The 57,671-nt window shown below is 66.7% G+C and carries 53 protein-coding genes (1 of these 53 running past the window's edge); 10 read left to right on the top strand and 43 right to left on the bottom strand.

Annotation, left to right across the window (positions count from 1 at the left end; genetic code table 11):
- On the top strand, positions 1–199 hold the 3' portion of the coding sequence (locus HNO81_RS12955; RefSeq protein ID WP_175318519.1) for a GerMN domain-containing protein. It extends 719 nt beyond the left edge of the window; the window shows 199 of its 918 coding nt (coding positions 720–918); its start codon lies beyond the left edge, outside the window; it ends in the stop codon at positions 197–199.
- Here the strand turns inward: HNO81_RS12955 and HNO81_RS12950 are convergent.
- From HNO81_RS12950 to hrcA, 3 genes are all read right to left on the bottom strand, one after another.
- Positions 192–965 carry a 16S rRNA (uracil(1498)-N(3))-methyltransferase gene (locus HNO81_RS12950; protein ID WP_175318518.1) on the bottom strand — a complete coding sequence of 258 codons (774 nt, stop codon included), beginning with the start codon at positions 963–965 and terminating at the stop codon, positions 192–194. The genes HNO81_RS12955 and HNO81_RS12950 overlap by 8 nt on opposite strands.
- A gap of 2 nt (positions 966–967) precedes the next feature.
- Entirely contained in the window at positions 968–2,095 is a 1,128-nt protein-coding gene (dnaJ, locus tag HNO81_RS12945) for a molecular chaperone DnaJ (RefSeq protein WP_175318517.1), read from the bottom strand.
- Positions 2,096–2,182: 87 nt separating this feature from the next.
- Entirely contained in the window at positions 2,183–3,196 is a 1,014-nt protein-coding gene (gene hrcA, locus HNO81_RS12940; protein WP_175318516.1) for a heat-inducible transcriptional repressor HrcA, read from the bottom strand.
- Positions 3,197–3,367: 171 nt separating this feature from the next.
- On the opposite strand from hrcA, the gene HNO81_RS12935 reads away from it, so the two are divergent.
- Complete coding sequence (locus tag HNO81_RS12935) at positions 3,368–4,219, top strand: DUF3097 domain-containing protein (protein WP_175318515.1); 852 nt, start codon at positions 3,368–3,370, stop codon at positions 4,217–4,219.
- Positions 4,220–4,338: 119 nt separating this feature from the next.
- On the top strand, positions 4,339–4,749 hold the full coding sequence (locus HNO81_RS12930) for a DUF4870 domain-containing protein (protein ID WP_175318514.1): 411 nt from the start codon (positions 4,339–4,341) through the stop codon (positions 4,747–4,749).
- A gap of 34 nt (positions 4,750–4,783) precedes the next feature.
- Here HNO81_RS12930 and hemW read toward each other — a convergent pair whose 3' ends face one another.
- Together hemW and lepA are read right to left on the bottom strand one after the other, a co-directional pair.
- Entirely contained in the window at positions 4,784–6,013 is a 1,230-nt protein-coding gene (gene hemW, locus HNO81_RS12925; RefSeq protein ID WP_175318513.1) for a radical SAM family heme chaperone HemW, read from the bottom strand.
- Between the two features lie 25 nt (positions 6,014–6,038).
- Positions 6,039–7,895 carry a translation elongation factor 4 gene (gene lepA, locus HNO81_RS12920; protein WP_175318512.1) on the bottom strand — a complete coding sequence of 619 codons (1,857 nt, stop codon included), beginning with the start codon at positions 7,893–7,895 and terminating at the stop codon, positions 6,039–6,041.
- A 173-nt stretch (positions 7,896–8,068) separates the two neighbouring features.
- Between lepA and HNO81_RS12915 the strand changes: the two genes are divergently transcribed.
- Positions 8,069–8,584, top strand: coding sequence for a type II toxin-antitoxin system PemK/MazF family toxin (locus tag HNO81_RS12915; RefSeq protein WP_175318511.1), 516 nt, complete (start codon positions 8,069–8,071; stop codon positions 8,582–8,584).
- A gap of 168 nt (positions 8,585–8,752) precedes the next feature.
- A complete protein-coding gene (rpsT, locus tag HNO81_RS12910; RefSeq protein WP_018769282.1) occupies positions 8,753–9,013 on the top strand; it encodes a 30S ribosomal protein S20 in 261 nt (86 codons plus the stop codon).
- A gap of 158 nt (positions 9,014–9,171) precedes the next feature.
- On the opposite strand, the gene holA is transcribed toward rpsT, so the two are convergent.
- The 11 genes from holA to HNO81_RS12860 all read right to left on the bottom strand — a co-directional run bounded on the left by holA (position 9,172) and on the right by HNO81_RS12860 (position 23,564).
- Complete coding sequence (holA, locus tag HNO81_RS12905) at positions 9,172–10,188, bottom strand: DNA polymerase III subunit delta (protein ID WP_175318510.1); 1,017 nt, start codon at positions 10,186–10,188, stop codon at positions 9,172–9,174.
- Positions 10,122–11,990 (bottom strand): ComEC/Rec2 family competence protein, encoded by a 1,869-nt coding sequence (locus HNO81_RS12900; RefSeq protein ID WP_254703454.1) that lies wholly within the window; start codon positions 11,988–11,990, stop codon positions 10,122–10,124. The genes holA and HNO81_RS12900 overlap by 67 nt, the downstream gene beginning before the upstream one ends.
- Before the next feature lie 279 nt (positions 11,991–12,269).
- The gene (locus HNO81_RS12895) at positions 12,270–13,196 is read right to left on the bottom strand and encodes a helix-hairpin-helix domain-containing protein (RefSeq protein ID WP_175318508.1); all 927 of its coding nucleotides are present in this window, start codon (positions 13,194–13,196) and stop codon (positions 12,270–12,272) included.
- A 91-nt stretch (positions 13,197–13,287) separates the two neighbouring features.
- A complete protein-coding gene (locus HNO81_RS12890) occupies positions 13,288–13,887 on the bottom strand; it encodes a hypothetical protein (RefSeq protein ID WP_175318507.1) in 600 nt (199 codons plus the stop codon).
- A gap of 288 nt (positions 13,888–14,175) precedes the next feature.
- On the bottom strand, positions 14,176–14,475 hold the full coding sequence (locus HNO81_RS20145; protein WP_254703453.1) for a hypothetical protein: 300 nt from the start codon (positions 14,473–14,475) through the stop codon (positions 14,176–14,178).
- A gap of 116 nt (positions 14,476–14,591) precedes the next feature.
- Positions 14,592–15,242, bottom strand: a complete 651-nt coding sequence (locus HNO81_RS20140; protein ID WP_254703452.1) for a hypothetical protein — start codon at positions 15,240–15,242, stop codon at positions 14,592–14,594.
- Between the two features lie 136 nt (positions 15,243–15,378).
- Positions 15,379–16,377: a DegV family protein gene (locus tag HNO81_RS12880; protein WP_175318506.1), complete on the bottom strand. Its 999-nt coding sequence runs from the start codon at positions 16,375–16,377 to the stop codon at positions 15,379–15,381.
- An 87-nt stretch (positions 16,378–16,464) separates the two neighbouring features.
- On the bottom strand, positions 16,465–18,993 hold the full coding sequence (gene leuS, locus HNO81_RS12875; protein ID WP_175318505.1) for a leucine--tRNA ligase: 2,529 nt from the start codon (positions 18,991–18,993) through the stop codon (positions 16,465–16,467).
- 348 nt (positions 18,994–19,341) lie between these two features.
- The gene (gene glpK / locus HNO81_RS12870; RefSeq protein WP_175318504.1) at positions 19,342–20,856 is read right to left on the bottom strand and encodes a glycerol kinase GlpK; all 1,515 of its coding nucleotides are present in this window, start codon (positions 20,854–20,856) and stop codon (positions 19,342–19,344) included.
- A 42-nt stretch (positions 20,857–20,898) separates the two neighbouring features.
- A complete protein-coding gene (locus HNO81_RS12865) occupies positions 20,899–21,648 on the bottom strand; it encodes an MIP/aquaporin family protein (protein WP_175318503.1) in 750 nt (249 codons plus the stop codon).
- A gap of 92 nt (positions 21,649–21,740) precedes the next feature.
- A complete protein-coding gene (locus HNO81_RS12860) occupies positions 21,741–23,564 on the bottom strand; it encodes a glycerol-3-phosphate dehydrogenase/oxidase (protein WP_175318502.1) in 1,824 nt (607 codons plus the stop codon).
- A 125-nt stretch (positions 23,565–23,689) separates the two neighbouring features.
- On the opposite strand from HNO81_RS12860, the gene HNO81_RS12855 reads away from it, so the two are divergent.
- From HNO81_RS12855 to HNO81_RS12840, 4 genes are read left to right on the top strand one after another with little or no spacing between them, the layout of a single operon-like run.
- Complete coding sequence (locus HNO81_RS12855; RefSeq protein ID WP_175318501.1) at positions 23,690–24,655, top strand: sugar-binding transcriptional regulator; 966 nt, start codon at positions 23,690–23,692, stop codon at positions 24,653–24,655.
- Between the two features lie 19 nt (positions 24,656–24,674).
- Entirely contained in the window at positions 24,675–25,544 is an 870-nt protein-coding gene (locus tag HNO81_RS12850) for an aldo/keto reductase (RefSeq protein ID WP_175318500.1), read from the top strand.
- Between the two features lie 8 nt (positions 25,545–25,552).
- Positions 25,553–26,482 (top strand): alpha/beta fold hydrolase, encoded by a 930-nt coding sequence (locus HNO81_RS12845; RefSeq protein WP_175318499.1) that lies wholly within the window; start codon positions 25,553–25,555, stop codon positions 26,480–26,482.
- On the top strand, positions 26,479–27,558 hold the full coding sequence (locus tag HNO81_RS12840) for a glycosyltransferase family 1 protein (protein WP_175318498.1): 1,080 nt from the start codon (positions 26,479–26,481) through the stop codon (positions 27,556–27,558). Before HNO81_RS12845 ends, HNO81_RS12840 begins: the two co-directional genes overlap by 4 nt.
- On the opposite strand, the gene HNO81_RS12835 is transcribed toward HNO81_RS12840, so the two are convergent.
- The 13 genes from HNO81_RS12835 to pyrR all read right to left on the bottom strand — a co-directional run bounded on the left by HNO81_RS12835 (position 27,555) and on the right by pyrR (position 42,654).
- Positions 27,555–29,678 carry a primosomal protein N' gene (locus HNO81_RS12835; RefSeq protein ID WP_175318497.1) on the bottom strand — a complete coding sequence of 708 codons (2,124 nt, stop codon included), beginning with the start codon at positions 29,676–29,678 and terminating at the stop codon, positions 27,555–27,557. The two genes, HNO81_RS12840 and HNO81_RS12835, sit on opposite strands and share 4 nt — an antisense overlap.
- Before the next feature lie 122 nt (positions 29,679–29,800).
- Positions 29,801–31,036: a methionine adenosyltransferase gene (gene metK, locus HNO81_RS12830; RefSeq protein WP_175318496.1), complete on the bottom strand. Its 1,236-nt coding sequence runs from the start codon at positions 31,034–31,036 to the stop codon at positions 29,801–29,803.
- Between the two features lie 88 nt (positions 31,037–31,124).
- Positions 31,125–32,357, bottom strand: a complete 1,233-nt coding sequence (gene coaBC / locus HNO81_RS12825; RefSeq protein WP_175318495.1) for a bifunctional phosphopantothenoylcysteine decarboxylase/phosphopantothenate--cysteine ligase CoaBC — start codon at positions 32,355–32,357, stop codon at positions 31,125–31,127.
- A 38-nt stretch (positions 32,358–32,395) separates the two neighbouring features.
- Entirely contained in the window at positions 32,396–32,656 is a 261-nt protein-coding gene (gene rpoZ / locus HNO81_RS12820) for a DNA-directed RNA polymerase subunit omega (RefSeq protein WP_003800778.1), read from the bottom strand.
- A 15-nt stretch (positions 32,657–32,671) separates the two neighbouring features.
- Complete coding sequence (gene gmk, locus HNO81_RS12815; protein WP_175318494.1) at positions 32,672–33,265, bottom strand: guanylate kinase; 594 nt, start codon at positions 33,263–33,265, stop codon at positions 32,672–32,674.
- Between the two features lie 44 nt (positions 33,266–33,309).
- A complete protein-coding gene (mihF, locus tag HNO81_RS12810; protein WP_175318549.1) occupies positions 33,310–33,627 on the bottom strand; it encodes an integration host factor, actinobacterial type in 318 nt (105 codons plus the stop codon).
- 110 nt (positions 33,628–33,737) lie between these two features.
- Complete coding sequence (pyrF, locus tag HNO81_RS12805) at positions 33,738–34,598, bottom strand: orotidine-5'-phosphate decarboxylase (RefSeq protein ID WP_175318493.1); 861 nt, start codon at positions 34,596–34,598, stop codon at positions 33,738–33,740.
- On the bottom strand, positions 34,591–37,905 hold the full coding sequence (carB, locus tag HNO81_RS12800; RefSeq protein WP_175318492.1) for a carbamoyl-phosphate synthase large subunit: 3,315 nt from the start codon (positions 37,903–37,905) through the stop codon (positions 34,591–34,593). Before carB ends, pyrF begins: the two co-directional genes overlap by 8 nt.
- Positions 37,905–39,182 carry a glutamine-hydrolyzing carbamoyl-phosphate synthase small subunit gene (gene carA / locus HNO81_RS12795; RefSeq protein WP_175318491.1) on the bottom strand — a complete coding sequence of 426 codons (1,278 nt, stop codon included), beginning with the start codon at positions 39,180–39,182 and terminating at the stop codon, positions 37,905–37,907. Before carA ends, carB begins: the two co-directional genes overlap by 1 nt.
- A 4-nt stretch (positions 39,183–39,186) precedes the next feature.
- Positions 39,187–39,705: a hypothetical protein gene (locus HNO81_RS12790; RefSeq protein ID WP_175318490.1), complete on the bottom strand. Its 519-nt coding sequence runs from the start codon at positions 39,703–39,705 to the stop codon at positions 39,187–39,189.
- The gene (locus HNO81_RS12785; RefSeq protein WP_175318489.1) at positions 39,705–41,045 is read right to left on the bottom strand and encodes a dihydroorotase; all 1,341 of its coding nucleotides are present in this window, start codon (positions 41,043–41,045) and stop codon (positions 39,705–39,707) included. Before HNO81_RS12785 ends, HNO81_RS12790 begins: the two co-directional genes overlap by 1 nt.
- Positions 41,045–42,070, bottom strand: a complete 1,026-nt coding sequence (locus tag HNO81_RS12780; RefSeq protein WP_175318488.1) for an aspartate carbamoyltransferase catalytic subunit — start codon at positions 42,068–42,070, stop codon at positions 41,045–41,047. Before HNO81_RS12780 ends, HNO81_RS12785 begins: the two co-directional genes overlap by 1 nt.
- Positions 42,067–42,654 (bottom strand): bifunctional pyr operon transcriptional regulator/uracil phosphoribosyltransferase PyrR, encoded by a 588-nt coding sequence (pyrR, locus tag HNO81_RS12775; protein ID WP_175318487.1) that lies wholly within the window; start codon positions 42,652–42,654, stop codon positions 42,067–42,069. The genes HNO81_RS12780 and pyrR overlap by 4 nt, the downstream gene beginning before the upstream one ends.
- Positions 42,655–42,831: 177 nt before the next feature.
- On the opposite strand from pyrR, the gene HNO81_RS12770 reads away from it, so the two are divergent.
- Positions 42,832–44,109 (top strand): PrsW family intramembrane metalloprotease, encoded by a 1,278-nt coding sequence (locus tag HNO81_RS12770; RefSeq protein ID WP_175318486.1) that lies wholly within the window; start codon positions 42,832–42,834, stop codon positions 44,107–44,109.
- A gap of 70 nt (positions 44,110–44,179) precedes the next feature.
- On the opposite strand, the gene nusB is transcribed toward HNO81_RS12770, so the two are convergent.
- From nusB to HNO81_RS12700, 14 genes are all read right to left on the bottom strand, one after another.
- On the bottom strand, positions 44,180–44,590 hold the full coding sequence (nusB, locus tag HNO81_RS12765) for a transcription antitermination factor NusB (protein WP_141160348.1): 411 nt from the start codon (positions 44,588–44,590) through the stop codon (positions 44,180–44,182).
- A complete protein-coding gene (efp, locus tag HNO81_RS12760) occupies positions 44,590–45,153 on the bottom strand; it encodes an elongation factor P (protein WP_141160347.1) in 564 nt (187 codons plus the stop codon). The genes nusB and efp overlap by 1 nt, the downstream gene beginning before the upstream one ends.
- A 171-nt stretch (positions 45,154–45,324) precedes the next feature.
- The gene (locus HNO81_RS12755) at positions 45,325–45,843 is read right to left on the bottom strand and encodes a tetratricopeptide repeat protein (RefSeq protein WP_175318485.1); all 519 of its coding nucleotides are present in this window, start codon (positions 45,841–45,843) and stop codon (positions 45,325–45,327) included.
- Positions 45,843–46,934, bottom strand: coding sequence for a 3-dehydroquinate synthase (gene aroB / locus HNO81_RS12750; RefSeq protein WP_175318484.1), 1,092 nt, complete (start codon positions 46,932–46,934; stop codon positions 45,843–45,845). Before aroB ends, HNO81_RS12755 begins: the two co-directional genes overlap by 1 nt.
- Positions 46,931–47,500, bottom strand: a complete 570-nt coding sequence (locus HNO81_RS12745) for a shikimate kinase (protein ID WP_175318483.1) — start codon at positions 47,498–47,500, stop codon at positions 46,931–46,933. Before HNO81_RS12745 ends, aroB begins: the two co-directional genes overlap by 4 nt.
- Positions 47,500–48,699 (bottom strand): chorismate synthase, encoded by a 1,200-nt coding sequence (gene aroC / locus HNO81_RS12740; protein WP_175318547.1) that lies wholly within the window; start codon positions 48,697–48,699, stop codon positions 47,500–47,502. The genes HNO81_RS12745 and aroC overlap by 1 nt, the downstream gene beginning before the upstream one ends.
- 23 nt (positions 48,700–48,722) lie before the next feature.
- A complete protein-coding gene (locus HNO81_RS12735) occupies positions 48,723–49,583 on the bottom strand; it encodes a shikimate dehydrogenase (RefSeq protein WP_175318548.1) in 861 nt (286 codons plus the stop codon).
- Positions 49,580–51,190, bottom strand: coding sequence for an endolytic transglycosylase MltG (gene mltG / locus HNO81_RS12730; RefSeq protein WP_175318482.1), 1,611 nt, complete (start codon positions 51,188–51,190; stop codon positions 49,580–49,582). Before mltG ends, HNO81_RS12735 begins: the two co-directional genes overlap by 4 nt.
- Complete coding sequence (gene ruvX, locus HNO81_RS12725) at positions 51,187–51,786, bottom strand: Holliday junction resolvase RuvX (RefSeq protein ID WP_175318481.1); 600 nt, start codon at positions 51,784–51,786, stop codon at positions 51,187–51,189. The genes mltG and ruvX overlap by 4 nt, the downstream gene beginning before the upstream one ends.
- Positions 51,787–51,793: 7 nt before the next feature.
- The gene (gene alaS, locus HNO81_RS12720) at positions 51,794–54,472 is read right to left on the bottom strand and encodes an alanine--tRNA ligase (protein WP_175318480.1); all 2,679 of its coding nucleotides are present in this window, start codon (positions 54,470–54,472) and stop codon (positions 51,794–51,796) included.
- Between the two features lie 123 nt (positions 54,473–54,595).
- The gene (locus HNO81_RS12715) at positions 54,596–54,826 is read right to left on the bottom strand and encodes a DUF6167 family protein (RefSeq protein WP_254703451.1); all 231 of its coding nucleotides are present in this window, start codon (positions 54,824–54,826) and stop codon (positions 54,596–54,598) included.
- 14 nt (positions 54,827–54,840) lie between these two features.
- Positions 54,841–55,215: a DUF948 domain-containing protein gene (locus HNO81_RS12710; protein WP_175318479.1), complete on the bottom strand. Its 375-nt coding sequence runs from the start codon at positions 55,213–55,215 to the stop codon at positions 54,841–54,843.
- A gap of 144 nt (positions 55,216–55,359) precedes the next feature.
- The gene (gene rpsD, locus HNO81_RS12705; RefSeq protein ID WP_009357431.1) at positions 55,360–55,986 is read right to left on the bottom strand and encodes a 30S ribosomal protein S4; all 627 of its coding nucleotides are present in this window, start codon (positions 55,984–55,986) and stop codon (positions 55,360–55,362) included.
- Positions 55,987–56,155: 169 nt separating this feature from the next.
- Complete coding sequence (locus HNO81_RS12700) at positions 56,156–57,625, bottom strand: replication-associated recombination protein A (protein ID WP_175318478.1); 1,470 nt, start codon at positions 57,623–57,625, stop codon at positions 56,156–56,158.
- Positions 57,626–57,671: the final 46 nt, after the last annotated feature.

The following is a 57,671-nucleotide window of genomic DNA, read 5'->3' as shown; positions in this document are numbered from 1 at the left end:
CCTGCAGTCCGGGGACGGCGGCAGCAAGACGCCGTTCCTGACCGGCGAAACCACGGCAGGTGCGGGGCAGGGCCAGGCAGGGACTTTCACGCTGGCGCTTACCCTGCCGGCAGGCGACTTCGAACTCCGGGTGGCCCAGGAAGGTACCGGCGCAGAGCCTGACCGCAACGAGGATACGAGGTCCTTCAAGGTCAGGTAGCGCTCCACCTGCCGAGGATGTCGCTGGCAAGCACGACGGCGGCGGGCCCGGCCGTGGAAGACCTCAGGACGTGGTGCCCCAGCAGGGCGGTCACCGCACCCTTGTCGCAAAGCCTTGTCACTTCCCGCGGGCTGATCCCGCCTTCCGGACCAACGATCAGCAGGATTTCCCGGATACCGCCGTCGATGTCCGCCTGCCACCCCTCAAGGACGGTCCGCAACGGACGCACGGCATCTTCGTGCAGGATGACAGCCAGGCCGGCGGCCTCCACGGCAGCCGAAAGTCCCGCGGTGTCCACGGCGGCCCGTACCTCCGGGATCCACGCCCGGCGAGCCTGCTTGGCCGCAGCGGCAACAGTTGACTGCCATTTGGCGTGGGCACGTGCGGCCCGGTCCCCTTTCCACCGGACGATGGACCGTTCCGACTGCCAGGGTATGACGGCGTCGATGCCCAGTTCGGTGGCTGTTTCAATGGCCAGTTCGTCCCGGTCGCCCTTTGCCAGGGCCTGCACCAGGACCAACCGCAGATCCGGCCGGTCCTCCAGCGAGACTGCACCGCACTGAACTTCAAGTCCCGAAGGGGCTGCGGAGACCACCTTCCCGGTCATGCGGGCACCGGCGCCGTCAACGATGTCCACCGCCTCGCCCGGTGACAGGCGCTTGACGGTCACCGCGTGCCGGGCTTCCGGTCCTTCGAGGACGAAGCTCTGGCCGGGGGCCAGGCCTGCCAGCGAACCGGCGGACGTGAAGAAGACGGGATTGCTCACCGCTACAGGTTACCGAGCCGGTCCCGGAGCTTGGCGAACATGCCGCCGCTGGCGGCGAGTTTGCCTTCGGTGATCTGCTCGCCACGGAGTTTGGCCAGCTGCCGGAGGAGGTCCTCCTGGGCCGGGTCGAGCTTGGCCGGAGTGTCCACCTGGAGGTGGACCTTGAGGTCTCCACGGCCGTAACCCCTCAGGTGGGTCACGCCAAGGCCCCGCAGGGTGATGATCTCGCCGGACTGTGTCCCGGGCTTGACGTCGATGTCCTGGGTGCCGTCGAACGTCTCCAGGCTGACATCCGTGCCCAGCGCTGCCGCCGTCATGGGAATGTGCAGGGTGGCATGCAGGTCATCGCCTTCCCGCACATAGGTGGCGTCATTGTTGACGCGGATTTCCACGTAAAGGTCCCCCGCCGGTCCGCCGGCCGGTCCCGCTTCGCCCTGGCCGGAAAGCTGGATCCGGGTTCCGGTGGCTACACCGGCTGGAACCTTGATGGTGAATGAGCGCCGGCTGCGGATGCGGCCCTGGCCGCTGCATTCGTTGCAGGGGTCCTTGATGACCGTGCCGAAGCCTTCGCAGGTGCCGCAGGGGGCCGCCGTCATGACCTGGCCCAGGATGGACCGGACAGCCCGCTGGACCTGGCCGCTGCCGCCGCAGATATCGCAGCGTTCCGGGTGGGAGCCGGGCTGGCAGCAGGATCCTTCACACGTGGGACAGACGACGGCGGTATCCACTTCGAGCTTCTTGTTGACGCCGAAGACAGCATCCCGCAGGTCGATCCGGACACTGATGAGGGCATCCTGGCCGCGGCGGACGCGGGAGGCGGGCCCGGAGGTGCCGCCGGCGCCGAAGAAGGTGTCGAAGATGTCCTGGAACGCGAAGCCCTGGCCCGCGTAGCCGGCGCCGCCGAAACCGTTGTCCGTGCCGTTCTCGTTGCCGGTGGTGTCGTAGATCCGCCGCTTTTGGGGATCGGACAGGACTTCGTAGGCGTGAGTTACTGCCTTGAAGCGTTCTGAAGCGTCCGCACCGGGGTTTACGTCCGGGTGAAGGGTGCGGGCCAGTTTGCGGTAGGCCTTTTTGATCTCTTCGCCCGTAGCTTCGGGTGAGACTCCAAGGACGTCATAGTGGCTGCTCAAAGTTCGTATCTCTTCCTTGTTGTACTGCGTTCAGTCGGGCGGCCCCGGCTCTCCGTTCCGCTCCGGAAAAGCTCCGGCGGTGAAGAGTCAGGGTCCCAGAATCCTGGAAAGGTAGCGGGCCACGGCCCTGACGGCGGCCATGGTGGTGGGGTAGTCCATCCTTGTGGGGCCAAGGATGCCTACCTTCGCGACGCTGTCGGGGCCATAGCCGGTGGCTACGACAGATGCCTCGGCAAGGCCGTCATAAGGGTTTTCCCTTCCGATGCTGACAGCCACGCCCCGGTGGTCCTGCGCCATCTCGCTCAGGAGCCGCAGCATGACCACCTGCTCCTCAAGGGCTTCCAGCACGGGACCGATGCTGAGCGGGAAGTCCACGTTGGACCTGGCCAGGTTTGCCGTGCCGGCCATCACCATGCGGTCTTCCCGGGTGCTCTGTGCCAGGGCTTCCAGTCCGTGTGCCAGCGCGTCGGCGGCCTGGCGCTGCCCGTTCGCGGTTCCGGCGACGACGGCGGGAAGCGCCGTGGCCAACCGGCTGAGCGGAGTGCCGGCAAGCGCAGTGAGGAAACGCGTGCGAAGTGCGGACAACGCGTCGTCGCCAAGGTCCTGCCCGACGTCGATGACCCGCTGCTCCACCTTGCCGCTGTTGGCGATGAGCACCACCAGCACCTTGCGGGGTGCCAGTAGGACGAATTCGATGTGCCGGACCTGCGCCTTGCTGAGGTTCGGGTACTGCACCACAGCCACCTGGTTGGTGAGCTGGGACAGCAACCGCACGGTACGGTCAAGGACGTCGTCAAGATCGTCCGCGCCCTCCAGCAGTGACTGGATGGCTCGCCGTTCAGCTGCCGAAAGGGGCTTGACTGCCGAGATCTGGTCAACGAACAGCCGGTAGCCCTTGTCCGTGGGGATCCGCCCTGCACTGGTGTGCGGGGCAGTGATCAATCCCTCGTCCTCAAGGGCGGCCATGTCGTTCCGGATGGTTGCGCTGGAAACCCCCAAATGGTGCCGTTCGACCAAAGCCTTGGACCCCACAGGTTCGCGGGAGTGGACGTAATCCTCCACGATGGCCCGCAGTACTTCCAGTTTGCGTGGCTCGCTCACTCTCCACCTCCATCCATGGTTCGGGGCTCCTGCCCCGCCAGATGCCTACCGTGTTAGCACTCGACATGCCTAAGTGCTAACAGTCTATTATGCCTCGGCCCGTTGTTAGCATTGGTACCGCTCCGGGCGGAATTCCGGAGCGGAGGACCTAGCGCTAGGCGGATCACATCCATGGATTACCAAAACTGGGGGCCCCGCGGCATCTCCGCCCCGGCCAAGGCGGAACTGCCGGAGGTGCCGGTTGAACGTGGAATGGTCCTGGAGGACGTCCAGTCAGGCTGGGTCGGCGCCGTTACCCGGGTGGAAAAGTCCGGCGGCATGCACGTTGTGGCACTGGAGGACCGCCGCGGGAAATCCCGCTCCTTCAAGTTGGGCTTCGGTTTCCTCCTCGATGGCCGGGCCATCCGGCTGATGCCTCCGGCCCCCCGGGCGGCCGCTGCCGGTCCTGCCGCCGGCAGGACCGCTTCAGGTTCCGTCCGTGTCGCCGGGCAGCGGGCCCAGGTGGCCAAGGCAAGCCGCATCTGGGTGGAAGGCAAGCACGACGCCGAACTGGTGGAAAAGGTCTGGGGAGACGACCTGCGGGTGGAAGGCATCGTCGTCGAACCCCTGCATGGCATCGATGACCTCGCCGCTGCCGTTGCCGCCTTCAAGCCCGGCCCGGGCCGGCGGCTGGGCGTTCTGGTGGACCACCTTGTTCCCGATTCCAAGGAGTCCCGCATAGCGGACGCCGTGATGGCCTCCCCCGGCGCGGCGGGAAATGTCCTGATCGTGGGCCACCCGTACGTGGATGTCTGGCAAGCGATCCGTCCCGCCGTCCTGGGCATCGACACATGGCCTGCCGTGCCCCGCGGACAGGACTGGAAAACCGGAATCCTCAAGGCATTCGGCTGGCCACACGCCACCAAGGAGGACATCGGCCTGGGATGGCAGAAGCTCCTCGGCGCGGTACGGACCTACGCCGACCTGGAAGCGTCACTGCTGGGGCGGGTCGAGGAAGTCATCGACTTCCTCACCGTGCCCTGAAGGCCCGGGACCGGCCCGCGAGCCAGTATTCTTGGTAGTGCGGCGCCTTTTACCAGAGCCGCTGCGCACCGCGCCCGTACAAGAAGTCAGCACCACTTGCACCTCCGAAGGAACACACCGTGGCAGAAAACGCACGTGATCACAGGAACGGCCAGGGCCGCTCCGAGTACCATGGCGTCCCCGCCAACGCCCTGCCGCTCACGGCCAGCGAAGACCGCCAGTGGGCCACGCTCGCACACTTCGGCGGGATTTTGGGGTGCATCCCCTCGCTGCTCATCTACCTGATCTTCCGTGACCGCGGTCCATTCACCGCCCAGGAATCCAAAGAGGCCCTGAACTTCAGCCTGCCGCCCACCATTGCCGCCGTGGTGGCCAACATCCTGGTGTTCATTCCCTACGTGGGGAACATCTTTGCGGTGATCGCCACGCTGATCTGGGTGGCGCTGACCTGCTTCTCGGTGGCAGCAGGAATCCACGTCAACAAAGGCCAGCCGCACCGCTACCAGTTCAACCTGCGCTGGATTAAGTAGCGGCGCAGGCCGCGCCCCTGCTCGCCGACGGACGTCAGTCGGGCAGGATGCGGCGGACTACTGCGTCTGCCAGGAGCCGGCCCTTGAGCGTCAGGACCAGGCGGCCGTGGAATGCTGCGGCGGGTTCCACCAGGCCGTCAGCGATGAGCCCGGCAATCTGGTGCCGGCCGGCGGGGCTGAGGGTGGACACGTCCAGCCCTGACTGAAGGCGCGCCTCCAGCATGACCCGCTCCAGATTCCTGGTTTCGGCGTCCAGGGTTTCCCGCCCGGCGGCAGGGGACAGCCCCTGCGAGAGCCGGTTGGCGTAGGCGGTGGGATGCTTCACGTTCCACCAGCGCACCCCGCCCACGTGCGAATGTGCGCCCGGGCCGATGCCCCACCAGTCGTCGCCGCGCCAGTATGCCAGGTTGTGGCGGCACGCATGCCCGGGGCTGCGCGCCCAGTTGCTCACTTCATACCAGCCGAGCCCGGCTTCGGTGATGAGTTGGTCGGCGAGTTCATACTTGTCGGCGTGGTCGTCGTCGTCGATGCCGGGCACCTCGCCGCGGCGGATCTGCGCGGCCAGTTTGGTGCCGTCCTCAATGATCAGAGCGTAGGCGCTGATGTGGTCCGGCCGGTAGGACAGGGCTGTCTCCAGGGAGTGGCGCCAGTCCGCCAGCGATTCCCCCGGCGTGCCGTAAATCAAATCGAGGCTGACATCCAGTCCGGCCTCACGCGCCCACTGCACCACCTCGGGCACCCTGCTGGGCGTGTGGGTGCGGTCCAGGACTTTGAGCACGTGCGGTACGGCGGACTGCATCCCGAAGGAGACCCTGGTGAAGCCCGCCTCCTTGAGGACGGCGAGGGAAGCGGGGGTGACCGAATCAGGGTTGGCTTCGGTGGTGACCTCCGCGCCATCCTCGATGCCCCACTGGTCGATGGCGGCGCGAAGGATCAGGGCGAGGTCCTCCGCGGGCAGCAGCGTGGGCGTGCCGCCGCCAAAAAAGACCGTTCCGAGCTTCCGCTCCGGCAGTCCGGAACGCGTCATCACCTTCGCGGCCAAGGACACTTCCGACACAGCGGTCCGGGCGTAGGCATCCTGGGACGCGCCGCCGCCCAGTTCGGTGGCGGTGTAGGTATTGAAGTCGCAGTACCCGCAGCGCACGGCGCAGAACGGGATATGGACGTACAGGCCAAAGGCGCGGGCCGCCGCACCGTCCGCAGCCTGGGCAGGCAGCAGACCGTCCGACGGCGCCGGGTCACCGAGGGGAAGGACGCTGGGCATCAGCGGATCCCCCACTGTGCGGTGGTCACTTCTTCTTGGCCTTGTCCTTCGATTCGTCCGTGGTGAGGGCAGCGATGAACGCTTCCTGCGGAACCTCCACCGTTCCCACCATCTTCATGCGCTTCTTGCCTTCTTTTTGCTTTTCCAGCAGCTTGCGCTTACGCGAGATGTCACCGCCGTAGCACTTGGCCAGCACGTCCTTGCGGATGGCGCGGATGCTTTCGCGGGCGATGATCCTGGAACCGATCGCTGCCTGGATGGGCACCTCGAACTGCTGCCGCGGGATGAGCTCGCGCAGCTTGCCGGTCATCATCACACCGTAGGCGTAGGCCTTGTCGCGGTGCGTGATGGCGCTGAAGGCGTCCACCTGTTCGCCCTGGAGCATGATGTCCACCTTGACCAGGTCGGCCACCTGTTCGCCGTCGGCTTTCCAGTCAAGGGAGCCGTAGCCCCGCGTCTTTGATTTCAGGATGTCGAAGAAGTCGAAGACGATTTCCGCCAGCGGCAGGCGGTAGCGGATTTCCACCCGGTCCTCGGAAAGGTAGTCCATCCCATTCATGACCCCGCGGCGTGACTGGCACAGTTCCATGATGGCACCCACGAATTCGTTGGGGGCCAGGATGGTGGCGGAGACCATGGGCTCGCGCACCTCGGCGATTTTGCCGGTGGGGTACTCGCTGGGGTTGGTCACGCGGACCACCTTCTTGTCCTCCAGCGTCACCTCGTACTCGACGTTGGGTGCCGTTGAGATCAGGTCCAGGTTGTATTCGCGCTCCAGCCGTTCACGGGTGATCTCGAGGTGCAGCAGGCCCAGGAAGCCCACCCGGAACCCGAAGCCCAGGGCAGCGGAAGTTTCCGGCTCATACACCAGGGCCGCGTCATTGAGCATCAGTTTTTCGAGGGCGTCGCGGAGTACCGGGTAGTCGGCGCCGTCCAGCGGGTACAGGCCGGAGAAGACCATGGGCTTGGCATCGGCGTAGCCGGGAAGCGACTTCGCCGCCGGCTTGGCCAGGTTGGTGACGGTGTCGCCGACCTTGGACTGCCGGACGTCCTTCACGCCGGTGATCAGGTAGCCCACTTCGCCTACGCCCAGGCCCTTGGAGGGTGTGGGCTCCGGGGAGCTGACGCCGATTTCCAGAAGCTCGTGGGAGGCCCGGGTGGACATCATCTGGATGCGTTCCCGCGGATGCAGCATTCCGTCAACCACACGCACATACGTCACAACGCCCCGGTAGGTGTCATAGACGGAGTCGAAAATCATGGCACGTGCGGGTGCGTCGGGATCGCCCTCCGGGGCGGGCAGATCGCGGACGATCTTGTCCAGGAGGGCTTCCACGCCCACGCCGGTCTTGCCGGACACGCGCAGGACGTCCTCGGGGTCGCCGCCAATCAGGTTGGCAAGCTCGGCTGCGTACTTCTCCGGCTGCGCCGCCGGCAGGTCGATCTTGTTCAGCACCGGGATGATGGTGAGGTTGTTCTCCATGGCCAGGTAGAGGTTCGCCAGCGTCTGGGCCTCGATGCCCTGCGCCGCATCCACCAGGAGGATTGCGCCCTCGCACGCGGCCAGGGACCTGGACACCTCATAGGTGAAGTCAACGTGGCCCGGGGTGTCGATCATGTTCAGCGCGTAGCTGACTCCGTCCACCTCCCACGGCATGCGCACTGCCTGGGACTTGATGGTGATGCCGCGTTCACGCTCGATGTCCATCCGGTCCAGGTATTGCGCCTTCATGTCGCGCGCCTGGACAACCCCGGTGGACTGCAGCATGCGGTCAGCCAGGGTGGACTTGCCGTGGTCGATATGCGCGATGATGCAAAAGTTCCGAATGATTGCCGGATCTGTCGCGGCGGGCACCGGTGCGGTGCGGGCCATGGGAGACACGCAGGGTCCTTACTGTTGGCTTTTCTGCAGCCCATCCGTCAGGCACACAAAGGCCGCCTGCGGTCCAGCCGCACATCTTTAGCCTCCAGTGTCCCACGTCCGGGACGCCGCCACCGCATCCCTGCCCGTGGATCCGGGTTCCGGCTGCACGGCACCGCCGATAGGCTGCGGGGATGGCCTTCGATCTGCACTCCCTGGGAAACGCCGTCCGCCGCGCCCTGCGCATGCTGCAGAAAGGGGACGTGGCCCAACGCCCATCCCCCACCCCGGGCGTCCGGGCCGGGAAAGGCCCCTATCCTGGCGATTACACCGGACGCGTCTCCCTCCGTTACGCCCCGCAGCGCGACGGCGAACCGGACCCGGGCGAGGTGGTCTGGGCCTGGGTTCCCTATGAGGAGGATCACGGCAAGGGTAAGGACCGGCCAGTGTTGGTGGTGGGACACAACGGCCCGCTCCTCTTGGGCCTGATGCTCACCAGCCGGGACCGGGTTCCTGCCGGGATGTCGTCAGGGGACTACATGGATCTCGGCCCCGGCGGCTGGGACAGGCAGGGCAGGCCCAGTGAGGTGCGGCTTGACCGCATCCTGCAGATCCACCCCAGTACTGTCCGGCGGGAAGGGGCGGTCCTGGACGAAGTGCGCTTTGAGAAGGTGGCCGCCGGGCTTCGGCGCCGACACGGCTGGAGTTGATCCCCTAAATGGCCAGAGTTGCCGCTGACCTGCTAGTCTTTATTGCTGTGTGTCCGTGCAGGTCGACGGTCACTGATGGCTGGCCGCCATAGGTATCCCCACGCCGCTCAGTCAAGGCCAGCCTGAAAGCCCTCTAGACCATTTCCGCATTACAAAGAGAGTTCACACGTGGCGAATATCAAGTCCCAGAAGAAGCGCATCCTGACCAACGAGAAGGCCCGCCTGCGTAACAACGCAGTCAAGTCTGAGCTGAAGACGGCCATCCGCGCCGTCAACACCGCTGTTGAGTCCTCTGACAAGGAAGCTGCTACTACTGCGCTCGTTACTGCCAGCCGTAAGCTGGACAAGGCTGTCAGCAAGGGTGTTCTGCACAAGAACAACGCAGCGAACCGCAAGTCGGCGATCTCCAAGAAGGTCAACGCACTCTAAGGTTTCCAGTTCCCACGAACTGATGGTGTGGCCGGTACCCTCGGGTGCCGGCCACACGCCTTTAAGGACGGCGGGCCGCGGCAGGACGCCGTCGAATACTACCGGGAGATGCGGCGGGCTACGCGGTGTGCGTCCTGGCCTTGTTGGCGCTCCGGGCCCTATCGGCCCTGCACGGACATGGCAATCACGGTGACGGCGTGCTCCACGGCGTATACAGGATCCCGGGACAGGCCCTTGACCTGGGCATCGGCCTCCGCCGTGGCCTGGATGGACCGCACCAGGCCGTCAGGGGTCCAACGCCTTACGTCGCGCTGGGCCTGCTCCACCAGCCAGGGCTGCATGCCCAGTTCCGCGGCGATTTGCGCTGATGGTCCGGAGGCGCCTGCCACCCGTGCCACCGTCCGCAGCTTCGAGGCAAGTGCGGCTACCAGCGGTACCGGGTCAGCCCCGGTGGCCAGGGCGTGGCGCAGGGTGGACAGCGCGAGGGGTGCGTTTCCTGCCATGGCGGCATCGGCCACTTTGAAGGCGGTGGCCTCGACCCGGCCGCCATAGTACTTGTCCACGGTGTCAGTGGTGACGGTGCTCCCGGCGTCGGCGATCAGCTGGGCGCAGGCGGCAGCGAGCTCTGAGAGGTCTGCCCCCACGGCATTGACCAGCGCCTGCACGGCGTCCTGGTTGATCCGGCGTCCGGCTGCCTTGAATTCCGCGACGACGAACTGGACCTTGTCCGATTCCTTCTTCAGCGGCTGGCACTCGACGACCGGCCAGCCGCCTTTCCTGACAGCGTCGAGGAGCTTCTTTCCGCGGGCCCCGCCTGCATGGCGAAGCACGACGACGGCGTCCTCTTCCGGGTGCTGCAGGTACCCGAGGGCGTCTGCCAGGAAAGCGTCGTTCATGCCCTCCACAGCTTCCACTTCAATCAGTTTGCTCTCGCCAAACAGGGAAGGGCTCACCTGCATGGTCAAGGTGCCGGCTTCGTACCCGGCGGCGTTGATTCGGCTCACTTCGACGTCCGGTGCTGCCGCCCTGACCTGGGACCGGATGCTGTCCATCGCCCTGATTCCCAGGTACTCCTCGGGACCGCTTACCAGGACGATCCGTGCCGGGGTTACGTCCCGCCAGGATGCTGTGTTGGACGCTTGGGAGCGGGGTGCCCGCTTTTGCGCAGCGGCCATCGGCAGTTCCTTCCGGAGGTTTTATTGCAGTATCCCAGCCTGCCACGTCTGGGGCCGGGGTCCAAGCCGCGGACAGCGCGTAAGCCCTGAATCCGCGACTCCAGCAGAGCCAGCTGGGCGACCGTACCGGCATGTGCGGTGCGGACCCTGCGGATAATCCGGCGGGGCCGCGCCAGCGCTTCCAGGCCCGCCAGCGAAAGCACCGACAGCAGCACCATGGACAGCATCCCCGGCACCCCTTCCGGCCAGGGCAGCGATGATCCCGGAAGCTGCGCTGCCAGCCGTGCCGTGGCGGCCACACCTCCGCTGAAGAACCCTGCGACGGCGATCAACGCCGCGGCAGCCCCCGGCCACAGCACCACCAGGGGCACGGCCGCTGTGCCCAGCAGCGTTACGGGAGCTACCAGGGGCGAGACCACAACGTTGGCAACCAACGAATACGTTGAAAACTGGGCTTGGAGGAGAACGATCACAGGCCCGCACAACAGCTGGGCAGACAGCGGAACCGCTACTGCTGCCGCAAGCCATCGTGGGACCGCTCCGGGAATCCAGCTGATGATCCGGCGTCCCAGAAGAATGATTCCCAGCGTGGCCAGGACTGAAAGCAGGAAGCCAAAACTGGTGCCGAGGGCGGGATCCCCCAGCAGGAGCCCCAGGACGGCCAGGCAAAGGAAACTCAAGCCGCGCCCCGGCCGTCCTCCGGCCAGCGAAGCTATCCCGATGGCTCCCATCAGCGCCGCCCGGAGGACACTGGCATCAGGTCCCACCAGAACCACGAACAGGGCCAGGCCGCCAAGTGCCACAGCAGCGGCAGGCGCCCGCGGCAGCCTGAACCGCCTGCACAACAGCAGCAGCGCCCCCAGCACCAGGCTGCAGTTCGCACCGCTGACCGCTGTCAGGTGTGTCATGCCAACAGCCTTCATGGCATTGCCCAGCCCTTGGTCCAGGGCGCTGGTGTCGCCGGTGACCATTCCCGGGAGAAGGCCCCCGGCGTCCGGCCCAAGGAAGGCGGCGGCGGATACGAAACGGCTGCGGAGCTCCCGGGCGGCGCCCTCCAGCACCGACCCTCCCCCGGGCTTGCCGGGACCGGTTGAAGCGGCGAGTGTTGCTGCCTCCTGGGCTCCGGGATCCGGCGGCCGCAGCTTGCCCGCGGCGCGCAGGGTTTGTCCCGGCACCACGTCACCCCACCCCGTGCCGCCCATCACGACGACCCGGGCACGGGTACGAACCAGGAGACCGCCGGCCGTGACTTCCTGCGTCCATACCGCGACTGCCCATCGTCCCGCCGCAGACCCTCCGGGCCCGGCCAGGGGTCGTGGGTTTCCGGCGACTTCTACTATGGCCACGGCGGACTTGCCGGATGCTGCTGCTTCGGCAAGCGGCCCTTCGAACCGTTGGCTAGACGCCGTGGCGGAGTGGGCTGCCGACGCGGCGGCGAGCATCAGGGCGACCCCCAATGCCGCTCGGAAGCTGCGGCGGCCGCGATGGTTCGCCGGCTGACCTGATGAGCGGCTCAGCGTGGCCGCCACCCGATGCTTCTGTCCCCTCTTCACCGCCCTGATCAGGAACAGGCCCCCGAGGACCGCAAGCGCCCAGCACAGGGCGGCCAGCGACGCAGGCGGCAGCCAGATCCCGGCCACCGCGGCGGCCCACACCAGTACGGCAGGCAGTGCCAGGCGGAGGTCCGTGCGGCGCCTTGGCTCCACGGCCCCGGAGCCACTGTCTTCCTGTCGCGCGCGGATATCGGTCCGGCGCTTGCGGACGTGCGCCACGCCATGGGCCCAATAGCCTCCCAGGCCCATGCCTTTCAGTTCTGCCGGGCGGCCTGGACGCAGTCCTGGCAGTTGACGGCGTGGGGGCGGCTCGGGCAGCGCTGTCGAAGGCGTACCGGTTCGGGGAGGCTGCGTCGCCGAACCCAACATGGTGCCGGCTGCGGCGTCCTGCCCAGGCGCCGCGCCCTGGACCGCGGAGTCCACGAACCTGCTCCAAGGGCTGGTGGCCCCCTGGCCCCGGTCCGGAGCCCTTTTTCCTCTGCGGCCCGCCCTGCCGGACCGGCTCCCGCCCGCTGCCATCAGGGCGCCTTACACCGTCACCAAGGGAAGCAGGGTTTCGAGCATCTTGGGCCCCACCCCGTCCACTGCATCCAGTTCCTCGACGCTTTTGAAGGGCCCATGGTCCTTCCGCCAGTCCACGATCCGCTGCGCCAGCACCGGCCCCACCTTGGGCAGGCTGTCCAGTTCCGCGGCGTCGGCGGTGTTGAGATTGATCTTCCCGCCGGCGGCACCTGCCGGTTGGCCGGCGTCGTCTGATCCAGCACCTCCCGGGCCTGTGCCTCCTGTGCCTGTTCCACTGGTGGCAGCGGAATGTGAACCGGATGACGCTGGTTCCCCACGCAGCGGGACGTAGATCTTTTGCCCGTCCTCCACCACCAGGGCAAGGTTCAGGCGGTTCACGTCGGCGTCCGGGACTGCCCCGCCGGCGGCCGAAATGGCGTCATCTACGCGGCTGCCGTGCTGGAGCCGGATGACACCAGGGGCAGCTACGGCTCCAGCCACGTGGACCACCACGAGGGAGCCGTCCGGAGGCTGTCCCGGGCCGGGACCGCGGCTTCCTGAATCCGCGCCGCCAGGGTCGCCCGGAGGTGTGCTGTCCACCGCGGCGCTGCCGGCCGTAGCGGTGTCTTTGCCTGCGCTGGCGCCGTTTAGGGGCACAACTTCCGGGGTTGCCGCACCGGCCTGCCACCAGAACCAGGATCCTGCCGCCAGTGCCAGCCCGGCCAGGAGCAGGGCAACCCGCAACCCCACGCGCCACCGGAGGGACGGCACACTACCGATACCGTCATCGGCGCCGGTTCCGGATGCTTCCGGCTCCCCTTGGCCGCTGTACTCAAATGCCTCGGAGGCGCCCCCGCCGTCCAGAAGCCCGGGCGCTTCCCCCAAAGTGGCCTGAAGCCGTTCCCTTGCATGCCGCGCCTGCTGACGTGCTGATCCAGCATCCCGGCGTGACATGGTTCCACCCTAGGAACCTGCGCCGCCACGGTGCACGTGCCGGGCCCGCTATGTGGAAAGGTGCACGCGCCGTACCGGTTCCGCACGGTGGCTACTGGTTCCGTGCCGCGTCGATAAACTCCTGCGCAATCTGCGACATCAGGCTGCGGGCCTCTTCCTCGCTTATCGCCATCCCGGTGTTGGATCCCATGTCGAGTGACACTGTTCCAGCAAGGACTCGGAGCCCAACGCCAGTGACGTTCCCGTTGAAGAATTGCTTGGTCACGTAGGCTTTCTCCCCGATGTCCGGACCCGGACGAAGTTGAATCGTGAACTTCTGGGGCCCGCCAGCTGCGGAGGGCATCTGGCCCAACGTGGCGCAGCGAACCATCAGTTCCTGGCTGTAATCAAAGTCGGCCTTGACGAGGGTGTCCCTGGGAGCGCTTCGCACATCAATAAGGATCGTGCCGTTTCCTTGATCACGGGCGTTGAACACCTCGCCCAGGGCAAAGCCCATGGAAAGATCCAATTGTGCCTCGTGCTGCCACGACCTGTGGAACACGCTGCATTCTGCTGGTTCGGTGGGACCCAGCAGGGATGACGCCGGCGCAGACGCCGGCGGCTGGGTCATCAACGCGTATGACGTGCGTGCCATGGCCGTGTCCTCAGCTCTTCCGCCGTGTGGCTCAAGAACTTTACTGCTGATGGCCATGAGTTCCTGGTCGGTAAAGACCTTGGGCGACGCCGTGCTGGGCTCCGCCGGGGGGCTCGTGCTTGAGGCGTCTGAATGGGTGGTACTGCTGCCCGTCTGTGAAGCCGTGTCAACTGGCTGGCCCGACCCGCATGCGGTGAGGATCAACAGTGCAGCGCCCAGCATTCCGGCTCTTCCGAACCGACCGACGCACGTAACCTTTTGCACTGAACTGGCTTCCCTGGCCATCCGGATTTCCTCCTCTGTGTACGGCCCTGGAGTTTGTTGGCGCAGCGTGCGCTGGCTGACTTAGAAATCGACGCCCTTGACCAGGGTGACGAACTGCCCCTTGACCTGCTCCTCGGTTGGCCCGCTGGGAGAAATCAGAATCTCTGCGGTGAAGATGGCCATGTTGTTGCCGCGCGCCACCATCAAGGTCAAGGAGGTGACCGGAACGCTGCTTTCCGGCCTGAGGGACTTCGGTCCACCCGGATTTGAGCTGATATTGAGCGTTGCTTTGTCGCCAACGCCCTGGATGTTTTGTCCATGCGGCGGCAAAATGCCGGACAGCAGGGACGCGCCGCCTTCGTGGAGTTCGATGGCGAACACCAGCGAATCCGGACCAGGTGTGCCCAACGAACCAAACCGGTACCGGCAACTGCCGTCCCCGGGGACGACCTGCGCCTGGGTGGTGGCACCGAAGGCCTGCTGGAGGGCCTCGGCACTTACCAGGGCGCATACAGGGTTTTGGTGGACGCCTGCGGACCGACAGCCGGCGCCGGCGGAACGCGCAGGTCAGTACCATTGCCCCATCCGGCATCGACAGCTGCCTGTGCCAGGGCGCGTGCCGAAATGTTGCCGTCCGGTACCGGGGTTCCCGCTGCGATGGGCGGCATCGCCACGATGCGGAGGTCAAGGGATTCCTTGCCCCTGATGGCTTTGAGTACGGTGTTTGCCGACGCCCCGCCTGGCTCGCCGCGGAACCATCCCGTCCACTGCATGCAGGCGAAGTCACCAATGCCATCCACCGCAGAGCAGTCGGGGGCCTTTTTCGCGTCGGTGATGTCGGCGGCCGATGCGGGCGAGATGAGCGAGACGGAGAGCGCAAGGACCTTCTCGTACTTGCTCATGTAGCTGCACAGATAGGCCGGACTTCCAGCCGGTTTATCGTATTGCCCCACTTGGACAAGGCCGGGATCGACCTTGGCAGCGATGGCAGGAGTGATCAGGTCGCAGGCCGGGTTCCCTGATCCGGCTGGTTTGGCTTGGGTAGGCGACGAGGGGCTGCCACCCTGCGCGCATCCGGCCAGACTCATCACCAGCGCGGCCACGGCCATGGCGCACGTCCCCAAAGCGCGGATTCCAGGAGCACGCATGGTTTCCTCCGGCCTCTGACTGCCGTCCCGAACGGGAACGTCCCTGATGTGCCGACGCTACGGGCCCCCATGCAGTGCTGCCAGAGGCCAAGGACCCGGCGGTTGGAACCGCAGCAGCCTCCCCGTGCCCTCCGTCTTAGGCGGGACCGCCACCGCCACCGTGTCCGCCGGGCATCGTGCCGACAATGACCGCCAGGACGCCAAGACCTGCATGTGCTGCCAAGACGGCGGGAAGCGAACTGATCTGGGCCGGAGGGCACTGTGGAAGGGCCGCCTCCAGCCGCACCGCCAGGCTCTCCGCTTCCTCGGGATTGCCGAAGTGGTGGACGGCCAGAACCACGGAGTCGCCGGGATGCGCCTCCGCTTCCGCCACGACGATTTCTTCAAGCCGGGCCACGGCCCTGGCACCTGAGCGCACCTTTTCGAGCGGAACGATCCTGCCGCCGTCGACCGCCAGGATTGGTTTGATGGCGAGCATCGTCCCCAGGAGCGACGCCGCCGCCCCGATCCGCCCGCCGCGGCGCAACTGCTCAAGGGTGGGCACGTAGAAGAAGACCTTGGTGCGTGCCGCCTGGGCCGCTGCCGCGGCGGCCACCGCGGACCGGTCGCCGCCGGCTGACGCTGCTTCCACCGCTGCCTGGACGGCCAGGCCCTGCGCCATGCCGACCGTTCCCGTGTCCACCACGTCCACCGGGATTCCTACCTTGGCCGCAGCCAGGCGGGCGGCGTCCGCGGTGCCGGAGAGTCCGCCCGAGATGTGGACCGAAACGATCCCTTCGTATCCCCGGAGTTCGGCGGCCCGGTAGGCCTGCTCGAACTGCCCCGGCGATGGTCTGGAGGTCTTGACCGGGGTACCTGCGGCCAAGGCAACGGCGATGGTCTCCAGGATGTCGTCTTCGCCCTCACCGTAGATTTCGGCGCCGACCATAACGGGCATCGGAGTCACTGTCAGGATCCCGTCCCGGGGAAGTCCGGACACGTAGTCCGCCGGCAGGGCAGCGGCCGAGTCGGTGACGACGGCGGTGCGCCCGGCAGGGCTGCCGCCCGGGCGTCTGGCGCCGGGGCGGGCTGCAGGCCGCAGACCCGACAGCCGGGCACGGACCCATGGCCAGGCGGCGGCGCTACTGTCTGGCAAGGGGCCTCCTGGAAACGGTGTCCTGCTTAGCCGGCAACGGCCGCCGGAATAATTCCCGCGGCCGTTCTGTCACTGCGGGTACAACAACTAGGCCGGAACGATGTTGACCAGCTTAGGCGCACGAACAATGACTGTCCGGATGCCACGGCCGTCCAGGGCACGCTGGACGTTTTCCGATGCGAGGGCCAGCTCGCGCAGCTGGTCCTCGGAGACGTCCGGGGACACCTCCAGCCGGTCGCGGACCTTGCCCTGTACCTGGACGACGGCGGTGACCGTGTCCTGGACCAGCAGGGCAAGGTCGTGGGCCGGCCAGCCGGCGTTGGCAACCGACGCAGGGTGGCCCAGCAGGTTCCACATGTCCTCGGCGGTGTACGGGGCGAAGAGGCTGAGGATGACGGCCACTGCCTCGGCGGCTTCGCGGACTGCGGGATCGGCTGCGCCGGCGCCGGCGTCAATCGTTTTGCGGGTGGCGTTCACCAGCTCCATGAGCTTGGCCACCACGACGTTGAACTTGTTCGCGTCCAGCAGTGCCTGGGCGTCGGCGATGGTGCGGTGCGTGACGGCACGCAGCGCCCGGTCACCGGCGGCGAAGTCAACGCCGGGCTCACTGGTGACGTCCTGGCCGAGCCGCCAGGCGCGGGCCAGGAACTTCGCGGACCCCGACGGCGAGACGTCCGCCCAGTCGACGTCGTCCTCCGGCGGGGAGGCGAAGATCATGGTCAGGCGGACGGCGTCGACGCCGTACTTGTCCAGCTGTTCGCCCAGGTCCACGCCGTTGCCGAGCGACTTGCTCATGGCTTTGCCGCCGTTGAGGACCTGGCCCTGGTTCAGCAGGGCGCGGAAGGGCTCGTCGGCCTCGATCAGGCCCATGTCGTGGATGACCTTGGTGAAGAAGCGGGCATAGAGCAGGTGCAGGATGGCGTGCTCGACGCCGCCCACGTACTGGCCGACGGGCATCCACTCGTTGATCTTCGCGGGATCGAACGGCCCCTCGGTGTACTGCGGGGAAACGAACCGCAGGAAGTACCAGGAGGAGTCCACGAAGGTGTCCATGGTGTCCGTGTCGCGCTTTGCCGGGCCGTGGCAGGAGGGGCATTCCACGTTGACCCAGGCCTCGGCGGCGGCCAGCGGGGAGGTGCCCTTCGGAGACAGGTCCTCGCCGCGGAGGTCATCCGGCAGGGTGACCGGCAGCTGGTCGTCCGGGACCGGGACCTCGCCGCAGTCCGGGCAGTGAATGATCGGGATGGGGGCGCCCCAGAACCGCTGACGGCTCAGCAGCCAGTCACGCAGCCGGAAGTTCACGAACTTCTCGCCGGTTCCCAGCTTCTCCAGGATGGTGATGGCGGCGGGAATGGCCTCAGCCTTGGGCAGCCCGTTCAGCTCCCCGGAGTTGATCAGGGTGCCCTCGCCGGCGGTCGCGGTGCCGGAGACGGCGGGATCTTCCTCGCCGGTGTCCAGGACGGCCCGGACCGGCAGGTCGAAGGTCTTCGCGAAGTCCAGGTCGCGCTGGTCGTGTGCGGGCACGGCCATAATGGCGCCGGTGCCGTAGTCGGCCAGCACGTAGTCGGCAGCCCATACCGGCAGCTTCTCGCCGTTCAGCGGGTTGATGGCGTAGCGGCCGGTGAAGACGCCGGTCTTTTCGCGTTCGGTGGACTGGCGTTCGATCTCGGAGAGGGCCTTGACCTGCTCGCGGTAGGCGTCCAGGGCCGCGGCGTGTTCCTCGGTGACCAGTTCGACGGCGATCGGCGCGTCTGCGGCGACCACGAAGAACGTCGCACCGTACAGGGTGTCCGGGCGCGTGGTGAAGACGGTGACGTCCTTGGCGGGCTTGCCGCCGTCGGCCTCTACGACGAAGGTGACGTGCGCACCCTCGGAGCGGCCGATCCAGTTCTTCTGCATGGCCAGGACCCGCTCGGGCCAGTGGCCGCGCAGTTCCTCCATGTCGTCCAGCAGCCGGTCCGCGTAGTCGGTGATCTTGAAGTACCACTGGTTCAGGGACTTCTTGGTCACGGCGGTGCCGCAGCGCTCGCAGGCGCCGTTCACCACCTGCTCGTTGGCCAGGACCGTTTGGTCCTTGGGGCACCAGTTGACCGGGGAGTTCTTGCGGTACGCCAGGCCGCGCTCGTAGAAGCGCTTGAACAGCCACTGCGTCCAGCGGTAGTACCCCGGGTCGGAGGTGTGCAGCCGGCGGGACCAGTCGGCGGAGATCGCGTACCGCTTGAAGGACGCGGCCTGGGTGTCGATGTTGGCGTAGGTCCACTCGCTGGGGTGGGCGTTGCGTTTGATGGCGGCGTTCTCGGCGGGCAGGCCGAAGGAGTCCCAGCCGATCGGGTGCAGCACGTCGAAGCCCTGCTGGCGCAGGTAGCGGGCGACGACGTCACCCATCGCGAATGCTTCGGCGTGGCCCATGTGCAGGTCGCCGGAGGGGTAGGGGAACATGTCCAGCACGTAGCGGCGTTCCTTGGAGCCGTCGTCGAGCGGGGTGAAGACCTTGAGGTCCTCCCAGACCTGCGGCCACTTCGCCTCCATGGCGGCGAAATTGTAGGTGCCCTCCTCGGGGGCGGCACCTGCGACGGCTGCTGCTGTTCCGGTCTCTGTCTCCGGCTGAACGCTCACTGCTGGCCTCTTCTATTCTTTTCGATCTTGTCCGATCAGGACGGGACGCGCCTGATCCTTCGGTCCCCTGCTCCGGGCCCGCACTTCGTCCCGGACACACAAAAGCCCCTCTCCATGGAGGGGCTGCCGCTCGACAATCCGGAAGTCTGGACGGGATGCCGGGCGGCTAGCTAAGCAGGAGGATCGCACGCATACCATCACCTTACCGCGTGTCCACCACGACATGGAAACAGGCGGCGCACGTGGGACAGGCCGCACAAGGGTTGAGGAAGGCGGCCCCTCGCCCGGGTGTGGTGGGCACCGCGAAGCGGGCGGGGCAGGGGCCGCCTTCCTCAACCTAAGCTGCAGCTAGCGAACGTCCTCGTCGACCCACTCCATGGACTTGGTGACCGCCTTCTTCCAGAGCCGCATCTGCCGTTCCTGCTCAGACTTCTCCATCTGCGGTTCCCATCGCTTGTCCTCGGACCAGTTGGCCGAGCACTCGCCCAGGTCCTTCCAGAAGCCGACTGCCAGGCCAGCCGCGTAGGCAGCACCCAGTGCCGTGGTTTCGATGACCTTGGGACGGATCACCGGAACACCCAGGATGTCCGCCTGGAACTGCATGAGGGCGTCGTTGGCCACCATGCCGCCGTCGACCTTCAATTCGCTCAGCGGCACGCCGGAGTCTGCGTTGACGGCATCCAGCACCTCGCGGGTCTGGAACGCGGTGGCTTCCAGCGCTGCCCGGGCGATGTGGTTCTTGTTGACGAACCGGGTCAGGCCCACGATCGCACCACGGGCGTCCGAGCGCCAGTACGGGGCGAAAAGGCCGGAGAACGCGGGCACGATGTACACGCCGCCGTTATCCTTCACCGACGCGGCAAGGGTTTCCACCTCCGGGGCGCTGCTGATCATTCCAAGGTTGTCGCGGAGCCACTGCACCAGCGAGCCGGTGACGGCAATGGATCCTTCCAGGGCGTAGTGCGGTTTGGCGTCGCCCAGCTTGTAGCCCACCGTGGTCAGCAGCCCGTTCTTCGAGTGGACGATTTCTTCGCCCGTGTTGAAGATGAGGAAGCAGCCGGTGCCGTAGGTGTTCTTCGCTTCGCCGGCGTCAAAGGCGGCCTGGCCGAAGGTTGCGGCCTGCTGGTCGCCCAGGATGCCCGCCACTGGCGTCTCGCGGAGCAGCTGGGAGCTGTGGACGTTGCCGTATACCTCGGAGGAGGACTTGATCTCCGGCATCATGCTGCGCGGCACGCCGAAGATGCCCAGGATCTCGTCGTCCCACTGCAGGGTTTCAAGATCCATGAACAGGGTGCGGGAGGCGTTGGTGACGTCGGTGACATGGACTCCGCCGTCGACACCGCCGGTCAGGTTCCACAGGACCCAGGCGTCGGTGTTGCCGAAGACCAGGTCCCCGGATTCGGCTTTTTCCCTGGCGCCATCCACGTTGTCCAGGATCCACTTGATCTTGGTGCCGGAGAAGTAGGTGGCCAGCGGGAGGCCCACCTTCTGTTTGAAGCGGTCCGCTCCGCCGTCCTTGGCCAGCTGGTCCACGATGTCCTGGGTGCGCGTGTCCTGCCACACAATGGCGTTGTAGACCGGCTTGCCGGTGGTCTTGTCCCATACGACGGCGGTCTCGCGCTGGTTGGTGATGCCGACGGCGGCGATATCGTGCCGCGTCAGGTTCGCCTTTGACAGGGCAGAGCCAATGACCTCACGGGTGTTGTTCCAGATTTCCGCGGCGTCGTGCTCAACCCAACCTGCCTGCGGGAAGATCTGCTCGTGTTCCATCTGGCCGGTGGAGACGATGGCGCCGCTGTGGTCGAAGATGATGGCGCGGGTGCTGGTGGTGCCCTGGTCGATGGCGATTACGTACTGGTTCATAGTGACGTCCTTGTCTTGTTGTTCGATCTGGGTGACGGGTGGTCAAGCGGCGGCGGTGATGATGATTGGAACGATCCTTGCAACAATGCCGGCGAGGGCGCCGCCGACCAGCGGGCCGACCACCGGAATCCAGGCATAGCTCCAGTCACTGGAGCCTTTGCCCTTGATGGGAAGCACTGCGTGGGCGATGCGGGGTCCGAGGTCGCGGGCCGGGTTGATGGCGTATCCGGTGGGGCCGCCGAGCGAAACGCCGATGCCGACCACGAGCAGCGCCACGGCGAGCGGGCCAAGGCCCGAGGGGGTGCCGCCGAGGGTCAGGATCACGAAGACCAGGACGAATGTGCCGACGATCTCGGTGATCAGGTTCCAGGGGGTGGAACGGATGGCCGGGCCGGTGGAAAACGTGCCCAGCTTGCCTGCAGGTTCGGGCTCGTCATCGAAATGCTGCTTGTAGGCCAGCCAACAGACCACGGCACCGAGGAAAGCGCCCACCATCTCGCCGCCGAGGTAGGTCAGCGTCGTCCCGAAATCAACAGCGACTCCCGGGGCGTACTCGGCCTTGCCGTTGAGCAGCAGGCCCAAGGTCACGGCCGGATTCAGGTGTGCACCGGACTTGGCGGCGACGAAGACGCCACAGAAGACAGCGATACCCCACCCCCATGTGACCATCAGGAATCCGCCGTTGTTGCCTTTCGTCCCCCGCAAAGCCACGTTGGCAACGACGCCGCAACCCAACAGGGTCAGCATGCCCGTGCCAAAGACTTCGGAGAGGAAGACTATTCCTAGAGACATCTTTGACTCCTTCTTTGTTTAATTGTCGGTCCCCCGCGGGCGAAGGACCGTGGGGCCGGGACGCTGGCGCGCCCCGGCCGGCCGCCCGGCCCTTAGGAGACCAGGCTGTGCGTTTCCACGCGGTGGAAACGCTGCAGCACGTCTTGGGCGTGCTTGATCTCGGCGGCGCGCGCCGAGGCGTCCCATTTGAGCGGGACCGCCAGCACCTCCGCCATCTCGTTGAGGAGCTCTCCGGTCACCAGCCCGCGGAAGGCCAGGGAGGTGCGCCGGATGAGGACATCCACCAAATGCCCCACCTGCTCGTTCTCGGCCATGAACACCAGTTCACGGACGCTCAGTTCCCGGGTGGAGCGCAGCACCTGGTCAGGTTCGGCGTCGAGGTACTCGATCACGGCTTCAGCCCGGGTCCCGTAGCGGGTCAACAGCCCGGCGGTGCGGTCTGCGTCGCGGCCGGCACCCATGTGGGCCTTGATCCACTTCTGCACGCCTGCCTCGTCGGCCGGGAAGGCTGCACCCCCACCGATGGGGAGCTGCGCCGTCGACACCTTCCGCTGTACCCCAAGTTCGGTGAGGACGTCGTTGGTCATGTGTTCAGCGAGGGCGCGGAAGGTGGTCCACTTTCCGCCCACCAGGCTCAGTACGGCGGCGCCGGATCCGTTGGCACCCGACGTCCGGCGTTCGATGCGGTAGTCGCGGGAGACAAAGCCCGGCTGCGTGGCGTCATGGCTCGGCAGGGGGCGGACTCCGGAGAACGTGTAGACGATGTCATCCGGCGTCACGTCGATGGACGGGAAGACATGGCCGATCAGGTCGAAGAAGTACTGGATCTCTTCATCGGTGCAGATGGCATCTTCCGACATGTCCGCGTCAACGTCCGTGGTGCCTACCAGCACCCGGTCACCCATCGGGTAGATCAGGACGATGCGGCCGTCAGTGTGCTCGAAGAAGATTTCCCGGCCGCGGCAGGCGTCGAGCAGGCCCTGGTGGTCCAGCACGATGTGGGAGCCCTTGGTGCCGCCCATGAAGGCCGACGCTGCACCCATGGCTTCGTTGGTGTGGTCCACCCACGCCCCGGTGGTGTTGACGATGATGTCCGCGGTGAAGTCGAACTCCTCACCGGTGAGTTCATCGCGGAGCCGGACTGTGCTTCCAAGGCCGGTTCCCGGGTTAGGCTCCGGGGACATGGACTGCAGCGACAGGTAGTTGCTCGCCCGGGCCGTGTCACCCTGGGCACTTGCGCCCTGGCTGTTGCCTGCCCGTCCTGCCTTCTCGCCGTCCTGGAGGACGTCAAGGGTCAGCCGTTCGGGGTTGTGCACGGAGGCGTCGAAGTACGTGGCGGTGTACTTGACGTCGGACCTCAGGGCGGGCAGCTCCTGGAGGGCTGCCTTGTGGGTGCGGAACTGGTGCCGCGGCACCGTGCCGCCGTCGCGGGAAAACGAATCGTAGAGGCTGAGGCCCACCTTGATGAGGAACGCGCCGCGCTCCTTGGGCTTGCCCTGCTGCTTGTGGGTGAGGAAGCGGAGCGGCGCGGAGAGGATGCCGGAAAAGGTGCTGAAGATGGGGATGGTTGTCTGCAGGGGCTTGACGTAGTGCGGGGCGATCTTCAGGAGGCGGTTGCGCTCGACGACGGATTCCCGGACCAGCCGGAACTCGCCGTTTTCGAGGTAGCGGATACCGCCGTGGATCATGTGCGAGGACGCGCCGCTGGCGCCCTGGCAGTAGTCGCCGCGCTCCACGAGGGCGACGTCGACGCCCTGCAGTGCCAGGTCACGGAAGGTACCTACACCGTTGATGCCGCCGCCAACGACCAGGACTTTTGCGTGCGGACGCCGGCGCAGGCTGTGGACGGACGCGCGTTCGGCCGCTGGCCGGGGCGCAGATGCAGCTGGTTGGACGGATGAATCCTTGGGTCCCAAAACGACTCCCTTGGGGCTTTGTGTGATGCGGTCACCGCTGGGTGGCGCCGCCGTTCTGCTCTATTGTTTGGAGAAATGGAAAATGGAGTCAAGCACTATGCACAAACGTGCAGAACGGAAGTGAGATGGCACTTTCCCGTGACCAGGAGGCCCTTCGGGCTGCACAAATGTATTACCTGCAGGACCTCACCATGGATGCGATCGCACGCGAGCTGCGGACGTCCCGGTCCACCGTTTCCCGGCTGCTCTCCTCTGCACGGGAGTCCGGCCTGGTGCAGATCCAGATCCGCAATCCCTTGGACACCGGCCCCGAACTGGAGGGCATGATCCGGCGCCGATACAACCTGGATGTCCACGTGGTTCCCATCCTGGGGACCCTGAACGAGGCCGAAACCCTGGACCGGGTGGCCATGCAGGCGGCCCGGACCATCGGGCCCCTGGTGGACTCCAATGCCATCATCGGCGTGGCCTGGGGGTCCACGCTCAGCGCGGTGAGCCGCCACCTCACCCGGAAGATCACCCACGACAGCGTGATCGTCCAGCTCAACGGCGCCGGGAACATGCACACCACGGGAATCACCTACGCGAGTGACATCATGCGCAGGTTCGGCAGCGCCTACGGGGCACGGGTGGAGCAGTTCCCGGTGCCGGCCTTCTTCGACCACGCCGCAACGAAGACGGCCATGTGGAATGAGCGCAGTGTTCAGCGCGTCCTGGAACTCCAGGCCAAGATGAGCATTGCCATTTTCGGCGTCGGATCCGTGCATGCCGACTACCCCAGCCATGTCTACGCCGGCGGGTACCTCGACGAGGAGGACCTCAACGCCCTGGCCAACTCCGACGTGGTGGGCGATGTTGCCACCGTGTTCTTCCGCGGCGACGGGTCTTCCGACGGGATCGTCCTGAACGAGCGGTCCACGGGCCCTTCCCTCGCCCAGCTCCGGCAGGTGCGCCGCAGGATCTGTGTGGTGTCGGGGGTCTCCAAAATCAACGGGCTGCGCGGAGCGCTCGCCGCCCGGCTTGCCACCGATCTGATCCTCGACGAAGCCACTGCACGGCGACTAGTCGATTACGAGGGCCTCACCAGCTGAAGTGGGTAAAGTCGTTGCCATGAGAACCTCACCCCGGCTCAGCCTGAACAACGGCGTGCTGATAGACCAGCTTGGCTTTGGGCTGTACAAGGTACCGGCAGCGGACGCGGAAGGGCTGGTGGCCACCGCCCTGGCCGCCGGCTACCGGCATTTCGACACCGCCGCCATGTACGGGAACGAAACCGGCGTTGCTCGCGGCATCAGTTCGCAGCTGGATGCCGGGACCGGCAGCGGCGGCTCGGGCGAGCTTTTTCCGTCCCTGACCCGTGAAGACGTCTTCATCACCACGAAGGTATGGAACGACCACCACGGCTATGACGCAACACTTCGCGCTTTCGATGATTCGATGGTCAACCTGGGCCTGGACTATGTGGACATGTACCTCGTCCACTGGCCGTGCCCGCGCCGCGGCCTGTACCCGGAAACCTATCGCGCCCTGGAGACGCTCTACCGCGAAGGCAGGGTCCGCGCCATCGGCGTCAGCAATTTCCAGCCGGCCCACCTTGACCGCCTGCTGCAGAGCGCGGAAGTGGTCCCCGCCGTCAACCAGGTGGAGCTCCACCCCTGGCTGCAACAGGAGGAACTGCGTGCCAAGCACACTGAGCTCGGCATCCGGACCGAGGCCTGGAGCCCGCTGGGCCGCGGCCAGGTGCTGGCCGACCCCGTCATCCAGGCCTGCGCCGCCGAACACCGCCGGACCCCAGCGCAGGTGATCCTCCGCTGGCACATGCAACTGGGACACATCGCCATCCCGAAGGCCAGCTCCGAAGCCCGGATCCGCGAGAACCTGGACATCTTCGGCTTTGAGCTCTCCGAGCGCGACCTGGTTGCCATTAAAGCGCTGGACCGCGGGCAACGGACCGGGTCGCATCCGGACAACGTCAACTAGGCCCGGGCATGAATACAGTGAACCCGGGGCCCTCCCCTGCGCCCGCGTACCTGAGCGCCGGACTCGCCGCCCGCACGTCCGCGTCCACGGTGGAGCTGAACGGCAGCACGGTGGCTTTCTGGACCTATGAGCCCGTTGCGGAGAGCCAGGACACCCGGACCATCCTGGTGATCCACGGGTTCCGCGGGGACCACCACGGACTCCTGCGCGTAGCGGACCAGCTACCGGACATGCGCCTCATCATGCCGGACCTCCCGGGCTTCGGCAGTTCGGATGCTTTTGCCCCAGGCCCCCACTCCGTGGAGCGCTACGGGCAGTTCATTACCGACTTCATGGCTGCTTTGAACCTGGGGCCGGACACCGTGCTGCTGGGCCATTCGTTCGGTTCCATCGTGGCCTCGCACTTCGTGGCCGGCAACCCGGACGCCGTGCATCCGCTCATCCTGATCAATCCGATTGCCGCGCCGGCCCTGGAGGGGCCCAAAGGCGTGATGACACGGCTGGCCGTCCTGTACTACCAACTCGCGGCGCGGCTTCCGAGCGGGCCCGGCCTTGCCCTGCTGCGCAACCCGCTGATCGTGCGGGTCATGAGCGAAACCATGGCCAAAACCCGCAACGCCGGGCTTCGGGCCTTCATCCACGACCAGCACCACGCGTACTTCAGTTCCTTTGCCGACCGGGACAGCCTGCTGGAGTCTTTCACCGCATCCGTCAGCCACCACGTGGCCGAGGTGGCAGGACAACTGGAACTACCCGTGCTGCTGGTTGCCGGCGAAAAGGACGAAATAGCCACCCTCCCCAACCAGCACCGCCTCCTGGAAATCCTCCCCGACGGGGAGCTTAAGGTGATTCCCGGCGTCGGGCACCTCATCCACTACGAGACCCCTGAACCAGCCGCCCGTTACATCCGCAGCTTCCTGGAGGACCACCCCGCGTGAAGATCGTCATTGATGCACGTTTCACCCGCACCGACCACCACGACGGCATCAGCCGCTACGGAGCCAGCCTGATTGCGGCCACGGCCAAGATTGCCGATGTCTCCATGCTCGTTTCGGACGTCCGGCAGCTTGCCCTCCTGCCGGACGTGCCCTACACCATAATCAACAGCCCGCTTTCGCCCCTGGAGCTGTTCGTTGCCCGGAAAGTCAACGCCCTTGGGGCGGACGTCGTGGTCTGCCCCATGCAGACCATGGGCACCTGGGGCCGGAAGTACGGCCTGATCCTGACCCTGCATGATCTGATCTATTACGAACACCCCGCTCCCCCGGGATTCCTGCCTGCACCGGTCAGACTGTTGTGGCGCCTCTACCACAAGGCATTTTGGCCCCAGCGGCTGCTCCTGGACCGGGCCGATACCGTGGCCACCATCAGCCGGACCACCGAGGCGCTCATGGCCAAGTACCGGCTGACGCGCAGGCCCGTCCGCATCATCGCCAACGCCCCGCAGCCGGCGCAGGAACCCCGCGACCCGGCAGCCGGCACGGACAAGACGATCATCTACATGGGTTCCTTCATGCCTTACAAGAACGTGGAAACCATGGTGGCCGGCATGGCCCGGCTTCCGGGCTACACGCTCCATCTGCTCAGCCGGATCACCCCGGAGCGGCGGGCGGAGATCGAGGCAGTTGTGCCGGCGGGGGCATCGGTGATGTTCCACAACGGCGTCACGGACGCGGAGTATGACGGGCTCCTCCACCGGGCCACGGCGCTGGTCAGCCTGTCCCGTGCCGAAGGTTACGGGCTTCCGTTGGTGGAGGCCATGGCGGTGGGCACACCGGTGGTCGCCAGCGACATTCCGATCTTCCGTGAAGTGGGGGCGGACGCCGCGCTGTATGTGGATCCGGAGTCTCCCACGCAGTTTGCGGACGCCGTGCGCCAGCTTCAGGACAATGCCCACTGGAAGGACATGTCCCGGCGTTCCATGGCCAGGGCGGCGGAGTTCAGCTGGGATGAATCGGCGCGCCAACTAGTGGACGCCGCGCACGAGGTGGTGGCGAAAGGGCGGCGGCCCTAAAGTACGTCGACGCCGTCCAGCCGAAGCTGCACCGGGTCTGTGGCCCGCTTGGCCGCCACGGCGGCGCGGGTGACGCGGAGGACGCGCACGACCGCGGACGCCTGGCCGTAGGGGAAAAACAGCAGGGTGCGCACATCCTCGGCTGACTGCCTGCCGGAGGGCGGTGCGGTGAGCAGGAGCGGTGCGGGGCCTGCAGTCCGCACGGTGATCCCCGCACCGGCCAGGTCAGCTTCCACCGCACCCGTGTAGTGTTCGACGGCGGCGCGCGGCCCCGTCACGGAAGCAATGCGCACCGCCGGCGGAAGCTGGAGTTCGATCCGCAGGGACAGTTCGCGCCTGGCGTAGCCGGACGGATCCCACCGCAGCAGTGCCCCGGTAGCGGCGGTGTCCGCGGCGGTGACCACCACCAGCCCCTTGTCCGGGGCGGGGCGAACCAGCGCGGCTGCGTTGAACCAGCGGCGCACTGTGTCCTCACCCGCGCGGAGCGTCTCGCGGCGCAGCAGGGAATCCCCGTCCAGCAGCAGCGCGGCGGCATATCCGCCCTGTGCAACAGGCTCCGCCCCCACCGTGGCCACCACCAGTGCTTTGCCCGGACCTACCTGGGCTTTCACCTGGTCTCCGGAGGACGTGGTGACGGTTGTTCCGGGGAAGGCACGGCCAAGCTCTTCGGCGGTGCGCAGCACCCCCGTGGCACCTTTGCGAAGCCGCCGGCCACCGCAGTGGGAGCATTTCCACTCAGGAGCCGGCGTAGAGCACCAGCGGCATTGGGGCAGTGCGGAGGTGCCGGCCAGCGCCAAGGGACCCTGGCAGTGGCCGCATCGGGCGGGTTCACGGCAGGTTTCGCACACCAGGGACGGCGCGTAGCCTGCCCTTGCAACCTGGACCAGGACGGGACCGCGTTCCAGCCCCTCCTTGGCAGCCTGCCACGCGGCGTGCGGGAGGCGGGCGATAGTGGCCAGCGGGTCCCGGCCCTGTTCGAAGCTGTCGGCAGTACTGACCACGCGCGGGACAGTGCCGCGGACGGTTGCCCGCTCGGCTTCGACGGGGACTGCCCAGCCGGCCTCCACCAGCCGCTGGACCTCGGTGCTGCGGGCGTGCCCGGCGAGGAGGCATGACGTCCCCTCTTGTTCGGCTCTCAGGAGCAGGACCTCGCGGGCATGGGCGTACGGTGCGCGCTGTTCGATGTGGAGGTCGTCGCCGTCGTCCCAGCAGGCAACAAGCCCGAGGTCCTGCACCGGGGCAAATGCTGCCGAACGGGTACCGATGGCGATCCTGGCACTGCCCGCCAGCAGGCGCAGGAAGTTCCGGTACCGTGGGGTGGGACCGTCATCCGCGGTAAGCCTGGCCACGGCCTCCCCCGGCACCAGGTCCTCCAGCGCCTCCTCCAACCGGTCAAGGTCACGGTAGTCAGGCACCACCAGCAGCGCGCCACGGCCCGAGGTATACGCCGCGGCGGCGGCCTGGGCAAGGAGGACCGGCCAACCGGCGGCCCCGTACCCCTGCAACGGATTGATGACGGCACGCGGGGACCCACCGGCGGCAAGGTGCCGCAGGAAAGCGGCACCGGTGCGGTAGGCGCCCCAGGCCGACGTCCCGGACACCGGGGCGGCCCCGGCGGCCCCGGCTGCCCCTTCGCCGGCTGCCCCCTCCCCGGCTGCAACGTCCGGTTCCGCAGGCCCCAGGGCCCCGGGGTACTCCTTCTCCAACCTGGCCACGCGGGGCGGCACGGCAAGGCGGAGGACGTCACTGACGGTACCCGCGTAGCGGGCCGCCACAGCGGCGGCAAGGTCCTTCACGGCCGGCGTGAGGACCGGAACAGGTGAGACGACTTTTGCCAGTGGCACCAACGTATGCCCGGCGTCGGACTGGGCCAGCCGTTCGAGGACAAATCCGTTGAGATCCTGGCCGTTGAACTTGACCTTCACCCTGACGCCCGGTTGGGCAGCCTGGTCAAGCGCTTCCGGGACCGCGTAGTCGAAAGGCCGGTCCAGGTGCGGCAGCGAGGACTCCACGAGGACCCTGGCCACGGGGAGGTGCGCTGCGACGGCGATGCCACTGGGCATGGTCCGCGCCGGAAAGCCCTGCAGCAGCGATGGCTGCACGGAACTGTCAGCAACCATTGCAGCTACCTCCGCTCAGCTACCGGATGGGGACAGGAACAGGCAATCACCGGGCACTGACATTGGCAATTGGGGATGCCCGGTCCTGCCACTGCCGCATCGGGCTTCCGGCCGGAGCGCGGCTAGGCGTTGAAGAATGCCTTCAAGTCGTCCACCCGGTCAAGGCGTTCCCACGTGAAGTCGGGATCATCGCGGCCGAAGTGCCCGTGGGCAGCAGTCTTGGCATAGATGGGACGCTTCAGGTCCAGGGCGTCGATGATGGCGCGCGGCCGGAGGTCGAAGATTTCCGCAATGGCTTCGCTGATGCGGGCCGGATCGACGGTCTCGGTGCCGAACGTCTCCACGTAAGTTCCCACCGGGCGGGCCTGGCCGATGGCGTAGGCGATCTGGATCTCTGCCCTCTTGGCGAGCCCCGCGGCCACCACGTTCTTGGCAACCCAGCGCATGGCGTATGCGGCGGAGCGGTCCACCTTGGACGGATCCTTGCCGGAGAAGGCGCCACCGCCGTGGCGGGCCATGCCGCCGTAGGTGTCCACGATAATCTTGCGGCCGGTCAGGCCGGCGTCTCCCACAGGGCCGCCGATAACGAACTCACCGGCAGGATTGAGAATATTCGCTGCGCGGGAAATGTCCAGGTTGGCTGCGGCCAGGACCGGCTCAATCACCACGGCGGCGAGGTCGGCGCGCAGCTGTTCCAGGCTCGCGCCCTCGGCGTGCTGGCTGGAAATCACCACGGTTTCAACAGAAACAGGGACGTCCTTGTCGTAACCAACAGTCACCTGGGTCTTGCCGTCCGGGCGGAGGTAGGCCAGCTGGCCCTTCTTACGGACGTCGGTAAGGCGCTCGGAGAGCCGGTGGGCCAGCCAGATCGGCGTGGGCATGTACGACGGGGTTTCGTCACTGGCGTAGCCGAACATCAGGCCCTGGTCGCCTGCGCCCTGGAGGTCGTAGTCATCCTCCTGGCGGCCCTCGCGGGCCTCCAGGGAGTTGAAGACGCCGCCGGCAATGTCGTTGGACTGCTGGCCGATGGATACGGACACGCCGCAGCGGGCGCCGTCAAAACCGTTGGCCGAGGAGTCGTAGCCGATGCCAAGGATGGTCTCGCGGACGATCTGCGGGATTTCGACGTAGGCGTCGGTGGTGACCTCGCCTGCCACGTGCACCAGCCCGGTGGTGGCCATGGTTTCCACGGCCACACGGGACTCTGGATCGGCCGCCAGGAGCGCGTCAAGGATGGCGTCGCTGATCTGGTCGCAGATCTTGTCCGGGTGGCCTTCGGTGACCGACTCGGACGTGAAGAGCCGGAGCGCGGAGGGCGTGGCCCCGTGGGTCTGGGGAAGGTGCAGCGGTAAAGTCACTCAACTACCTTACTGGTTGGTGTTGGCACTCCCGTCAGGGAGGCGTCAGTACATGTCCCCGTGCTAAGACGAGGTGGCCGAAATCACCTCAGGTGAGGGGTGAAACGTGGTTCAATTCGAAGCTGATGCGCTTGATGATGGCTTCCGAAACCTCGGCCTTGGTCCCGGACGCTTCCTGTGGTTCGGAGCCGGAACGCGAAAGGATGACCACGGAGTTGGCGTCCTGCCCGAACACTTTGTCCGTCCCCACGTGGTTCACCACCAGCAGGTCGCAGCCCTTCCGCCGGAGTTTCGCCTCCGCGTAGCCCAGGACATCGCCCTCGCTGTCCCCTGTTTCTGCTGCGAATCCCACGATGAGTTGCCCGGCAGCTGCGGAATTCCGCTGTTCCACGAGCTCCTGCAGGATGTCAGGATTCCGGACCAGCGTGATGACGGGATCCGCGGCGTCGTCCCGCTTCTTGATCTTGGTGTCCGAGACGTCGGCCGGGCGGAAGTCGGCCACGGCCGCAGCCATAATGACGACGTCGGAGCCGGCAGCGGCCGCCAGGGCAGCTTCCCGCAGTTGGAGGGCAGTCTCGACGCGGACTATGTCGACGCCGGCGGGCGGCTGGACGTCCATGTGGGCCGCCAGCAGCCGGACGGTGGCACCGGCGTTCCGGGCGGCGACGGCCAGCGCCACGCCCTGCTTGCCCGAGGACCGGTTGCCGAGAAAACGCACGGGGTCCAGCGGTTCGCGGGTACCCCCGGCGCTGATGGTCACCGTGCGGCCGGCGAGGGGCAGCTGGTAGTCGGACTGGCCCTGGACCAGTGCCATGGCGGCGTCGAAGATCGCCTGCGGTTCGGGAAGGCGTCCCGGGCCCGAGTCCGCGCCGGTCAGGCGGCCGGAAGCAGGCTCCAGGACGGCGGCTCCGCGGCTGCGGAGCGTTTCGACGTTGGCCCGGGTTGCGGCGTGCTGCCACATTTCGGTGTGCATCGCAGGGGCGAACAGCACGGGGCCATGTGCCATCAGCAGCGTGTTGGTCAGCAGGTCCCCGGCCTGGCCGGTCGCGGCTTTGGCCAGGAGGTCCGCGGTGGCCGGTGCCACGACAACCAGGTCGGCCTCATGGCCTAGACGGACGTGGTTGACCAGGTGCACGTCGTCGAAGACGCTGTTGCTGACCGGATTCCCGGACAGGGCCTCCCAGGTTGCGGTGCCGATGAAGCGGGTGGACGCCTCCGTGGGGATCACCGTGACGTCATGGCCGGCTTCAGAAAAAAGCCGGAGGAGCGATGCCACCTTGTAGGCGGCAATCCCTCCCCCGACTCCGAGGACTATGCGCACGTGATCTCCGTCAACAGCAAGTCAGTGAAGCGGCAGGATTACTCTGCTGCTTCGATCGGCGTGGAAACCAGCTTGCCTTCGTTGATCTCGCGCAGAGCGATCGAGAGCGACTTTTCGTTCAGTTTAGTGTCGACCAGGGGGCCGACGTATTCGAACAGGCCCTCGTGCAGCTGGGCGTAGTAGGCGTTGATCTGACGAGCGCGCTTGGCACCGAAGATCACCAGGCCGTACTTGGAATCGGCCGCCTCAAGCAGCGAGTCGATCGGCGGGTTGATGATGCCTTCAAGGTTCGTGGACACGAATTCTCCAAATTCCTAGCGGGCTGACGGTTCCGGCAGGTGTGGATGCGGAGTCAGCCCCATGAGTGAAACAAGCTCGTCCGCTGCCCGGCGGACGTCGTCGTTTATGACGGTGTGGTCGAACTCCGGTTCAGCAGCAAGTTCCAGTTTAGCGGTTTCCAGCCGGCGCTGCTGTTCGTCGGGGGTTTCGGTGCCGCGGCCCACCAGCCGGCGGACCATCTCGTCCCAGGTGGGCGGGGCGAGGAAGACGAACTGGGCGTCCGGAACGGCTGCCTTGACCTGCCGCGCACCCTGGAGATCGATTTCCAGCAGCACCGAGCGGCCTTCGGCGATGGCGGCGTTGACGGTGCTCTTGAGGGTGCCGTAGGTGTTCTGGCCGTGGACGACGGCCCACTCCAGCAGCTCCCCCTCGGCAATAAGCTGCTCGAACTCGTCCTTGGTTTTGAAGAAGTAGTGGACACCGTCTTCTTCGCCCGGCCGGGGCGCCCGGGTGGTGGCTGAGACCGAAAGCCAGACTTCCGGGTAGTTGTCCCGGATGTAGGTGGACACGGTGCCTTTGCCAACAGCCGTCGGACCTGCGAGGACTGTCAGTCCCGGTTTCTTGCTCACGTATTCCTTTTGCCGCGGTTGGGGAAGGACAGGCGCTGCCTGCCTCAGTGCTCGTCTATAAAATCTACCAGCGCGCGGCGCTGGTGGACGCCCAGGCCCCTGACCCTGCGGGACGTGGCAATGCCCAGCTGCTGCATGATGGCGGCGGCCCGGACCTTTCCGATGCCCGGGAGGGCTTCGAGGAGTTCGGAAACCCGCATGCGGGCCAGGGCGTCGTCCTCCAGCGCGGAACTGATGATGTCCGCCGCGGACCTGTCGCCGTTCCGGAGGCTCTCCTTGGCGGCGGCCCGGGTGGCCCTGGCTGCTGCCGCCTTGCCCAGGGCATCGGCCCTCTCAGTCGCGGATAAAGGTCGCAGGACCATGACGGACACCCCCGGAGTCGGCGGATTCATCCAAGGGCGGCCGCCCTTGGACCTGTCCTGAAACTACCCTCTGCTGCAGTGTGAATCAATGCATTGGGCCAATTGCCGGCCTAGCGGCCCCGCAACCCGTCCAGCGTGCGCAGGGCGGCCTCGCGCAGGCCGCGGGTTTCGGGTCCCGCCGCCAGGATGTCACGGCTGGACGTTCCCAGGACCCGCGGGTAAGCGTCCCCGAACGTTGCCCGGAGCCCGTCGGGCGTAGCCCCCTGGGCGCCAAGCCCGGGCGCCAGGATCGGCCCGCGGACCGCTGCCAGGTCAAGTTCCAGGTCCGCCAGGGCACTGCCCACGGTGGCTCCCACGACCAGGCCCACCGAGCCCAGGGCCCCCTCGTAGCGGGAGTTCTCTGCAGCTGCCGCCTGGGTGATCCTGCGGGCCACGGAGTCACGTCCGCCCACGTGCTGCACCGAGGCGCCCTCCGGGTTGGAGGTGAGGGCCAGGACGAACACGCCGCGCCCGGTGGCGGCCGCGAGTTCCAGCGCCGGGCGCAGGGACTCGAAGCCGAGGTAGGGGCTCAACGTGACGGAGTCGGCGGCAAGCGGAGACCCGTCCCGCAGCCACGCGTCCGCGTAGGCAGCCATGGTGGATCCGATGTCGCCGCGCTTGGCGTCGGCGATGGTGAGCACCGACTGATCGCGCGCCTCGGCCAGGACCTCTTCCAGCACGGCAATGCCTGCAGACCCGTGGCGTTCGTAAAGCGCCACTTGCGGCTTTACCGCGGCAGCGAGCGGAGCCACGGCCTCCAGGACGGTCAGCGAGAACCGCCGCAGCCCCTCGGCGTCGTCGTCCAATCCCCAGCTCTTCAGCAGCGCCGGGTGGGGGTCGATCCCGACGCACAGCGGGCCGCGGGCGGCCATGGCCGCGCCGAGCCGGGAGCCAAACGACTCCCGGCCGGCGGTGGGAAGCTGCTCAGGCATGCTGCAGGGCCGCCTTCTGCGACTCCGCCAGGGCTGCGGCGTGCTCCTGCAGGCTGGTGACGGACCATTCGTAGGTACGCATGGCCTCGATGGCCTGCACGGCGGCGTTGAACTCGGCCACCGTGGTGATGCACGGAATGCCGATGGACGTTGCCGCGGCACGGAGTTCGTAGCCGTCGCTGCGGGCTTCGCCGCCGGAGGGCGTGTTGAAGACCATGTCGATTTCGCCGGCCACGATGAGGTCGGCGATGGTGCCCTCACCCTCGGCACTGCTGCCTTCGGCCACCTTGCGCACCGGGGTGGCCTGGATGCCGTTGCGACGCAGGACGTCGGCGGTGCCGCCGGTGGAGACGATCTCGAAACCGAGGTCGGAGAGCCGCTTGACACCCATGATGACCGAACGCTTGTCCCGGTTGGCCACGGAGACGAACACCTTGCCCTCGGTGGGGAGGGCGTTGTTGGCGCCGGCCTGGCTCTTGGCGAAGGCGGTGTCGAAGTGCTTGTCGATGCCCATGACTTCGCCGGTGGAGCGCATCTCAGGGCCGAGCAGGGAGTCCACCACTTTGCCTTCCAGGGTGCGGAACCGGCTGAACGGCAGCACGGCTTCCTTGACGGCCACGGGGGCGTCCAGCGGCAGGGTGGAGCCGTCGCCGGTCTCCGGCAGCATCTTGTAGGCGCTGCGGAGCTGGTTGATGGTCACGCCGGTGCCGATCAGGGCCGCGGCCTTGGCCATCTGCACGCCGGTGGCCTTGGACACGAACGGCACGGTGCGCGAGGCACGGGGGTTCGCTTCCAGGACGTAGAGCACGTCCGAGGCCAGCGCGAACTGGATGTTGATTAGGCCGCGGACGCCCACGCCTTCAGCAATGGCCCGGGTGGCCACGCGGACGCGCTCGATGACGTTGCCTCCCAGGGTGATCGGCGGCAGGACACAGGCGGAGTCGCCCGAGTGGATGCCGGCTTCCTCGATGTGCTCCATGATGCCGCCCAGGTACATGTCGGTGCCGTCGAAGAGGGCGTCGACGTCGATTTCGACAGCGTCCTCGAGGAACCGGTCGATCAGTACCGGATGGTCCGGGGTGATCTCGGTGGCGTTGGCAATGTAGCGGGAGAGGTTGGGCTCGTCGTAGACGATTTCCATGCCGCGGCCGCCCAGGACGTAGGACGGGCGCACCAGGACGGGGTAGCCGATCTCGTCGGCGATCGTCTTGGCGTCCTCGAAGGACACGGCGGTGCCGTTCTTCGGCGAGACCAGGCCGGCCTTGTCGAGCACCCGCGAAAAGGCGCCGCGGTGCTCGGCGAGGTCGATGGCCTCCGGGGAGGTGCCCAGGATGGGCACGCCGGCGTCGGCGAGCTGCTGGGCGAGCTTCAGCGGGGTCTGGCCGCCGAGCTGGACGAAGACGCCCATGACGCCGCCGGTGCGTTCCTCGGCTGCGATGACCTCCAGCACGTCCTCAAGCGTGAGCGGCTCGAAGTACAGGCGGGTGGAAACGTCGTAGTCGGTGGAGACGGTTTCCGGGTTGCAGTTGACCATGACGGTCTCGTAACCGGCCTTGCGCAGCGCCATGGAGGCGTGGACGCAGGAGTAGTCGAACTCGATGCCCTGGCCGATGCGGTTGGGGCCGGACCCAAGGATCAGGATGGACGGCTTGGAGTGCAGCGCAACCTCGTCCTCCTCGTCATAGGCCGAGTAATGGTAGGGCGTGTACGCAGCGAACTCGGCGGCGCAGGTGTCCACGGTCTTGTAGACGGGCCGGATGCCCAGGGCCTGGCGCACACCGCGCACCACGGCCTCGGAGTTGTGGGTCAGGGCGCCGATCTGCTCGTCGGAGAAACCGTGGCGCTTGGCGCGCTGCAGCATTTCCTTGGTGAGCGCGCCGGCCTGGCGGATTTCGTGCGAGATCTCGTTGAGCAGCTGCAGCTGGTCAAGGAACCAGGGGTCGATCTTGGTTGCCTCGAAAAGCTGTTCCACGGTGGCGCCGCCCAGCAGCGCCCGCTGGACCTGGTGCAGGCGTTCGGTGGTGGGGCGCTTGGCCTTTTCGATCAGCTCCTCCACCTCGTATTCCGGCACGGAGCTGAAGTCCAGCTGCGATCCCTTCTGCTCGAGGGAGCGAAGGGCCTTCTGCAGCGCCTCGGTGAAGTTGCGGCCCATGGCCATGGCCTCGCCCACGGATTTCATGGTGGTGGTGAGGGTGTTGTCCGCGGCCGGGAACTTCTCGAAAGCGAACCGCGGAACCTTGACTACCACGTAGTCGAGGGTGGGTTCGAAGGACGCCGGGGTCTTCTGGGTGATGTCGTTGGGGATCTCGTCCAGCGTGTAGCCGAGCGAGAGCTTGGTGGCGATCTTGGCGATGGCGAAGCCGGTTGCCTTGGAGGCCAGAGCCGACGAGCGGGAGACGCGGGGGTTCATTTCGATGACCACCACGCGGCCGGTGGCCGGATCGATAGCGAACTGGATGTTGCAGCCGCCGGTGTCCACGCCCACCTCACGGATGACGGCGATGGCAACGTCGCGCAGCTTCTGGTACTCACGGTCGGTGAGGGTCAGTGCCGGTGCCACGGTGATGGAGTCGCCGGTGTGCACGCCTACGGGGTCGAAGTTCTCGATGGAGCAGACGACAACCACGTTGTCGTTCTTGTCCCGCATCATTTCGAGCTCGTATTCCTTCCAGCCCAGGATGCTCTCTTCGAGCAGCACCTCGCTGGTGGGGCTGTACTGCAGGCCCTGGCCGACAATCCGGCGCAGGTCGTCCTCGTTGTACGCAAGGCCCGAGCCCAGGCCGCCCATGGTGAAGGACGGGCGGACCACCATCGGGTAACCCAGGTCCACGGCGGCCGTCAGGGCCTCGTCCATGGTGTGGATGATGTGGCTGCGGGCGGATTCGGCGCCGCAGCGCTCCACGACGCCCTTGAACTTCTCGCGGTCCTCGCCGAGCTCGATCGCGGCGATGTTGGCACCGATCAGCTCCACGTTGTACTTCTCCAGCACACCGTTCTTATCCAGCGCGATGGCGGTGTTCAACGCGGTCTGGCCGCCCAGGGTGGGCAGCACGGCGTCGGGGCGTTCCTTGGCGATGATCTTCTCCACCACCTCGGGGGTGATGGGCTCAACGTAGGTTGCGTCGGCGAACTCGGGGTCGGTCATGATGGTGGCCGGGTTGGAGTTCACGAGGATGACGCGCAGGCCTTCCTCCTTGAGGACGCGCAGTGCCTGCGTGCCGGAGTAGTCAAACTCCGCGGCCTGGCCGATGACGATCGGGCCGGAACCAATGACGAGGACGCTTTTGAGATCTGTACGTTTCGGCATTACTTCTTGTCCTCAGTCTTGTTGTCGTTTTTGTGGTCGGCGCCGGCGGGGTGGGCGGCATCCACCGGCTCCTTGGACAGGTTGGCGCTGCGGCCATCCCTGGTGCCCTCCATGAGGTCGATGAAACGGTCGAACAGGTAGGCGGCGTCGTGCGGGCCGGCCGCGGCTTCGGGGTGGTACTGCACCGAGAAGGCCGGGATGTCCAGGCAGGCGAGGCCTTCCACGACGTCGTCGTTCAGGCTGACGTGGCTGACTTCCACCCGGCCGTAGCGGGCTTCCGGAGCCTGGGTGGCGCCGTCGAGCGGTGCGTCCACGGCGAAGCCGTGGTTCTGGGAGGTGATTTCCACCTTGCCGGTGCGGCGGTCCATCACGGGCTGGTTGATGCCGCGGTGGCCGTAGCGGAGCTTGTAGGTGCCAAAGCCCAGGGCGCGGCCCAGGATCTGGTTGCCGAAGCAGATGCCGAAGTACGGCAGCTTCTCATCCAGAACGGAGCGGAGGAGCTTGACCTGGGCGTCGGCGGTGGCGGGGTCGCCGGGGCCGTTGGACATGAAGAATCCATCCGGGTTGACGGCTTTGACGTCGTCAAGGGTGGCGGTGGCCGGGAGCACGTGGACGCGGACGCCGCGCTCGGCGAAACGGACCGGGGTCATGGCCTTGATGCCGAGGTCGATCGCCGCGATGCTGAAGCGGGGTTCGCCGTCCCAGCCGTGGTCCTTGGGTTCCACCACGTAGGCTTCGTCGACGCTGACTTCCTCGGCCAGGCGCGAACCTTCCATGGGGGCGCTGGCCAGGACGGCGTCGAGCAGTTCCTTATCGGTGCCCTGCGCCGCGTCGCCGGAGAAGATGCCGGCGCGCATGGTCTTGTGCTCGCGCAGGTGCCGGGTGATGGCGCGGGTGTCCACTCCCTGGATGCCCACGATGCCCTGGGCCTCCAGTTCCTCATCCAGCGACCGCTCGGAACGCCAGTTGGAGGGGCGGCGGGCGGCGTCACGGACAATGTAGCCGGCCACCCAGATGCGCCGCGATTCGGCGTCTTCATCGTTTACACCGGTGTTGCCGATGTGCGGGGCCGTCTGCACCACCAGTTGGCGGGCATATGACGGATCCGTGATGGTTTCCTGGTAGCCGGTCATGCCGGTGGCGAAGACGGCTTCGCCCAGGGCGGTGCCGGAGGCACCGTAGCTGGTGCCGCGGAAAATGCGTCCGTCTTCGAGGACCAGCGCAGCTGGGGCCGGCACAGGAGCGGAGGTGGTTGCTGTCAATGTATTCGCTTTCATTGTCTTACTTTCCACTGGTGGCACCAGCCGCTGGGGCTGACGAAATCAATTCCTGAAGGGCCTGGTACAGCACATCCTTGTCCGCGGCGCGGCGGGTTCGGAAGCCCGTGTCCAGTTCGTGGCTGCCGTGAGTCCACGCGATGACCAGGAGGCCGTCCTTTTCCACGAACTTCCCTGCCATGCCATTGTCCTGCCGGACGTCGGTGAGGGACGCCGCGGGGATGTAGAGGGCGGGCGCGCCGGAACGCTCATAGAGGACGCCGTGCGGGTACACCTCGAGGGTGGCGTTGGTGCGGATCCCCAGCCCGTGCACGGCGATCCGGTCGAGCCAGTCACCGGCCGTCGTGGTGGCCACGTACTGCCCCTCGGCGGCGGCGGTGGGCTCCCCGGGGGCGGCGGGCACCTGGGGCAGCTGCTCGACGTCGGACTGGCGCTTCAGGCGGTTGCGCCAGCCAATTCCAAGGAGGACAAACACGACGGCGACAATCGCCAGCATGGCGAGGCCGGGAAGGATCTTGTCCATCAGGCGGCGCCTGCCGGGGTTGCAGCGGCATCCGGGTGGGGCGTGTTGAGCGCGCCGTCAAGGACGGTGGCGTGCCCCCGGAAGAAGGTTGCCACCACCTTGCCCGGAAGTTCCCTGCCCTTGAAGGGCGAGTTGCGGCCCATGGTGGCCATCTTGAAGGGGTCCACAGTCCAGCGCGCGGCCGGGTCCACCAGGATGAAGTTGGCGGGCTCCCCTGCTTCGAGGGGCCTGCCCTGGTCCGCCAGCCGCCCAATCTTCGCTGCTGCCGTGGAGGTGACACGGGCGAAGTCCGCCCACGTCATCAGGCCGGTTTCGATCATGGCGTGCTGGACCACGGACAGGGCCGTTTCCAGCCCGGTCATGCCCATCGCTGCCTGCGCCCACTCGCATTCCTTGTGTTCGCTGGGGTGCGGTGCGTGGTCGGTACCCACAACGTCGATCGTCCTGTCCGCCAGGCCTGCGCGCAATGCCTGGACGTCCGCGTCGGTGCGCAGCGGCGGGTTCACCTTGAAGACGGGGTCATAGCTGCGGACCAGGTCGTCGGTCAGCAGCAGGTGGTGCGGGGTGACCTCGGCGGTGACGTCGATGCCGCGCTCCTTGGCCCAGCGGATGATCTCCACCGAACCTGCGGTGGACACATGGCAGACGTGCAGTCGGGAGCCGACGTGCTGGGCCAGGAGGACGTCGCGGGCGATGATGCTCTCCTCGGCGACGGCGGGCCAGCCGGTGAGGCCCAGGACGGCCGAGACGTCACCTTCGTTCATCTGTGCGCCGGCAGTCAGGCGCGGTTCCTGCGCGTGCTGGGCCACCACGCCGTCGAACGCTTTGACGTATTCCAGCGCCCGGCGCATCAGCACGGGGTCGTGGACGCAAATGCCGTCGTCGGAGAACATGCGCACCCTGGCACGGGAATCGGCCATGGCGCCCAGTTCGGCGAGCTGCTCCCCCGCGAGGCCTACGGTGACGGCGCCCACCGGGCGGACGTCCACCCATCCGGCCGCCTGGCCCAGGGTGTAGACCTGCTCCACAACGCCGGCGGTGTCGGCGACCGGGGTGCTGTTGGCCATGGCGTGGACCGCGGTGTAGCCGCCCAGGGCTGCGGCGCGGGTGCCGGTCTCCACCGTTTCGGCGTCTTCGCGGCCAGGTTCGCGGAGGTGGGTGTGGACATCCACCATGCCGGGCAGGGCTACCAGCCCGGCGGCGTCGATGACGGTGGCGCCGTCAGCGGACAGGCCGTGGCCGATCTCGGCGATGATGCCGTCGCGGACCAGCAGGTCCGCCGGGTCGCCGCCCAGGATGGCGGCGCCCTGGATGAGGTACGTTGCGGTGTTGCCTGCCATCAGTTGCTCTCCTTGGTGGACGGGGCTGCGGCATTGGCCGGTGCCCGGGTTGCGGCTGGTTCCCGGGTGTCTCCGGAGAGCAGCAGGTACAGTGCGGCCATCCGCACGGAGACGCCGTTGCGGACCTGGGCCAGGACGGTTGACCGGGGCGAATCCGCTGCGGCCGCGCTGATCTCCAGGCCGCGGTTCATGGGCCCCGGGTGCATGATGATGGTGTCTGTCATGCCCAGGTCATCGAGGGCCCGGAGCCTGTTGTTGTCAAAGCCCCAGCGGCGTGAGTATTCGCGGGTGCTCGGGAAGAACGATGCGTTCATCCGCTCGCCCTGGACGCGGAGCATCATGACGGAGTCCACGCCGTTGGCCAGGGTTTGGTCGAGGTCATAGCTGACGCTGCAGGGCCACTTGTCTACGCCGACCGGCAGCAGCGTGGGCGGTGCCACCAAGGTGACTTCCGCGCCCAGGGTCCGGAGCAGCCAGACATTGGAGCGGGCAACCCGGGAATGCAGCACATCGCCTGCGATGGCGACGCGCATGCCCTTGAGGTCCGTTCCCTGCGAATCGGTCCCGGCCAGGCGGGCCCAGTGGCGGCGCATGGTGAACGCGTCGAGGAGGGCCTGGGTGGGGTGCTCATGCGTACCGTCGCCGGCATTGATGATGGCGGCATCGATCCAGTCGGTGGCAGCCAGCCGGTGCGGTGCGCCCGAAGCCCAGTGCCGGATGACGACGGCGTCGGCCCCCATGGCGGACAGGGTCTGGGCCGTGTCCTTGAGGGACTCGCCCTTGGAAACGGAGGATCCCTTGGCCGCGAAGTTGATCACGTCCGCCGACAGCCGCTTGGCTGCGGCCTCGAACGAGATGCGGGTCCGCGTGGAGTCCTCGAAGAAGAGGTTGACCACGGTGCGGCCGCGCAGTGCCGGAAGCTTCTTCACTTCCCGCTCCCCCACGGCAGACATTTCCTCAGCGGTGTCAAGGATGCGGATGGCGTTCGAAAGGCTGAGGTCCCCGGTGGACAGGAGGTGTTTCATGCCCCGCCCTCGATCACGACTTCGTTGACGGGCGCCCCGGCGTCCGAGGTGTCCGTTTCCGCCAGCCGCACGCGGACTTTTTCGGCGGAGGAGGTGGGCAGGTTCTTGCCAACGTGGTCTGCCCGGATGGGAAGTTCGCGGTGGCCCCGGTCGATCAGGACGGCGAGCCGGACGATCCGGGGGCGGCCCAGGTCCACGAGAGCGTCCAGGGCGGCGCGGATGGTACGGCCCGAGTACAGAACGTCGTCGATCAGCACTACGACCTTGTTGTCGATGCCGGTGCGCGGCAGCCGGGTGGGATACGGCGGGCGGGTTCCCTGGTGGGAGAGGTCGTCACGGAACATGGTGACGTCAAGCTGGCCCACAATGGCAGCAGCATCAACAGTGGTGTCCGCGGCGGCTATCTTTTCGGCCAGCCGGACAGCCAGCGGGTAACCGCGCCGGGGAATGCCCAGCAGGACAAGGTCCCGGGATCCCTTGTTGGCTTCGAGGATCTCGTGGGCGATACGAGTGAGGGCCCGGTCAATGTCCGCCTGGCTGAGGACAACCCTGGCTGGAACCGGCGCGTTGGTGACAGATGTCAACGCTCGCCTCCCCTTTCCCCGCCTCACAGGACGGAATTAAAAAAGGAATGTTTGCTGTTCAAAATTACCACACGGGCCCTGCCGGGCCGTTGCCTGGCGAACGCGGTGCTGATCACATTCGCCAAGCCGGGGGCGGCATCCTTTGTGGCACGGGGACGCCCGCTTAGGCTTTCGGGTATGCCGACCTACCCGCAGCAACCTCCTTCCGGGCTTCCCGACGATCCTTATCGGGCAGACTCCCGTCCCTGGCCCCAGCAGGCCAACCCCAGCTGGATGGGCCACGTGCACCCGGAGTACTACCGGGCCGCCCCGGGACATCAGGGCCAGCCACTGTCCGTCATGATGCCCGCGCAGTCACCGGCGGCGGTGTTGCATGCAGGGCGTACCCGCGGCGGCCTGCTGGGGTTGTCCATTGCCGGCGGTGTGCTCGCTTTCCTGAGCCTCTTCCTGGTGGTGCCCTTCCTGCTGTCCAACACGGGGGCTGCAGGATTCCTGATCGGTTTCCTCGCATCCCTGGTGCCCCTGGCGGTGGTCCTGGCTGCCGTCCACATCATCGACCGGTGGGAACCGGAGCCAAAACGACTGTTGTTTTTCGCCTTTACGTGGGGCGCGGCGGTCTCCGTCGCCGTCACCCTGCTGATCCAGCCGTTCTTCGTGCTCACCTTCCAGTTCACTGACCAGCCGGACCTGCAGACCTATATGGCAACAGTGCAGGCGCCGATTGTCGAGGAATTCGCCAAGTCGCTTGGCCTGCTGATCCTCCTGCTCGCGGCACGCCGGCAGTTCGACGGGCCGGTGGACGGGGTGGTGTTCGCCTTCACCATCGCGGGCGGATTCGCGTTTACCGAGAACATCCTCTACTTTGGCCGCGCCATTGCCGAGTCGGCCTCACCGGCGAGTGATTTCGCGCAGGTGTTTTTCCTCCGTGGGGTCATGTCCCCCTTCGCGCACGCCATCTTCACGGGCACCACGGGCCTTGTCATGGGTTTCGCCGCGCGGCGCTGGCGCACCGGTGCCTCCATCGGCGCGTTCTTTGTGGGACTGCTGCCGGCCATGTTCCTGCACAACAGGTGGAACAGCATGGGCCAGGGCTTCCTGCTGGACTACATCGTGGTGCAGGTGCCGATCTTCCTGCTGGCGGTGGGCGGAATTATTTTCCTGCGGGTGGCCGAGAAGCGCCTGACCCGGCAGCGGTTGATGGAGTACTCGGCGGCGGGTTGGTTCACCCCTGCGGAAGTCCAGTTGCTGGCCACCATGGGCGGCCGGCGCACCGCCCTGGCCTGGGCTGCGAATTCGGGCCGGAAGCGGCAGATGAAGCAGTTCATGAAGGCAGCCACCCAGCTGGCCAACACCCGGCAACGGATCCTCAGCGGACGGGAAGTACCCCTCCATCAGGCCGAGGAGCGGCAGCAGCTCCAGCGCATCCTGTCGCTGCGGGCGGCCGTAGCCGGTTAGTACCCGTTGCGGCGGGAACACAAAAGGGCCCCGCCGCAGGCGGGGCCCTTTTGTTTCGTCCTGCTGGTGGCTAGGCGAGCAGCGACGGCTTCAGTTGCTGCAGCCGGCCCAGGAGGCCGTTGATGAACTGCGGAGACTCGTCAGTGGACAAGGTCTTGGCCAGCGCAACAGCTTCGCTGACCGCAACGCCGTCGGGGACGTCGTCGTTGTACAAAAGCTCCCAGGTGCCGATGCGCAGGATGATGCGGTCCACGGACGGCATGCGCTCCAGAGTCCAGCCCTGGGAGTAGGTCTCCAGGAACTCATCGATGGCGGCCTGCTGGGAGACTACGCCCTCAACGATTTCCAGGGTGTAGGGGTTGACCACCTGGTCGGTCTTTTCCCGGCGTGCGCGAAGCACGTCGAACGCCGAAACGGAGCGCTGCTCCGCCTCGAAAAGAACATCCAGTGCCCTGCTGCGGGCTTTACCGCGGGCGCTCACTACTCAGAAACCCGGCCCAGGTAGCTGCCGTCGCGGGTGTCCACCTTGACCTTGGTGTTGTTCTCAATGAACAGCGGGACCTGGATTTCGTACCCGGTCTCCAGGGTGGCGGGCTTGGTGCCTGCGGAGGAGCGGTCGCCCTGAAGGCCCGGCTCCGTGTAGGTGATTTCCAGGACAACGCTCGGCGGCAGTTCGATGTAGAGGGGGTTGCCGTCGTGGATGGCGATATTGACCATCTGGTTCTCGAGCATGAAGTTGGTGGCGTCACCAACTGTGGCACCGGACACGGTGATCTGGTCGTAGTCGGAGGTGTCCATGAAGACGAAATCCGCGCCGTCCTGGTACAGGTACTGGTAATCGCGGCGGTCAACGGTTGCCGTTTCGATCTTGAGCCCGGCGTTGAACGTCTTGTCAACAACCTTGCCGGACATGACGTTGCGCATCTTGGTCCGCACAAAGGCGCCGCCCTTGCCGGGCTTGACGTGTTGGAATTCGATGACGTTCCAGAGCTGGCCCTCAAGCTTCAGGACCGTTCCGTTCTTAATGTCGTTAGTGGTTGCCACTGGTTTCCTCTGGTTTCTTTGTCTGGCCGCGTGGTCAGATGCTGTATGCCGGGCGGGCACGCCACAACGGCCCGCCTGCACGTGTTTGTCAAAAATCGCGTGGATGCAAAAATTCCACAACCATTCTACCGGTAAATCCCGGGATCCTTTCCGGGGCAGCTGCCTGACGGCTCAGCAGGCCAGGTCCAGGACGTCACGGGCCCGCTGCAAGGCCACCGTGGAGGAGTAGATCTGGGCGGCATCGGCGGACTGCGCCACCCGGAGATCCAGGGCTTTGGAGAAGGATTCAACGGCTGCGGACGTCTGTCCCGCGGCGTATTGGGTCCTGCCAAGGTACTGCAGGGCCAAGGCTTCACCCGGCGTGCCGTGTGCCTCGGCGAGGAGCTGCCGGAACAGTCCCACGGCGCGGTCCATCCGGTGGCTGACGCTGAGCACCTCCGCCTCGAAAAGGCGCAGGAGGAACGACTCCGGATCCTTGAAGCGGGCTTCGGCCAGCAGTTCGGCGGCGTCGGATGCGTGTCCTTCCACCAGCAGGACGAAGATCCTGTCGGCCGGATTCGTGGAAGAGGCCAGGGCCTCCCGCACCACATCGCCGTTCACGATCTGGGGCAGCAGGGTGTCCGGATTGATCCGGATCCCCGGGAACCCGGCCTCCGGCCAGTCCGCTGTGCCGCTCATGTCCCCCTGCATCAGGATGCAATTTCCTGGTAGGCGGCGAAAAGGAGGGACGTGTCCGGGACGTCCAGGATTCCCGGTTTGGCAATGCCGTCCAGGACCACGAAGCGCAGCAGGTCGCCACGTGATTTCTTGTCGCGGCGCATACCGTCCAGCAGTCCTTGCCAGCGGTCGCGCCGGTAGGTGACCGGAAGACCAAGGCCGTCCAGAATGCTCCGGTGCCTGTCGGCGTCGGCATCGCTGAGCCGCCCCACGCTGCGGGCAAGTTCGGCTGCGAACATCATGCCCACGGACACCGCTGCCCCGTGCCGCCAGGAGTAGCGTTCCACCAGTTCGATCGCGTGGCCCAGGGTGTGGCCGTAGTTGAGGATTTCGCGCAGGCCGGACTCCTTGAGGTCCTCTGAGACCACGCTGGCCTTGACGGCGATGGCCCGTTCAATCAGCTCACGGAGCGCATCGGAGCGGGGGTCCACCACAGCGGCCGGGTCCTTTTCCACGAGGTCGAGGATGGCGGAATCGGCAATGAAGCCGCACTTGATGACTTCGGCCAGGCCGGAAATGATCTCGTTCTTCGGCAACGTGTCCAGGGTGTCCAGGTCCGCCAGGACTGCTGCCGGCGGGTGGAACGCGCCAACCAGGTTTTTCCCCTCGGCCGTGTTGATGCCGGTCTTTCCGCCCACCGATGCGTCCACCATGCCCAGCAGGCTGGTAGGCATGTGGATGACCTTGACGCCGCGCAGCCAGGTGGCAGCGACGAATCCGGCGAGGTCCGTCACCGCTCCCCCGCCCACGGCAACGATGGCATCCGAGCGGGTGAAGTCGTTCTGGCCCAGGACCTGCCAGCAGAACGCGGCCACCTGGATGTGCTTGCCCTCCTCGGCGTCCGGAATTTCCGCGGTGAGGGACGTGAAGCCGGCGGCGGCCAGCTCGTCGCGGACGGTGTCGCCGGTGAGGCGCAGGGCGCGGGGGTGGATGACCAGGACACGCCGGACGCGTTCGCCGAGCAGGGCGGGAAGGTCACCAAGCAGGCCGCGCCCGACGACGACGCCGTAGTTGTTGCCGGCACCTTCGCCGGTGACGTTGATGACTGTTGATTGCGTGTTCACTTTTCAACTTCCTGTTTGGCAGCTGCGTGGTTCCGCAGTGCTGCTTCCAGTCGGCCGCCCAGCTCGGGTACGGAGCCGTGGCGGACGTCCAGGGTGATGTCGGCAAGCCTCTCGTAGACCGGCCGTCGGGTGGCGAACATTGTGGTCCACCGTCCCATGGCGTCACCGGCAAGGAGTGGACGGCCGGAGTTCCGTGCGATCCTGTCCGCCACGGTGGCGGCATCGCACTCCAGGTAAACAACCGTGCAGCGGCTGATCAGTTGTTGCGTGCCCGAATCGAGCACTGCACCGCCGCCTAGAGAAATGACCGTCAGGGTCCCTTCGGCTTCCTCGACGGCGTCGGCTACGGTCCGGGCCTCGATCTCCCGGAACGCGTGTTCACCGCGGCCCGCGAAAATTTCGGCAATGGAGCCGTGGCCTGCGACGATTACAGCGTCCGTGTCAATGAACCTGGCCCCCAGCTGCTGGGCAAGCTGTTGTCCGATGGCCGACTTGCCCACGGCCATGGGGCCGATAAGGACTATTGGCCGGCCGCTGAGAGGTCCGGGACTGCTGCGGTGGAGCACTACTGGCCGATCGAGTCCAGGGATGCCGGGATGCTTTCCAGGTAACCCTTGATGTTGCGTGCGGTTTCCGCCACTGAGTCACCGCCGAACTTCTCGATGACGGCCTCGGCGAGGACCAGGGCCACCATGGCCTCTGCCACCACACCGGCGGCCGGAACTGCGCAGACGTCGGAACGCTGGTGGTGGGCCTTGGCCGGTTCACCGGTGCTGACGTCGATGGTGCGCAGCGCGCGAGGAACGGTGGCGATGGGTTTCATGGCGGCACGGACCCGGAGGACATCGCCGATGCTCATGCCGCCTTCGATGCCGCCGGCGCGGTTGCTGGTACGCACAATGCGGCCCTCACCGTCCCGGACGATTTCGTCGTGGGCAGCGGAGCCACGGCGTGCGGCAGTCAGGAAGCCGTCACCAACCTCCACGCCCTTGATGGCCTGGATGCCCATGAGTGCCGCAGCCAGCCTGGCGTCGAGTCGGCGGTCCCAGTGCACGTAGCTGCCCAGTCCCGGCGGGAGTCCGTAGGCCAGGACCTCCACCACTCCGCCCAGGGTTTCGCCCTCTTTGTGCGCGGCGTCCACTTCAGCCACCATGGCGTCCGAGGTTTCGCGGTCAAAACAGCGCAAGGGGTCCGTGTCCAGGGCAATGACGTCGCCGGGGACCGGCAGCGGCCGGCCTTCAGGGACGGTTACGCTGGCAATGGAAACGGTGTGGCTGACAAGTTCAATGCCGAGGTGCTTGAGGAACTGCGCCGCCACGGTGCCCAGTGCCACGCGTGTGGCGGTTTCCCGTGCGCTTGCGCGCTCCAGGACCGGGCGGGCCTCGTCGAAGCCGTATTTCTGCATGCCGGTGAAGTCCGCATGCCCGGGGCGCGGGCGGGTCAGGGGCGCGTTGCGCGCCTGGTCTGCCAGCAGTTCGGGGTCCACCGGATCGGCGGACATGATCTGCTCCCACTTGGGCCATTCTGTGTTCGCCACCTGGATGGCCACGGGCCCACCCTGCGTCAGGCCGTGCCGCACGCCGCCAAGGATCGTGACCACGTCCTGTTCGAATTTCATCCGCGCGCCACGCCCGTAGCCGAGCCGGCGGCGGGCCAGGGAGTCTGCGATGTGGCCGCCGGTAATTTCCACACCGGCGGGGACGCCTTCAATAATTCCCATCAGAGCCGGGCCATGGGATTCACCGGCAGTCAACCAACGCATAATTTCCATCCTGCCACGTAGGGCGGTCACAACGCCCGTCGGGCAAGGCCGACTGCGTCACACATCACATCTATGACAGCTGCATTAACGTCTTCCCCGCGCCGGGTGAAGAGCCGCACCTGTTCCACGGCCTGGTAGAGCAGCATCTCCAGGCCCGGCACTACCGCGCCGCCGCCCACCTGCCACACGGAGGCGACCAGGCTGGGCCACGGATCGTAGGCCACGTCCAGCAGGACGCCGGGTGTCCGGGTTTTCAACGCCGCAATATCGGCGGCCAGCCCGTCAGCCGCGCGGGGCGGAAGGGTTGAAATGACGACGTCGGATTCCGCCGTGGCGCGGGCGGCCCCGGCCAGGGGGCGCACCTCAAGGGCCACACCCAGGCTGTCGGCGGCTGAACGGACTTCTGTTGTCCGGGACGCGTCCCGGACGAAAACCTGCACGGTGTCCGTGCCGAGTTCCTTCAGGGCCGCCACGGCCGACGCCGCTGTTCCCCCGCCGCCCAGAATGGCGGCAGACGGTGCCGACCGGGTACCGGCGTGGCGCAAGGCGTTGACGATGCCCGCGACGTCGGTATTGGACCCCACAGTCCGCACGCTGCCCGCGGACTCCTCGAAGGTGACGGTATTCACCACGCCAAGGGTCCGTGCCACGCCCCGAACTTCATCGACCTCACTGAGCATGGCGGTCTTCAGCGGCATGGTCACCGAGAGCCCGCGCCAGCCCGGCTGGTTGCGGATCTGGCGCATGAAGGCCGGCAGCAGGTCCTCAGTAACATCGATGGCCGTGTAACTGATGCCCTCCCCCAGCCGCCCGTAGGCGGAGAGGTGCAGGGCCGGGGACTTGGAGTGGCTGATCGGGTGGCCCAGGACGGCGGCCCGCAGGCTCACGTGCAGCGGCCCGGGTTGGCCTGGCACCACGCGTTGTACTGCTCTACGAAGGCGTTGTGTTCGGCAAGCGTTTTGGCGAACTTGGTTTCCTTGGTGTCCAGGTTGATGGTCACCCAATACAGGTAGTCATTGGCCTTGGGCCGGGCGGCGGCGTCAATGGCCGTCTTGCCGGGTGAGCCAATGGGTCCCGGCGGCAGCCCCGGGTTCGCGTAGGTGTTGTACGGGTTGGATTTGTCCTGCCGCTGCTCGTCCGTGAAGTTGAAGCTCCTGGTGCCCAGACCGTAGGTGACGGCGGAGTCGACCTGCAGGAAACCGCCGGTCTGGTCGTTGGGCTTGAGCCGGTTGTAGATGGCGCCGGCCACATCACCGTAATCGGCCTGGCCTCCCTCGGCCTGGACGATGCTTGCCACGATGACGGCCTCGTACTGCTTGGCGGGATCGGTAATGCCCTGCGAAACCAGCTCGTCGGTGGTGGCCTTCACCAGGGCCTGCAGGATGTCCTTGGCGGGTGTGCCCAGCGGGAACCGGTATTCGCCCGGCGCCAGGTAGCCTTCAAGGTTTTTGGCGTTGGCGGGCAGGCCAAACTGGGCCGGCTCGTTGCTGAGTGCCTGCAACTGCTGCACGGACACACCGGACCCTTCCGAAATAGCCTGCAGGGATTCTCCGATCCGCAGTCCGGCGCTCAAGGCGAAGTAGATGACTTTGGTCTTGTCCTTGCCGAGCAGCACGTTGACGGCGTCCGAGTTCTTCATTTCCGTCTTGAAGGTGTAGTCCCCCGGTGACAGGGTTCCGCCGGAGGCGTGGAATGCCTGCATGAATGTATCCGCGTTGGCCACGACCCGCTGGTTCTCCAGCTCGTTGGCCACCGAGCGGGTTCCTTCCCCGCTTGCGACGGTCACCTGGACTTCACCGGATCCGGGTCCGGGAAAGTCCGACGGCTTGCCGCTGCCCAGGAGGGGCTTGAGGAACTGCGCCCCCACGGCAACGGCGGTCACGAAAACGGCCAGGGTCAGGAACAGGGCAACGAGGCGACGGCGGCGCCTGACTTTCTTGGACGGCCGCACTACCGGGGCTTCCGATGCGCCAGGAAGCAGGTCGTGGCTTTCGTCGGGGTGGGGAGCGTCTGCGTGGTACTCGGTGCCGGGGTGGTACGCATAGTCCTCGTGCACACCTTCCTGGTGGTCGTGCGCGACGGCGTCGTAGCTGTCGAGGGGGTGCTGGCCGTCCTCATGATGAGTGGCGTCGTCGTGATGGACTGCGTCCTCGTGGTGCACTGCGTCGTCGTGGTGCACTGCGTCCTCGTGGTGGCCGGCGGAACCGTGTGCCGGCTCCTCGTCATGGATGGACGGAGGGGATTCCGGCTCTGCCGGAACATCGCCCGCAGCAGGGAGCGGAGCGAACGTCGGCTCGGCTGCGGAATCGCCGGCTGCCGGTGGCGCTGCCGGCGGCGGAGGGACGTCGCCGGTCTCATAGGCCTGCTCGGGCACGGCGTCGTGGCCGCCGGTGTTGAGGCTCTTCTCCCGGGCCCGCATTTCCTTGCGGGTCAGCGGCCTCCCGGTCCCGGGGTCCAGCGGACCGGAGGTGTCGTCAATGTTGGCAGGGCTCACTGTTGCCTTCCATGATGTGAAGATTGGGCCGTGTCTACGGCGATGGCGCGGACGGGCTGGTCCGCCCCACCGGCCCCCAGGTCCACGGACGGGGACGGCGCTGTCACGCGTGAGCCGACATCCGCTCCCCTGGCTTTCTGCATGTCGATGGCGTGCTGAAGAATCCCCGCCGCCGCGACCTGATCAACTACTTTACGGTGATCCCTGCTGCTCATGCCAGCTTCGTGCAGGTTGCGGTGGGCTGAGACACTGCTGAGCCGTTCGTCCACCAGGTTGACCGGGACCGCCAGGCCGCGGGTGGCAAGTTCTCCCGCAAGGAGCAGTGCGTAGTCCGTGGCCATCCTTGCCGAGGAGTGTTCCTCGCCCTTCATGGTCCGCGGCAGGCCAACGATGACCTGCACGGCTCCCAGCTCCTCCGCCAGTTTGGCGATGACGCGTACGTCGGAGTTCTTTCTGGCATTCCGGTCGAGGGTCTTGTACGGCGTGGCCAGGATGGAGTCCCGGTCGCAGATGGCCACCCCTACGCGGACGGTGCCGACGTCCACCCCCAGTTTCACGCCCTGGGGGTAGCCGCCGGCAGCAACAGCATCGGTCATGGCTGGGTTATCGCCCCGCGATGGCGTCGACGACGGCGGTCAGGGCAGCGCCGACCTTCCCGGCGTCGGTGCCGCCACCCTGGGCGACATCGTCCTTGCCGCCGCCTCCGCCGCCGAGGACGCCGGCAGCGACGCGGACAAGGGCACCAGCCTTGACGCCGGCCTCCCTGGCTGCCTCGTTGGTGGCGACCAGGATCAGCGGGCGGTCGTTGGCGACGCCTGCCACGGCAACCGCGGCAGCCGTGGAGCCGAGGCGGTTGCGCAGGTCAAGGGCCAGGCCGCGGAGGTCGTCGGCGCCGCTGACGGATCCTGCATCGTGGGCCACCACCCGGACGCCGGCGGCATCCTTGGCGGTGTCAACCAGCTGCGCGGCAACAGCGGTCAGCTGTTCCTTGCGAAGCCGGTCGAGTTCCTTCTCGGTAGCCTTCAGCTTGGCCAGGGTGGCGGAGATCCTGTCGGCGAGCTGACCGGAGGGCACCTTCAGCAGGTCCGTCAGCTCGGTCACCAGGGCACGCTCCGCGGCGAGGTGGCGGAATGCCTCCATGCCGACAAAGGCTTCCACGCGCCGGTTGCCTGAGCCCACGGACTGTTCGCCCAGGAGGGACAGGCTGCCGATCAGCGAGGTGTTGGCGACGTGGGTGCCACCGCACAGTTCGCGTGACCAGGCACCGTCGATTTCCACGACGCGCACTTCGCTGCCGTAGTTCTCGCCGAAGAGTGCCATGGCGCCCATGGCCTTGGCCTCGGCCAGGCCCATGATCTTCGTTTCCACGGAGTAGTTGTTGCGGATCGCGAGGTTGGAAACCTCTTCGATCTCGGACCGGGTGGCTGTGCTCAGGCCCTCGCCCCAGGCAAAGTCGAAGCGCAGGTAGCCGGCCTTGTTGAAGGAACCGCGCTGGGTGGCTTCCGGGCCCAGGATCTGGTGCAGGGCGGCGTGGACAATGTGCGTGCCCGTGTGGGCCTGCTCGGCGGCATGGCGGCGTTCACGGTCGACGGCGGCGCGCACCAGCGAGTCGGCGCCGATTTCGCCCTCGCGGACAATCGCTTTGTGCACGCTCAGGCCCTTGATGGGGCGCTGGACGTCAAGGACCTCGACGACGAAACCGTCGCCGGTGATCAGGCCCGTGTCCGCGGCCTGGCCGCCGGCCTCGGCATAGAACGGGGTTTCCGCCAGGACGAGTTCAATCTCGTCTCCGGTGGCTGCCTGCTGGACCTGGCGGCCGGCGCTGAGCAGGCCGCGGACGCGGGACTCGCCTTCAAGCTCGGTGTAGCCGGTGAAGACCGTCTCGCCCTGGCCAAGGAGTTCCTGGAAGACGCTGACGTCCGCGTGGCCGCCCTTCTTGCCCTTGGCATCGGCCTGGGCGCGCTGGCGCTGTTCCTGCATCAGGCTGCGGAAGGCTGCCTCATCCACTTTCAGCCCGGCTTCTTCGGCCATTTCGAGGGTGAGGTCTATGGGGAAACCGTAGGTGTCGTGCAGTGCGAAGGCGTCCTCGCCGGACAGCGGCTGGTTGGCTGCCTTCGATTCCTTGACGGCGTCTTCGAGCCGGGCGGTGCCGGAGGCGATGGTGCGCAGGAAGGCCTTCTCCTCGGCATATGCGATGCGGCTGATCCGGTCAAAGTCGGTGGCCACCACAGGGTAGACGCCCTTCATGGCGTCGCGTGAGGCGGGCAGCAGGTCCGGCAGGCACGCCTGTTCGACGCCGAGCAGGCGCATGGAGCGGACGGCCCGGCGGATCAGGCGGCGCAGGACGTAGCCGCGGCCCTCGTTGGAGGGGGTCACGCCGTCGGAAATCAGCATCAGGGCGGACCGGATATGGTCTGCCACCACGCGCATGCGGACGTCGTCCGTGTGGTGGGGGTCGTCCTCGGACTCTGCGGAGGTGTACTCCTTGCCGGAGAGCTCGGCGGCCTTGTCGATCACCGGACGGACCTGGTCGGTCTCGTACATGTTTTCGACGCCCTGCAGGATCATGGCCAGGCGTTCCATGCCCAGGCCGGTGTCGATGTTCTTCTTGGGCAGCTCGCCGACGATGTCGAAGTCCACCTTGGAACGGACGTTTTCGATCTGGTACTGCATGAACACGAGGTTCCAGATCTCGATGTAGCGGGTCTCGTCGGCCAGCGGGCCACCTTCAACGCCGTAGGCCGGACCGCGGTCGTAGTAGATCTCGGAACAGGGACCTGCCGGGCCGGGTTGGCCGGTGGACCAGTAGTTGTCCGACTTGCCCATGCGCTGGATGCGCTCAGCGGGAACGCCGGTGTTCTTCAGCCACAGTTCCTCGGCTTCGTCGTCTTCTTCGTAGACCGTCACCCACAGCCGCTCGGGCGGAAGTCCGTAGCCGCCGTCGTCAACGCTCTTGGTGAGCAGCTCCCAGGCGAACTTGATGGCGTCTTCCTTGAAGTAGTCACCGAAGGAGAAGTTGCCGCACATCTGGAAGAACGTGCCGTGCCGGGCGGTCTTGCCCACTTCCTCGATGTCGCCGGTGCGGATGCACTTCTGGACGCTGGTGGCGCGCGAGTAGGGTGCTTCCTCACGGGCAGTGAGGTAGGGGATGAACGGAACCATGCCGGCCACCGTGAACAGCAGCGAGGGGTCGCTGGAGACCAGCGATGCGGAGGGAACCGCGGTGTGGCCCTTGCTGACAAAAAAGTCCACCCAGCGCTTTGTGATCTCCTGCGACTTCATGAGCTGTTTTCTTACCCTTCTTGGTCCGCGCCGGGGGCGGCACGGGAATGACGTTCAAGTGGCGGTCCCGTAACGGGGACCTGCCGGATATTGGCTGGCTGCCTGCGTGATGCCCCTGGGGGCTTAGCGGCGGACCACTTCCGCGGATTCGATGCCCAGCGCGGTCCTGAGGTCGGTTTCCCGTTCCCGCATGCCTGCGCGGACGGCATCGGCGAAGTCGTACACTCCGTCGGCCAGCCGGCCCACCGTACGGTTGAGGCCCTCCGGCCCGAGGCTGGACTGGGCCTGGCTCACTTTGCGGAAGGCAATGACACCGATGGCCACGCCGATTCCCATCCAGACAATTCTTTTCATGTGCGTTCCCGAATCTAGCGGCTGCGGCGCCCGGCGGCGGGCTTCCGGCGGTTGGCGAAGGCGCTGCGGACGCCGTAGCTGAAGGCGGCAACCTTGATGAGCGGAGATCCAACCGTGGCGGCGACCAGCGACGACAGCGCCGCGATGTTGGCGGACGCATCCGAGACGTTGGACGAGATGCCGTCAACCTTCTTCAGCTGCTGGTTGGTGGTGGAGACGGTGGCGGAGACCTCGTCCATCAGGGGGGCGGCGCCGTCGCTGAGGGACCTGATGGTGGTGCGCACCTCATCGAAGACTTTTCCAAGCTTCAGGATGGGGACCGCAAGCAGCAGGACCAGGAGCGCGAACACTCCGGCAGCGATCAGGCCGGCAATATCGCCACCAGACATAGACGTTCATCTCCTCGAAATTCCGTGGTTGGGTTCCAACTTGCGCGCGCCCGCGGGGGCGCCGCGCAGATGTCCCCCAAGTACCTTACATACAAAGAAGCCCGCGGCGCTTGCCACGGGCTCCTTTGGGTACGCTGCTGTGATTTAGCGTGCGTAGAATTCGACGACGAGCTGTTCTTCGCAGGTCACCGGGATTTCCGAACGCTTGGGACGGCGGACCAGGCGGGCCTGCAGTGCTTCCAGCTTGACGTCCAGGTAGGCCGGAACGGCAGGCAGGACGTCGCGGTGGGCCCCGGCTGCGGCAACCTGGAGCGGAACCATGGTCTCGCTGCGGCTGTGGACGTGGACCAGCTGGCCCTCGCCGACGCGGAACGACGGGCGGTCAACGCGGACGCCGTCAACCATGATGTGGCGGTGCACAACCAGCTGGCGGGCCTGGGCGATGGTGCGGGCAAAGCCGGCACGCAGGACCAGGGCGTCAAGGCGCATTTCGAGCAGTTCGATGAGGTTCTCACCGGTCAGGCCCTTGGTGCGGCGGGCTTCTTCGAAGGCACGGGTCATCTGTGCTTCGCGGATGCCGTACTGGGCGCGCAGGCGCTGCTTTTCGCGCAGACGTACGGCGTAGTCGGAGTCCTGCTTCTTGCGGGCACGGCCATGCTCACCGGGGCCGTACGGGCGGCGCTCCATGTACTTGGCGGCCTTGGGGGTCAGAGCAATGCCGAGGGACCGCGAGAGGCGGGCCTGACGGCGAGCACGAGTGTTGTTAGCCACTTGTGTCCTTCCAATATCTGCGGTGTGTCAGTGTTACTGGCCTCCACGATGGAGAGCATCGGCCAACCGCTGCCTTTTGCTACTGGGCACAGGGCATAACCGTTCCAACGTGAATTGGGGAGATTGTGCGTCTGCGCCTTGCCAGACAAAGATTCAGCTTACCATGCCCTCAGGTGCCCCGGACAATCCGGCGGAGGCGTTCCAGCCGTTGGGCGATGTCCCGCTCAGCGCCGTTGCCGGTGGGCTGGTAGTAGTCGCGGCCCACCAGGTCGTCGGGCGGGTACTGCTGGGTGGCCACTGCGTGCGGGGCGTCGTGGGCGTACTTGTAGCCGACGCCGTGGCCCAGCGGCTTGGAGCCCGGGTAGTGGGCGTCGCGGAGGTGGGCGGGAATTCCGACGCCGAGACCGGCCCGCACGTCCGCGATCGCCTTGTTGATGCCCATGTAGGCGGCGTTCGACTTGGGGGCGGTGGCGAGGTGGACCACGGCCTCAGCCAGGATGATGCGGCCCTCGGGCATGCCGATCAGCTGCACCGCCTGTGCTGCTGCCACGGCGGTCTGCAGCGCGGTGGGGTCCGCCATGCCCACGTCCTCGGCCGCGGAAATGACGATCCGCCGGGCCACGAACCGGGGGTCCTCCCCCGCTTCGAGCATCCGGGCGAGGTAGTGCAGGGCCGCGTCCACGTCGGAACCCCTGATGGATTTGATGAACGCGCTGGCCACGTCGTAGTGCTGGTCGCCGGCGCGGTCGTAGCGGACGGCGGCCGCGTCCAGGGCGCGCTCTGTGTGGCGAAGCTCCACGGTGACCGGCTCTTCGCCGGCAGGTTCGGACGGTGCGCCTTCCTCCGCCACGGAACGTTCGACGTCGTCCGCGTCACCGAATGCGACGCCGGCAGCGGCTTCCAGGGCGGTTAGCGCCCGGCGGGCGTCACCGCCGGAGAGCCGGACCAGGTGTTCCAGGGCTTCGTCACTGAGCCGGACCTTGCCGCCCAGTCCGCGGTGGTCCTCCACGGCCCGTACCAGGAGGCCTTCGATGTCAGCGTCCGTCAGTGGCTTGAGTGTCAGGAGCAGGGAGCGGGACAGCAGCGGTGAGACCACGGAGAAGGACGGGTTTTCGGTGGTGGCAGCCACCAGGACAACCCACCGGTTTTCGACGCCGGGCAACAGGGCGTCCTGCTGGGCCTTGTTGAACCGGTGGATCTCGTCCAGGAACAGCACCGTGGTGGTCTTGTACAGGTCGCGGGCGGTCAGGGCGTCGTCCATGACGCGGCGGACATCCTTGACGCCCGCGGTGATGGCGGAGAGCTCCACGAATTTTCGTCCGGGGCCGCGGGCGATGACGTGCGCCAGGGTGGTCTTGCCGGTACCCGGAGGGCCCCACAGGATCAGGGAACTGGGGCCGGCCGGACCGGCGGCGTCCGCGCCTGCCCCGGCTGCCAGCTGGCGCAGCGGCGATCCGTGGCCCAGCAGGTGCTGCTGGCCCACCACCTCGTCCATGGTGCGGGGCCGCATGCGCACCGCGAGCGGGCTCCGCGGCGAGCCCTGTTTCCGCGCCCCCTGCCCCCTGGACCCTGTGCTTTCCGGCGCGACGGGACCATCGTCGTCGTCGTTTCCTGGCCCGTTCCCGAAGAGATCTTCCACATAGATAGGCTACTTCCAGTCCACCCCGCGCTTTTCCCACCCCCAC

This window comes from Pseudarthrobacter sp. C4D7 (assembly GCF_013359725.1).
Taxonomy (GTDB): Bacteria; Actinomycetota; Actinomycetes; order Actinomycetales; family Micrococcaceae; genus Arthrobacter.
The sequence above is the reverse complement of the archived record's forward strand: the minus strand, read 5'-3'. Positions and strand labels throughout refer to the sequence as shown.

Bases quoted from the DNA above. Each gene is read 5' to 3' on its own strand.
- HNO81_RS12850 (WP_175318500.1), top strand. From the start codon at position 24,675: ATGAGAACCTCACCCCGGCTCAGCCTGAACAACGGCGTGCTGATAGAC.
- HNO81_RS12915 (WP_175318511.1), top strand. From the start codon at position 8,069: ATGGCCTTCGATCTGCACTCCCTGGGAAACGCCGTCCGCCGCGCCCTG.
- carA (WP_175318491.1), bottom strand. From the start codon at position 39,182: ATGAAAGCGAATACATTGACAGCAACCACCTCCGCTCCTGTGCCGGCC.
- glpK (WP_175318504.1), bottom strand. From the start codon at position 20,856: ATGAACCAGTACGTAATCGCCATCGACCAGGGCACCACCAGCACCCGC.
- HNO81_RS12835 (WP_175318497.1), bottom strand. From the start codon at position 29,678: ATGGTTGCTGACAGTTCCGTGCAGCCATCGCTGCTGCAGGGCTTTCCG.
- HNO81_RS12895 (WP_175318508.1), bottom strand. From the start codon at position 13,196: ATGTCACGCCGGGATGCTGGATCAGCACGTCAGCAGGCGCGGCATGCA.
- HNO81_RS12855 (WP_175318501.1), top strand. From the start codon at position 23,690: ATGGCACTTTCCCGTGACCAGGAGGCCCTTCGGGCTGCACAAATGTAT.
- HNO81_RS20140 (WP_254703452.1), bottom strand. From the start codon at position 15,242: ATGCGTGCTCCTGGAATCCGCGCTTTGGGGACGTGCGCCATGGCCGTG.
- HNO81_RS12755 (WP_175318485.1), bottom strand. From the start codon at position 45,843: ATGCAGGGGGACATGAGCGGCACAGCGGACTGGCCGGAGGCCGGGTTC.
- hemW (WP_175318513.1), bottom strand. From the start codon at position 6,013: ATGCCCAGCGTCCTTCCCCTCGGTGACCCGGCGCCGTCGGACGGTCTG.
- HNO81_RS12710 (WP_175318479.1), bottom strand. From the start codon at position 55,215: ATGTCTGGTGGCGATATTGCCGGCCTGATCGCTGCCGGAGTGTTCGCG.
- HNO81_RS12715 (WP_254703451.1), bottom strand. From the start codon at position 54,826: ATGAAAAGAATTGTCTGGATGGGAATCGGCGTGGCCATCGGTGTCATT.
- mihF (WP_175318549.1), bottom strand. From the start codon at position 33,627: ATGGTCCTGCGACCTTTATCCGCGACTGAGAGGGCCGATGCCCTGGGC.
- HNO81_RS12865 (WP_175318503.1), bottom strand. From the start codon at position 21,648: ATGTCTCTAGGAATAGTCTTCCTCTCCGAAGTCTTTGGCACGGGCATG.
- HNO81_RS12785 (WP_175318489.1), bottom strand. From the start codon at position 41,045: ATGGCAGGCAACACCGCAACGTACCTCATCCAGGGCGCCGCCATCCTG.
- HNO81_RS12935 (WP_175318515.1), top strand. From the start codon at position 3,368: ATGGATTACCAAAACTGGGGGCCCCGCGGCATCTCCGCCCCGGCCAAG.
- HNO81_RS12845 (WP_175318499.1), top strand. From the start codon at position 25,553: ATGAATACAGTGAACCCGGGGCCCTCCCCTGCGCCCGCGTACCTGAGC.
- carB (WP_175318492.1), bottom strand. From the start codon at position 37,905: ATGCCGAAACGTACAGATCTCAAAAGCGTCCTCGTCATTGGTTCCGGC.
- HNO81_RS12900 (WP_254703454.1), bottom strand. From the start codon at position 11,990: ATGGGCCTGGGAGGCTATTGGGCCCATGGCGTGGCGCACGTCCGCAAG.
- HNO81_RS12780 (WP_175318488.1), bottom strand. From the start codon at position 42,070: ATGAAACACCTCCTGTCCACCGGGGACCTCAGCCTTTCGAACGCCATC.
- pyrF (WP_175318493.1), bottom strand. From the start codon at position 34,598: ATGCCTGAGCAGCTTCCCACCGCCGGCCGGGAGTCGTTTGGCTCCCGG.
- alaS (WP_175318480.1), bottom strand. From the start codon at position 54,472: ATGAAGTCGCAGGAGATCACAAAGCGCTGGGTGGACTTTTTTGTCAGC.
- holA (WP_175318510.1), bottom strand. From the start codon at position 10,188: ATGGCCGCTGCGCAAAAGCGGGCACCCCGCTCCCAAGCGTCCAACACA.
- HNO81_RS12790 (WP_175318490.1), bottom strand. From the start codon at position 39,705: ATGGACAAGATCCTTCCCGGCCTCGCCATGCTGGCGATTGTCGCCGTC.
- HNO81_RS12770 (WP_175318486.1), top strand. From the start codon at position 42,832: ATGCCGACCTACCCGCAGCAACCTCCTTCCGGGCTTCCCGACGATCCT.
- ruvX (WP_175318481.1), bottom strand. From the start codon at position 51,786: ATGACCGATGCTGTTGCTGCCGGCGGCTACCCCCAGGGCGTGAAACTG.
- HNO81_RS12890 (WP_175318507.1), bottom strand. From the start codon at position 13,887: ATGGCCATCAGCAGTAAAGTTCTTGAGCCACACGGCGGAAGAGCTGAG.